Genomic DNA, 44,343 nt, shown 5'->3' on the forward strand with positions numbered 1-44,343 from the left:
CTTTGACACACTGGCCGCATTGGCCGAAGAGGGCGCGCAGTTCGATTTGGTCGTCTGCGATCCGCCTGCTTTTGCGCCGAACAAATCCTCGCTCGAGGCCGGTTTGCGCGCTTACGAGCGGATTGCCCGTCTGGCGGCCACGCTGGTCGCTGATGGCGGCTATCTGATGGTGTGTTCGTGCAGCCATGCCGCTGATCTGACGCGGTTCCGCAATGCCTCTGCCCGCGGTATCGGCCGCGCTGGTCGGCGCAGCCAAGTGATCCAGACTGGCTTTGCCGGGCCGGACCACCCGCTGCTGCCGCATCTGGCTGAAAGCGGCTATCTGAAAGCGGTGACGTTCCGGCTATAGGGGCCCTGCCTGTGAAGGTCCTTCTTGACGCCTGCGTTCTATATCCAACCGTGATGCGCGAAGTGCTGATCGGTTGCGCATCAGCAGGGCTGTTTCAGCCCTGCTGGTCGCCGCGCATCTTGGAAGAATGGGCGCGGGCGACGGTCAAACTGGGACCAGAGGCCGAAGTCTTTGCCCGCGGCGAAATCGCGACGCTGACCGCCCAATTCCCCCGTGCCTCTGTGACGCCGGACGACGGTATGCTGCGGCGGCTGTGGCTGCCGGACGCGGATGACATCCACGTTTTGGCTGCCGCTGTTGCGGGACATTGCGATGCAATCCTGACCATGAACGCCAAGGATTTTCCCGGCAATCTGCTGGCCGAAGAAGACCTGTTCCGCGCTGATCCCGACGGATTTCTGCTGCGCCTGCATGACGAAGCGCCTCAGGTCGTCAGCGATATCGCGCACAAAGTCTTGGCCGAGGCGAACCGGCTCTCACCCGAACCTTGGACCATCCGCGCGCTGATGAAAAAAGCCCGCCTGCCGCGTTTTGGCAAAAGGCTAATGTAGCCGAATTTTCGTCGAAAATTCGGAAGACTCCAATTTTTCGCCGAAAAATTGCCGGCGTTACGCGTTCCAGCGCGCCTCGTTCTGCTGGATGGCGGCAATGCGCAGGGCGGTTTTGGGATGGCTCAGCATCCAAGCAGGCGTGCCTTTACCTGCGGTTCCGGTCAGGTGCTCTAGCTTGTGAAATAACGACTGCTGCGGCGCTGTGCCGATCCCGCATTTCACAAGTAGGGCAGAGGCATAGGCATCCGCCTCAAACTCGTCCGCGCGCGACAGCCGCGCGGCAAGCAGCGCCATCAGCCCGTTGCCGATCCAGCCGCCAATGCCCGGCAAAAACCGGTTCAGCACCATCGCAATCGCCGTGCGCATCGCGTTTTGCGCGGCGAAATCGGTCATGCGGCGGCGCGAATGGCCAAGGGCGACGTGCCCCAGTTCGTGCGCGATCACGCTGGCCAGCTCCTCTGCCGTGACTTCGCCTGCGCGGTAGCGATCAAAGAACCCGCGCGTGATGAAGATGCGGCCATCCGGCGCGGCAAGGCCGTTCACCATCGCGACCTCGTAAATGTGCACCTTGATCCGTTTGATATCCAGCGCCTGCGCCATCCGGTCCGTCAAGGCGCGCAGGCGCGGATCAGCCAGTTCGGTGGATGCACCGTCAAGCTCTCGCCGCGTGCGCCACGCAGAAAAGTGGTACAGCGCAAGGCCGTAAGCAAGGGCGAGCAGGATGGGGGTAAACTTGAGCATGTTACCCATATGGGGGCACAGCAGCGCAATTGCCAAGGCATCATGGCACCTTGCGTCAATCCGTAGCCATCACCGCCTTATGCCGCGCGCGCAGCAGCCACAGCCCCAGCAGTGTTACTGCCGCTAGCGCAAGGATCAATCCCGACACATTGCCCATCAAAGACGTAAGTTCAGCAACCCGGTCCGCGAAACTATAGCCCAGCCCAACATAAAGGCTGACCCAGACGATTTCCCCGGCAATGCCCCACAGCGCAAAACGCAGCCACGAAAACTGCGTCAACCCGCTGACATAATTGATATACGGCCCCAGCGGTGCCACCAACCAGCACGAGAAGAACACGCTCGACCCGCCCCAGCGGTTCATAAAGGCCTGCCCCTTGCGATGCATCGCTGCGCGTTTGGGCCGCGCAGCCAACCAGTCGCTGAGCCGCGTTCCCATGCCGCGCGCCAGCCAATAGCCGCTGTTGTCCCCCAGTACCGCGCCGGAAAAGGCTGCGATCATCACCGCCATCAGCGACAAGTCCCCGGTCTGGGCAAAGCCGCCAGATGCCAGCATCAGCAAGGACGACGGCACAGGCAGCGCGAGGCAGGACAGGAAGGTCACGCAAAACAGGATCGGCACGCCGTAATCGGCGATCAGGGCAAGGGCGAGATCGCTCATCTCTCGCGCTCTACCAGGGCGTTGCGCCAATCTGTGACAGCCGCGTCGATACGCACCTGCAAGTCGTCCAGCGTCACGCCATTTTCTTTGGCAATCGCGTCCAGCGATTTGCGGCGCGGTTTTTGCGCGGGGTCCAGAAATAGCGCGGGAACAAACACCTCTGGCGGGATGTGGTAGGATTGGGCGACATAGCGCGGCGTCATCCACCCCGCGAGCGCCTGATCGCGGTGCGCAGGATCGTTCCAATACAGCGCCTGCGATAGCGTCTGAAACCCAAAGTACAGCAGCGCCACCACGGCAATGGCAAAAGCGATCAAGGCTGTTCGGTTATGCTGCCAAAGGTGGCGGATCATCATGATACTATCCATGTGCGCGGCCTGATCGTTCTGATCATGCCAGTATAGAACGCAACAACAGGTTAAGTCCGCCGCAGCTTAGGTCAACAACTTCATCGCAGCGCCAATACCGCCAAGGGTCATGGGCTGCATCCGGCCGGGACCAAAGAGCTGCTGGATCATCTGGATCGATTGGGTGTGGCCCCAATAGTGTTCGGGCAGGGGATTGATCCAGACATGGGCGGGCCATTGCTGGCGCGCACGGTCCAGCCAGACCGCACCTGCCTCGGCGTTCCAATGTTCATTCGCGCCGCCGGGGCTGGCAATTTCATAGGGCGACATGCTGGCGTCGCCGACGAAAATGCATTTGTAATCAGAGCCATACTTGCGCAGCACATCCCAGGTTGGCGTCTGCGCGTTCCAACGGCGGCGGTTGTCGGTCCACACGCCTTCATACAGGCAGTTGTGGAAATAGAAGTGCTGCATGTGCTTGAATTCAGCGCGGGCGGCGCTGAACAACTCTTCCACCACCTTGACGTGCGGGTCCATGCTGCCGCCAATGTCTAAGAATAGCAGCACCTTAACCGCATTGCGCCGCTCTGGCCGGGTTTGCACGTCCAGATAGCCATGTTCGGCCGTCTTTTGGATCGTGCCGTCCAGATCAAGCTCTTCTTCCGCGCCGTCCCGCGCCCATTTGCGCAGGCGCTTTAACGCGACTTTAATGTTGCGAGTGCCAAGATCGACGGTGTCGTCCAGATCGCGGAATTCGCGTTTGTCCCAGACTTTCACAGCGCGCTGATGCCGGCTCTCGTTCTGGCCGATCCGCACGCCTTCTGGATTGTAACCATAGGCGCCAAAGGGGGATGTGCCCGCTGTCCCAACCCATTTGCTGCCGCCCTGATGGCGCTCTTTTTGCTCGGCCAGCCGCTGCTTGAGCCGCTCCATCAACGCGTCAAAGCCGCCGGTCGCTTCGATTTCGGCCTTTTCTTCGGGGGTCAGGTGCTTTTCCGCCAGCTTTTCCAGCCAATCGGCGGGAATATCGACGGCGTCCATGACCTGTTGATCGCTGATTGCCTCTAACCCGGCAAAGCTGGCGGCAAAGGCGCGATCATAGCGGTCGATGTGGCGTTCATCCTTGACCATGATCGTGCGGCCAAGGTGATAAAACGCGTCGACATCATAGGTCGCAAGGCCCGCTTTCATCCCCTCAAGGAACGCCAGAAACTCGCGGATCGACACCGGCACACCGTGGTTGCGCAGATTGTCAAAGAACCGCAGGAACATCTAGGCGACGGCGGCGCGCTGCATGAAAACCAGCACGAACAGCCCGACAATGCCCAGCATAACCGCAAAGGCCGTGCCCCATTGCAGCATATCCATGACCGTGCCGCCGCGCTTTTTCGCGCGGATTGCGCCGATCAGGGCACCAATAATGATACCGCCAAGGGGAAAGATCATCGGGTTGCGCCTTTGTCTCTAGGGGCGCAGCCCGCGGACTTCCGCCAGGCGAGCGCGCACATTTGCATCACTGCCAAAGCCGTATCGCGCCCATCCCAGACTGTCCACCCGCACCGCTTCGGCTGCGACACTGTCACCTTGCATGTCCAGCGCCTCGGCTTTGAACATCATCAAAAACGCAAGCAGGGCAGCGTTGTGGTGGCGCTGTGCGATAGGAATAGCGCTGTCGACAAGGCTAATCGTGCCTGCCGCATCGCCCGCAGATAGGGTGAAAGCGGCCTTTTGCACCGCGATATGGGCGCGGTGAATTTGCAGCGATGGCGAGGTGCTATAGATCTGGTCGGCCCGGTTAAACGCGGCCAGCGCAGCGGATGCATTCACGCCAACCTGCAAACGGCCCATCGCGTAATAAGAGAACCCTTCGCGGGTGCCGCCCCACCTGAATTGCTGCGCCATATTCACGGCGCGCTCTGCCGACTGACGCCGCGTCCCAGCAGAGGCATTGGTTAGCGCCGCTTCAATCGCGGAAATCCATTCGCGCGATGTGTCTGGAAAGACTCCGGTGCCGCCGCGCTGGCCCGCCGGGTTCAGCCGCGCCAGCACTGGCGCAATCACGTCTGATGCTTGCTGCCGGCTCATGCCGCTGTGCATTTCGGGCGCATAGGTCGCGCGCAGGATCAACATGTCAAAACCGGTCAGAACGGCGTGAATGTTGTCGTCATTAAAGACCGAGTCGGGCAGGCGGTACAGATCGTTGAGTGGCCCCAGCGCTTGGGCCAATTCTTCGTGCAGGCAATCGCGGATTTCCTGCGGAGCTGCTTCGGCGGGGATAAAGATCGCAGCCTTTGTACGGGTCTGCAGCGCGGTCCAGTCGACGGCGCTGGTCTTGCGCATGGCAAGGTATTCGTCCCAGTTGCGCACATTTGGCACAACGAAACAGGCCGCATTCGGCACCGCGCGCTGCAAGGCTTTTTGCGGCACGGTCTGCACGATGATATTGGCATCGGCCTGATCGGTGCGACTAATCGGGATCGCCGCCTCTTTGCGCAAACGGCCCAGCAACGATTCTAGATCAGCGATCAGTGTGGCTGGCGCCCCCGGTGCGACGCGGACGCTGATCGGTCCCTCAAAACGCGACATGGCCGCGATAGCGCGGCCGCTTTCTAGGCGAAACGACAGGTCCAAAAAGTCCTGTCCCATTTCGGGATTATTGCGCGTGACTGGCACGACATAGTTGTCTGTGAACCCGCGCATCGCTGGCAGCGCACTGGCGGTCGCGCCGCGTGTCGGCGGGGCCGCAGGAGCAGGAGAGCAAGACGCCAGCAGCGCCGCCATCATAAAGGTAGACGCGCGGTTCATGATGCCGTCGCCCCCGCATCGCTGTTATTGCAATACAAACCGGCGGGCCGCGCAGAAGCAGCTACCAGTGTCACCAAACAACAGCGCATAGCGGGCAGCAAATGTGCCTGAGTCAAAATCGCTCTCCTCTTTACGTACAAATCCTGTGTGCAGCAGGACTGCGTTATCTTCGCGCCTAGATTGCGGCATTGCCGTGGAATTACGCTTAAGGGCGGCTTTCGTAAGGCCGGACCGCAGTCGCGAATCGAGTCCACGGCACCGATTCTTGCCTCATTGATAGCAGAGCTTGCGGCAAAGGCGCGGTGATTTGTGCGCCCCGCGGGCAGGGCGCACCGTATCTATCGGTCTTAGCGGGCGCTGCGGGCCATAAACGCAAGGCGTTCAAACAAATGAACATCCTGTTCATTTTTCAGCAGCGCGCCATGCAAACGGGGCAGGGCGTTTTTCGAATCGCGCCGCAGATCCTCTGGCGAAAGGTCCTCTGCCAGCAGCAGTTTGAGCCAGTCCAGCACCTCTGACGTGGACGGCTTTTTCTTCAACCCTGCCGTGTCGCGCAACTCGTAAAACTGCGTCAAAGCGGTCGTCAGCAGGGCATCTTTGATCCCCGGATGATGCACGGCGACAATTTTGCGCATCGTGTCGATGTCAGGAAAACGGATGTAGTGGAAAAAGCAGCGCCGCAAAAAGGCGTCTGGCAGTTCCTTTTCGTTGTTGGACGTGATGATCACGATGGGCCGCACGGCGGCGCGCACCGTCTCGCCTGTTTCGTAGACGTGGAATTCCATCCGGTCGAGCTCTTGCAGCAGATCGTTCGGAAATTCGATATCGGCCTTGTCGATCTCGTCGATCAGCAGCACGGACCGCTGTTTGGCCGTAAAGGCCTGCCACAGTTTGCCGCGTTTGATATAGTTGGCGACGTCATTGACGCGTTCGTCGCCAAGCTGGCTATCGCGCAGCCGGCTGACGGCGTCGTATTCATACAGGCCCTGCTGCGCGCGGGTCGTGGATTTGATGTGCCATTCGATCATCGGCATATTCAGTGCTGCGCTGACTTGTCGCGCCAGCTCTGTCTTGCCGGTGCCGGGCTCGCCCTTAACCAGCAAAGGGCGCTGCAAGGTGATCGCCGCATTCACGGCCATCGTCAGATCATCGGTCGCGACATAGGCGTCGGTGCCAGTAAAGGCTTGGGTCATTCGCATCTCCTGTCTTTGGCGCAGGGTGTGGTGTTGCCCTGCGGGGGGCAAGTGTTATTCCTAGTTTACCAAGGGTTAATTTTAGATCGAATTGGTATGTATCACTGCTGTTTAGGGGGGTGACAGACTCGCCCGATGGGGGTAAACGGACGCCAATCTAGGGGAGTTTGCCAGATGTCCGGAGTTACCGCCGTTAAAGTATCTGGCGCAAGTGGGGACACCAATATGAAAGCAGAGACCTTCCTGCCGGACAATTATACGCCGGCCGAAGACGAGCCATTCATGAACGAGCGTCAGGTCGAATATTTCCGACGCAAACTGCTCAACTGGAAATCCGACCTGATGGAAGACACCCGCGACACCGTCGCCGGTATGAAGGATCAGACCCGTAACATTCCTGACGTGGCCGACCGCGCCTCTGAAGAAACGGATCGGTCGCTTGAACTGCGCACCCGCGATCGTCAGCGCAAGCTGGTGTCCAAGATCGACGCCGCCCTGCGCCGCATCGACGAAGGCGAATTTGGCTACTGCTCTATGACCGGCGAGCCGATCAGCCTGAAGCGTCTGGACGCACGTCCCATCGCCACGATGTCGCTAGAAGCGCAGGAACGCCATGAGCGCCGCGAAAAAGTGCACCGCGACGACTGATCAGATGATTGCCCATTCCCATGTCGCCGTCATTGGCGGCGGCATAGGCGGATTGTCCACGGCGCTGGCCCTTGCGATGCAGGGGGCCAGCGTTGTTGTTTACGAACAGGCCCCCGCAATTGCAGAGGTCGGCGCAGGTCTGCAAATCACCCCCAACGGCGCGCGTGTTCTGAACTGGCTTGGCTTGACCGAGGCGCTGGAGGCTGCCGGTTTGCCCGCCCAGGCCGTGGTGCCGATGGACGGGCTAACAGGGCGCGCAGTCACGCGCTTTGATCTGTCCGCGCAGGACCCGGCGTACCACTTTGTCGCGCGGTCCGATCTTATCGATATGCTCGCGACGGCCTGCCACCGGCGCGGTGTCCAGATCGTGCTGAACCACTGCGCCGAAGACCTGCCAGAGGCTGATTTGGTCATCGGGGCTGACGGCATCCGGTCTGTGACGCGGGGCATGCTTAACGGCTCTGCTGCGCCCAAATTTACCGGCCAAGTCGCTTGGCGTGCTGTGATCAAGGCAGAGGCCGCGCCTGAGGCCCGCATCTGGATGCTGCCGCGCCGCCACGTCGTGACCTATCCGCTGCCCGGCGGGCGGCTGAATATCGTGGCCGTGCAAGAACGCAGCGACTGGGCCGACGAAGGCTGGCACCACCCGGACGAGCCCGCGCATCTGCGCGAGGCTTTTTCTGACGGCTGCGGTGCGTTGCAATACATCCTGATGCAGGTTGAAAATCCGAACCTTTGGGGCTTGTTCCAGCATCCCGTCGCGCCGGTGTGGGTGACGGACCGCGTCGCCCTCGTCGGTGACGCTGCCCATCCAACGCTGCCCTTTTTGGCGCAGGGGGCAAATCTGGCATTAGAAGACGCTGCGGTTCTGGCGCGCCAGCTTGCGCTGCATGGGTTAGCTGCTGGCCTGCCGCGGTACCAAGCGTTGCGCCAACCCCGCGTGCGCCGTGCGATTACAGCCGCCAGTGCCAATGCCGGAAACTACCACCTGCGCGGCGCGCGCCGCCGGGTCGCGCATCTGGGACTAAAGGGGTTGGGGCTCGTCGCGCCGGGGGCCTTCATTGGCCGGATGGACTGGCTTTACGGTTATGACGCAACGGCTTAGGGCCAGTTGCGGCCCGTCTCTGCTGTGGCGCGTTCCAGCACAGTCATGGTGACATAGTCCACGCGGTAGACGTCCCGTTCTATCCTGAAATACACCCAGCCATCCTGCGCAGGTGGCAGGCCGTACCAGCGGGCATCCATGACCATGGAATATTGGCCCTTTTGAATGACCTCTCCAATCGTGACCGGAGGCGGCGATTTTTTAACCGGGACTGACACGCAGGCCCCGGCTGCTGCCATACGGCATTGCGCCTGTGCAGGTGCCGCTGCGACCGTAAGATATATGAAAAACAATAACTTACGGTGCAAAGCTTATCCTATGCCGCTAGGTCGACCCAAACAGGGACATGATCACTCGGTTTTTCCCGCCCGCGCAGGTCTTTTTCGATATAGCAATCGCGCATCAGGTCGGCGCATTGCGGTGTCATCAGTATGTGATCAATGCGGATGCCGTCGTTTTTGTTCCACGCACCCGCCTGATAATCCCAAAAAGAATAATGCCCCGGCCCACTGGTGCGGGCGCGGAATCCTTCGGTGAACCCAAGGTTTACGATCCGGCGAAACGCGGCGCGGCTGTCAGGGCGAAACAGGGCATCCTCGCGCCACGCATCGGGGCGGGCGGCGTCTTCGGCCTGCGGAATAATATTATAGTCGCCCGCCATCAAAGCGGGCATTTCCTGCGTCAGCAGGTCCTTGGCGCGGGCGTGAAGCCGGTCCATCCAGGCAAGTTTGTAGTCAAACTTTGGCCCGGGTGCAGGATTGCCGTTCGGCAGATACAACCCGCACAGCCGCACCGCGACGTCGCCGACGACCGTCGCCTCGATCCAGCGGGCTTGCTCGTCTTCGTCGTCACCGGGCAGCCCGCGAGTGACGTCTTCCAGCGGAAGCTTGGACAAAATGGCGACGCCGTTGAACCCCTTTTGTCCGTGGGTCTCAACATTATAGCCAAGGTCTTCGATGATTTGTCGGGGAAAGCCGTCGTCGACGGATTTGATTTCCTGCAGCAGCGCCACATCAGGGGCGCTGTCTTGCAGCCATGTCGTCAGCTCTTCGATACGTGCTTTGACGCCATTAATGTTGAAAGTCGCAATTTTCATAAGCCGCCCCAATTTTTCGCCACGCTAACGGTGGCGACGGCGCGGCACAAGATCAGCGGTCGTCGCGCACGCGAACCGGGATGCGCACCGGCTGCTCTGCAACCTGGCCTGCTGCGGCAGCAGCTGCGATTCCGGCAAGAATGGTGATGGCGATGATGGCAGTCATGGCGGTCTCCGTCTGGTCAGTTATTACTGTAACAACATTATGGCGTGAAAGATAGTTCCACGATGTCGCATCACATCACATTGAAAATGACGTCCCGCACCCGCAGGACGACGTCGCATTCGGGTTCTGGATCACGAAACGTGCGCCAATTAATTCTTCGGTAAAGTCGATCACGGCCGAGGCAAGGAAGGGCAGCGATACAGAATCGATCACCACAGTTTCGCCGCTGGCTTCTAGCTTTAGGTCGTCGTCTGTCGCGTCATCCAGCGCGATTTCGTATTGAAATCCGGAACATCCGCCACCTTCGACGGCAACGCGCAGGGCCTTGCCCTGCGAAGACGCGCCAATTTCGGCGAGCCGTTCAAAGGCACGGGGGGTCACGGTTGGGGGCAGGGTCAGCATGTTGCACCTATCGGTCAGCGGTTCCATTCAATATAGGAAGGACAGGCACAGGTCACAAGCAGGCAACATCATGGCAGCCCCATATGCGACAGATCCCGCCACCGCACGCGGACGGCTTTACCCGGAAGAGGAAAGTCATTTTCGCTCGCCCTTTCAACGGGATCGGGACCGGATCATCCACGCAAGCGCGTTCCGCAGGCTGAAGCATAAGACCCAAGTGTTTATCGAACATGAAGGCGATTATTTCCGCACGCGCCTGACCCACTCGATCGAGGTCGCGCAGGTCGCCCGCACCGTCGCCGCCGCGTTGGACCTGAACGCAGAGCTGACAGAGGCTGTCGCGCTGGCCCACGACCTTGGCCACACCCCCTTTGGCCACACCGGAGAGGAGGCGCTTGACCGCCTCATGCAGCCTTACGGCGGTTTTGACCACAATGCGCAGGCGCTACGGATTGTGACTGATCTGGAACGGCACTACGCCGAATGGGACGGTCTGAACCTGACGTGGGAGACGCTGGAAGGCATCGCCAAGCACAATGGCCCGGTGCCAAAACCCTATCCATGGGCGCTGACCGCCTACAACCAGCGCCATGATCTAGAGCTGGACACCCATGCCAGCGCAGAGGCGCAGGTCGCGGCCCTTTCAGATGATATTGCGTATAATAACCATGACTTACACGACGGTCTTCGTGCAGAACTGTTTAGCACCGACGAGCTGGCTGAGATGCCAATCCTCAAGGACTGTTTTGCCCGCGTCGACGCGCTTTATCCCGGCTTGAACTATTACCGCCGCCGCCACGAGGCGCTGCGCCGGTTCTTTGGTGTGCTGGTCGAGGATGTGATTGACGTCAGCCGCAAAAATTTGGCGGATTTCAACCCTGCGACGGTGGCTGATATTCGCAACGCCGGGCGGATGATGATCCAGTTCTCTCCTGCGCTGTGGAAAGATTTAAAAGTGATCCGTAAGTTCTTGTTTGAACGCATGTATCGCGCCCCGGCCGTCGTCGAAATGCGCCATGCGGTCACGCATATGATTGACGAGCTATTCCCATTCTATTTGCACAATCCGGGCGAGCTGCCAAAGCAGTGGCGCAAAGAAGTGGCCGAGGCGCAGAGCGATGAAGCCTTGGCAAGAATTGTAGCGGACTACATCGCTGGCATGACAGACCGTTTCGCAATCCAAGAACACACCCGCCTGATCGGCGGTACAGACGTTCCACCAGGAGTCACCGATGGCCATTGAGACCGTTCCCGGCGCGCTAAGCCCCGTTATTGCAATCGCGCTTGTCGGCGGACTTGGTGTGGGATCGCAATGGCTTGCGTGGCGTTTGCGCATGCCCGCTATCGTTTTGATGCTTGTCGCCGGGATTGTGATTGGGCCCGTCCTGGGCATCTTTGATCCGGCACGCGACATTGGCCCGCTGATGGGGCCCATCATCGCGATTGCTGTGGCAATTATCCTGTTCGAGGGTGGCTTGACGCTGAACTTTCACCAGCTGCTGGATGCGGCGGTCGGCGTGCGGCGGCTCGTCTTTATCGGCGCACCGCTCGGGTGGGTTTTGTCAATGTTAACATTGCACTATGGCGCGGGGCTCACGTGGTCTTCGTCGTGGGTCTTTGGCGGCATTCTCATCGTCACAGGCCCCACCGTGATCGCGCCCTTGCTGCGCACGGCGCGTCTGTCGCGCCGCCCATCCCAGTTGTTGCAATGGGAGGCGATCGTTAACGATCCCATCGGCGCCATGGCTGCCGTTTTGGCCTTCGAAGTTGTCTTGGTCATTAACACAGCTGAAACCATTGGCGGCGCAATCTGGGAATTAGGGGTCGGAATCGGCTTTGCCCTCGCGCTTGGTCTGGCGGCGGGCTACGGCCTTGCGGCTGCGTTCCGGCGCGGCTGGGTGCCGGAATATATGAAGGTGTCGATCCTGTTTGCTTTGCTGCTGGGGATCTTTGGAATTTCGGACGCGGTGCTGCACGAAAGCGGGCTGCTGGCTGTAACGGTGATGGGTATCGTGATCGCGAATGCAAACTTGCCATCCTACGAAGAGTTGCGCCGTTTCAAGGAACACGCGACGATCCTGCTGGTGTCGGGCGTGTTTATCCTGCTGGCGGCGAACCTTGATTTTGGGGCGCTGGGACTGCTGACATGGCGCTCTGTTATCTTTGTCGGTTTGATTATTTTCGTCGCGCGCCCCGTGACTGTCTTCGCCTCGCTTTGGGGTTCGGGCATTCCGTGGCGCGAACAGGTGTTGATCGCCTTTACCGGCCCGCGCGGCGTTGTTCTGGTTGCGGTGGCGGGGCTGTTCGCCGAACGTCTGCTGGCGCTGGGGTTCGAGGATGCAGCCCTGATTAGCCCGCTGGCCTTTGTGCTGGTCGCGGCGACGGTGGTGCTGCATGGCTTTACGCTGAAACCTTTCGCGCAATTCCTCGGCCTCACAGGCGCAGGCAATCCGGGCGTTGTGATCATCGGCGGATCGACGTGGACGACTGCACTGGCAGAGGCCTTGATCAAGGCAGAGGTGCCAGTGCTGATGACCGATCCCAACTTTGGCCACCTGCGCGCGGCGCGGGCGGCGGGGATTGCGACATTCTCTGGCGATATTTTGTCCGAGGGGGCAGAGCAGCGGTTAGAACTGGTCAGCTACGCCACGTTGCTCGCGGCGACGGACAACGACGCCTATAATACGCTGGTTGCCACCGACCTTGCGCCGGAATTTGGCCGCGAAAGCGTGTTTCAGGTCGCCCGCACCAAGACCGACTCGGCGCGGCATGCGCTGCCTGCGACGCTGGGCGGGCGCACCTTTGCCCATGGCGCGACCTTTGACGAAATGAACCGCCTTGTGAACCAAGGCTGGACGTTCCGCATTACCCGCCTGACCGAAGAGTTCACGCTGCAACACTGGATCGACAAGCGGCCTGCGTCCCATCTGGTCGCGCGTATTTTGCCGAACGGAGAGTTCAAGATGCTGTCCGATCCGGCCGATATGCGCGGCGTGCCGGACACCCGGATCATCGCCTTGCGCCCGCCAGAGGGGGCCGAGGACGGCACCCCCGCAGTCCAGCCGCCAGCAAGTGCGTAACGCCAGCCTGCGTTGACCTTTGCCGTGGCGGTGGTATGACCGCCACGATCACTGAACGAAAGCTAATGCCATGAACATCTTTGCCGACCTGCGCACCCTTGTCATCGACACGCTGGCCGGGATGGAGCGAGACGGACTTCTGCCTGCCGGCCTGGCCACCGACGCTGTGTCGGTCGAGCCGCCGCGCGATGCAGGTCATGGCGATATGGCGACGAACGCCGCGATGGTGCTGGCGAAACCCGCTGGCATGAAACCGCGTGACATTGCAGACGCGCTTGCCGCGCGGCTGACAGACGATCCGCGCGTCGCGAGCGTCGATATTGCAGGCCCCGGTTTCCTGAACCTGCGGCTGGCCGATACGGTCTGGCAGGGGCTGGTGGTTAACGCTTTGACCGATCCGGGTTTTGGCCGCAGCACGATGGGCGGGCAGGAAAAGGTGTTGGTGGAATACGTGTCTGCCAATCCCACGGGCCCGCTGCATGTGGGTCACACGCGCGGCGCGGTCTTTGGTGACGCGCTGGCCAGCCTGCTGGACTACGCGGGTTATGACGTGACCCGTGAATATTACATTAACGATGGCGGCGCGCAGGTCGATGTCCTCGCGCGGTCGGTCTATCTGCGGTATCAAGAGGCGCATGATCTGTCCGTCGATTGGCCAGAGGGCACCTATCCGGGCGATTATCTGATCGACGTCGGCGAGGCGCTGAAGGCCAAGGTCGGCGATATCTGGCTGGACGCGCCAGAGGATGTCTGGCTGCAAGAGGTGCGCCTGTTCGCGACCGAAGCCATGATGGACCTGATCCGGTCGGACTTGGCCAAGTTGAACATCACGATGGACAACTTCTATTCGGAAAAGTCGCTCTACGGCACCGGCAAGATTGAAAAAGCCATTGCCCAGCTGGACGCTGCTGGCCTGATCTATCGCGGCACGCTAGAGCCGCCCAAGGGCAAGATGCCCGAAGATTGGGAGCCGCGCGAGCAGACGTTGTTCAAGTCCACGGAACACGGCGATGACGTTGACCGGCCTGTGCAGAAATCTGACGGGGCTTGGACCTATTTCGCGCCCGATATTGCGTATCACTATGACAAGATCGAACGCGGCTTTGACTCGCTGATCGACGTCTTTGGCGCGGACCACGGTGGCTATGTCAAACGGATGAAGGCGGCGGTTTCCGCGCTGTCGGGTGGCCGCGTACCGCTGGATGTGAAGCTGACGCAATTGGTCAAGCTGTCGAAAAATGGCGAGCCGTTCAAGATGTCCAAGCGGGCAGGGACGTTTATTACCCTGTCTGACGTGGTGGACGAGGTCGGTGCCGACGTGACCCGGTTCCACATGCTGACGCGCAAGAACGACGCGCCGCTGGATTTCGACTTTGCAAAAGTGACCGAACAGTCCAAGGACAACCCGGTTTTCTATGTGCAATACGCCCATGCCCGCGTGAACTCTGTCCTGCGCAAGGCGCGCGAGGCGGGGATCGCGGTGGATGATGCCACGCTGGCCGGCGCTGATCTGACCAAGCTGAACCACGCGGCAGAGCTTGCCGTTGCGCGTAAAGTCGCCGAATGGCCGCGCATGGTGGAAATCGCGGCCAAAGGCCACGAGCCGCATAAGATCGCGTTTTACCTGTATGATCTGGCCTCTGACCTGCATGGTTTGTGGAATTTGGGCAACGCAGAGACTGATCTGCGCTTCATTCAGGATGGCGACAATGCAACATCGCAGGCCAAGATTGCGCTGATCCGGGCTGTTCAGGTTGTGATCGCAGGTGGTTTGGGTATCCTTGGCGTCACACCGGCCGAAGAGATGCGCTAAGCGTCCGATAAGGTCAGAGGCAAGCGGGTCGCAAGAACCCGCCAGAAACGAGGCAGTAATGGCAGTATATGACGAGGCGCAAGCCCGCGGCAGTCTGACGGACTTGGCCGGTCGCTACACCCAATATGCTGGCGCGGCTGTCAGCCTGACGCTGATGATCGGCGTGGCCGTCTGGGGCACCAAGACGATCCTGCGCGATGTCAGTGGCGTACCCGTCGTGCGCGCCATGCAGGGCGATATGCGCATCGCCCCCGAAAACCCCGGCGGCGATGTCGCCGATCACCGCGGTCTGGCCGTGAATACTGTCGCCGGATCAGGCGAAGCCGCAGCCCCAGAGGACAGCGTGACGCTGGCCCCGCGGATGGTCGAACTTGCAGCCGAAGATTTGGACACCGCGCCGCTAACGGGTGCTACGCCGGACGCCGCCCCGGATACGGACGCGGTTGCCGCCGCGACCATCGCTGTGCCGACAGGCCCGATGAACGCGGATGACATCCTTGCGATGGCGGACCAAATCTCGGCCGGGATCGCGCCCATGGCACCCTTGGCCAATATGGACGACGCAAACGACAGCCCCGTCATGACGCTGGACGGCGAAGCTGTCCCGGGCGAAGAAGACGGCACCACCGAGATCATGAACATCGACGCCCAAGACCCCATCGCGATGGCCTTGGCAGAGGCGATGTCGTCTGATGTCGCAGCCCCAGAGGCAACCCCTGTGGCCGCAGGCGCGGTACGCTCTGTGCTGCGCCCGACCGTGCGCCCGATGCGCGCGGCCCCTGCCGTGGCCACTGCCGCTGATCTGGCTGCTGCGCCTGTCACCGTGGCCGCAGTTGCATCGCCAGAAACGCTGCCATCCGTCGCGGTGCTGACCGACGATCTGCCCGTGGGCACCAAACTGGTGCAGCTTGGCGCTTTCCCGACGGCAGAGGATGCGTCGAAGGAATGGATCAGCCTGCAGGGCAAGTTCGGCGAAATGCTCGTCGGTAAGACCCAGATCATTCAAGAGGCATCATCGGGCGGCGCGACCTTCTATCGTTTGCGCGCCAGCGGCTTTGACGACCTGCCGTCTGCACGCCAGTTCTGCGAAACCTTGGACGCAAGCCGCGCGGCTTGCACACCTGTCGTTGTCCGCTAACGGAGCGATCTTTGGCCTGTCCGGCCTAAAGCTGACAGAGGCAGAGGCCGCGTTTTTCAAGGACGCGAACCCTTGGGGCTTTATCCTATTTGCTCGCAACGTGGACAACCCTGATCAGTTGCGGGCCCTGACGGTCGATCTGCGCGATTGCCTTGGCCGCGCCGCCCCGATCCTGATCGACCAAGAGGGCGGCCGCGTGCAGCGCATGCGCAGCCCGCATTGGCGCGAATACCTGCCAGCGCTCGACCAGATGGCACGCGCGAGCGATCCCATGCGCGCCCATTGGCTGCGCAATCGCCTGATTGCCGCCGAACTGCACGATGTTGGTATCGACGTGAACTGCGCCCCCTTGGCCGATCTGGTCGAGGCGCAGACGCATCCCGTGCTGCGCAACCGCTTGTATGGCGAGACGTCGGATATTGTGGTCGAGGCTGCGCGTGTGTGCGCCAATGCCTTTGTCGCGGGCGGTGTGCTGCCTGTGCTGAAACACATCCCCGGCTATGGCCGCGCCAGCGTGGATAGCCACAAAAGCCTGCCGCGTGTGGATGCGCCCCGCGCTGACCTGATGGCGCGCGACTTTGCGCCGTTCAAGGCGCTGTCTGACATCCGCATGGGCATGACCGCGCATATCGTTTTCGACGATATCGACCCTGATGCGCCCGCGACGACCTCTGCCACCATGATGCAGGTGATCCGGGACGATATCGGCTTTGGCGGGTTAATCATGACCGACGATATCGGGATGGAGGCGCTGTCGGGCACCCCGGCGGAACGCGCCGCCGCGTCGATCGCGGCGGGCTGTGATATCGTGCTGCACTGCAATGGCGATCTGGCCGAAATGCCTGCCGTCGCCGCCGCTGCTGGCCCCATGTCCGCCCCTGCGCAGGCGCGCGCGCTGCATGCGCTGAACCAGCGGGCCGCGCCGCAGCCGATTGACATTGCCGCCGCCGTTCGCGAACTTGAGACCCTTCTGACGTAAGGGACGCAGGCCATGGCACAGGAACCCTTTGACCTTGGCGAGGCCAGCGTCGCCGAACGCGTTGCCGCAGAGGCGCTGATTGTCGATGTCGGCGCATTCGAAGGCCCGCTTGATCTGCTGCTGACGCTGTCGCGCACGCAAAAGGTTGACCTGCGGCAGGTGTCGATCCTTGCGTTGGCGCGGCAATATCTGGCATTTGTTGAGCAGGCCAGGTCGCTGCGGCTGGAACTGGCGGCGGATTATCTGGTGATGGCCGCTTGGCTCGCCTTTCTGAAATCCCGCCTGCTGCTGCCCCCCGATCCCACCGACGACGGCCCCTCTGGCGAAGAGCTGGCCGCGCATCTGGCGTTCCAGCTGGAACGGCTAGAGGCGATGCGCACCGTCGCCGCCCGTCTGATGGGGCGTGACCAGCTGCGGCGCGATTTCTTTCCGCGCGGCATCACCGAGGACGTCGCCCGCGTGCGCCGCGTCACCTATACCGCCAGCCTGCTGGACCTGATGCAGGGCTACGCCCGCATCCGCACCCGCGACGATTTCCGGCCCTTCGTGATGGACCGCGAAAACCTGATGACCATGGAAGAGGCGCTTGATCGCCTGCGCGAGATGATCGGCTTTGCGGGTGACTGGACCGATATCGCCAGCTATCTGCCGATGGATTGGCAAGAGGACCCCGTCCGCCGCCGCACCGCCACCGCCGCCACCTTTGCCGCCAGCCTAGAGCTGGCGAAAGAGGGGCGCATCGACATCCGGCAAGGCGATACCTTTGCCCCGATCCACATTCGTAAAAGGACGCCGCGCGATGGCTGACCCCCGTGACAGCCTGTTCGAGGCCCCGCCGATGGCCGATCAGGAACGCATGATCGAAGCGATCCTGTTTGCCACCGCCGACCCGATGACCTTGGCGCAACTGGCGGGACGCATGCCACATGGCTGCGATCCGGCGACCGCGCTGGCCTATGTGCGCAAACGCTACGAAGGGCGCGGCGTGACCTTGATGCGGATCGGTGAAGCATGGGCCTTTCGCACGGCGCCTGACCTTGGCTATCTGATGCAGCACGAGGTCGTCGAGACGCGCAAACTGTCCCGCGCCGCCATCGAAACGCTGGCGATTATCGCCTACCACCAGCCCGCCACCCGGGCCGAGATCGAGGAAATTCGCGGCGTATCCGTCAGTCGCGGCACGCTGGATCAGTTGATCGAACTGGACTGGATCCGTCTGGGCCGGCGGCGCATGTCGCCGGGGCGGCCAGTGACGTTCATCGTAACCTCGCATTTTCTGGACCATTTCGGGCTGGAAACTGCTCGCGATCTGCCGGGTCTTAAGGAATTGCGCGCTGCGGGTCTGCTGGAAAACCGGCCGCCGCCGGGCACAGAAGAGCCGGACGCTGATGATAGTCAGGACGATTTGTTCGAAGAGTAATTCAAAGTTTATCTGTTAAATATCCATACATCTTATGGTTGCTAGTCTCCCTCCATGCCAAATTGGCGAGGGTGATGCGGTGTTGAATTATACTGAAACGATGGATTTCTCTGACGACCGGCTCAAGATTGTGGCCCGGCTGTCGCAAAATAGCTTTTGCCTTTCCGTGTTCATGTGTGCCTGTGCCCTGATCGGGCTGGCGTTCAATCTGGCTGGGTCTGCGGGGCTCCTGCAGGGGCCCTCTAGCGACGCAGCAACCCATCCGGTCACCGCGATATGCCTATGCTGTCTGGCTGTCGCCCTTCACCTTGGCGGGCGGTGCGCGCGGCCGACGGGATCTGTCCGGTTCCTTTGTGCCTTCGCCTGCGGGACCGTGTTGCTGCATCATACACTGACTTGGCTAGAGGTATATCCAGCGACCCCATCACAGCTTTTTCACGGCCGTGTTTCTGTTGAAGCGACCATGGCGATTGTATTTCTATCGCTTTGCACCGGCTTGCGGGGGCGCATGAAAACGCAGGGTATCGTGTGTTTGGTGGCGTTCCTTTTGATCGTCATGAACTGTATCATCGGCGCGACCTTTGGCGTGACATTTGTCGGCGGTGATCTTGCCGCGCTGACGTTAGCGTCAATGTGCTTTGCAGCGTTGCTGGCGTTGTCCAACAACGCCAACGACCCGTTTGTGCGGGTACTGCTGCTGTCGTCAGAGGTAGGGGTGCGTGCGCGGGTGATGGCGATGGTGGGCACATTGGTGCCATGGGCCACGGGCATGTTTTTGTACCGCCTGTGGGGCATGCCAAAGCTTGAATTTCCGATTGTAGCGCTGATGATCACCGTCATCATTGGCACGACGATCATTTTGGCTATTTTTTCGGGGTATCAGCATCAGGTCGGCGACGAACTGCGGCAGGCCGCTGAACGCAGACTTGTCGAACAGGCCGTCACGGATGGGCTGACGGGGCTGCGCAACCGCGCCGGGATTACGCAGGTTCTGCGCCGCCGCATGCTTGATCTGAAACAATCGGGCCGGCCCGTCGGCATCGTGATGTTCGATCTGGATCATTTCAAACGGATCAATGACACCCATGGTCACGATGAAGGCGACCGCGTGTTGGTGGGCGTCGCCCGCTGCCTAGAACCGCTGCTGCGCCAAGGCGATGTGCTGGGCCGGTGGGGCGGTGAAGAGTTTATGCTGATCGCTGATCTGCGCCAACCAGAAGAGCTGACACAGCTTGTCGAACGTCTGCGCGTCGCGATCCATGATTTGTCGCGCCAATTGGGTAACAAGAGCAAGACGACTCCGATCCGTGTCAGCGCGTCATTCGGTGTCGCTGACATGCAGGCGACGGACGCGAGCTATAATGATGCGGTGAAACGGGCGGATATGGCGCTGTATCAGGCCAAGGCGGCGGGGCGAAATTGCGTCGCCATCGCGCCCCTTTTTGCAAGCCGCGTCGCTTAAGCCGGCTTTGCCGCAGCGAAATGCTTTGACAGCTTTAGCCCCTGACCTTGGTAATTCGATTTGATCCCGGCCCCATAAAGCGCCTGCGGATGCGACGACATATGCTCGTACACCAAGCGGCCAACGGTCTGGCCGTGTTCCAGCACAAAGGGCGCTTCGTGGCAGCGGACCTCTAGCACGCCGCGCGATCCGGTCCCGCCAGCGGCAGCCCAGCCAAATCCGGGGTCAAAGAAACCAGCATAATGCACGCGGAATTCCCCAACCATCGCCAGATACGGGGCCATTTCAGCCGCTTGCATCGGCGGGATCGCAATCGATTCGCGGCTGACAAGGATATAGAACGCGCCGGGGTCTAGGATGATCCAGCCGGTATCGGTGTGGACCTCTTCCCAGTAATCGGCGGGGGCGTAGTGGTTCAGCTTTGACAGATCGACCACCCCGGTATGCGGCTTGGCGCGGTAGCCGATCAGCGTGCCCTGCGCCGGGCGCAGATCGACGGAAAAGCCAAGGCCGTCCGAAATCTCGGGCGGGGTGTTCACGATGGGGGTTTGCTCGTGCAGGGCCAGCAGCTCTGCGTCGCTCATCAAGGTTTGGCCTTGGCGAAAGATGATCTGGTTCAGCATCTGCCCCGGCTGCGCCACAACAGAAAAGCTGCGCGGGCAGATTTCGACAAACAGCGGACCCGTATAGCCGTCAGGGACGCGGTCAAAGGCTTCGCCGCGGTCGGTGATGATCCGCGTCAGCAGATCCAGCCGGCCAATCGACGATTTCGCACTGGCGGCGGCGGTCATGCCTGCGGGCAGGTCCAGCCGTTCCAGCAGCGGCACGACATAGACGCACCCTTTTTCCAGCACAGCACCGCCGGTCAGCGGGACGGCATGCATGGTGAAATCCTGCAGGCGTTCGGTGACCGTGCGGTTGCGCCCGGTCAAAAAGGATGCGCGCACGCGGTAGGCAACATCGCCAAGGCGTAGATCAAGGGATGCGGGTTGGATTTGGCCATCGTCAAAGGGGATATCGGCGGCAATCGCGCCGCTTTTGATCAGATCAGCAATCTGATGATCGGCCAATACGCCTTTTGCAAATGTGGTCATGCACGATCCCCCCAAGCATCAGATAGCAAAACGCCCGCGGCACAGGTGCCAGCGGGCGGTTTGTTTGGTCGGGCTAGCAGGACTCGAACCTGCGACCTTCCGTCCCCCAGACGGACGCGCTACCAGGCTGCGCTATAGCCCGACTGAGGGCTGTTTACCCGATACGGGGCAGAGGGCAAGAGGGGATTTGCGCCTAAGCCTCGGTTATTTTCAACCCGTCGTCATGCGGCTGTGCAGTTGCGCCAATCGCGCCACCACGGGTTCAAGTTTGGCAGCCCTATGCGCCAAGGCGGTGCGATCAAGGCACGCCAAATCATGCAACACGCGCGATGCGCAGGCGGCGCGCGGGGCAGGCATGGCGGGCAGATCAAGTGTTGGTGTGACCTGTACGGGGGCCGCAGGTAAGACGTGCGGGGGAATCGCGCTTTGCAGCGACACGATATTATCGGGCGGGGTGACGTCAGAACGGCCAAGCAGTTCCATGGCAGGGCTGTCTGCAATGGGCGGGGTTTGGACCGGCATCGGCTCTGGCATGATATTCGCCACGATGTCGATGATATCGCCATCGTCAGTGACGTCAGCATCGCGCGCTGGCTCTGCTTCGGCCATGTCCATCACGGCTTTTAACCCGCTATCACGCAGCACCTTTTGCGCACCTTTGATGGTCAGACCTTGATCGTGCAGCAGCACTTTGATGCCGCCTAGCAAGGCGACATCGTCAGGGCGATAATACCGCCGCCCGCCAGCGCGTTTGACGGGTTTCACTTGGGTGAATTTGCTTTCCCAGAACCGCAGCACATGGGCCGGGGTGTCCAGACTTTCTGCGACTTCGGAGATCGTGCGAAAGGCGTCAGGAGCCTTGGCCAATGGGTCGTCCCTTATGGTTTGTTGCCCGCTGCAACCTTGTCTTTCATCAGGTGGCTGGGCCGAAAAGTCAGCACCCGGCGCGGATGAATTGGTACTTCTTCGCCCGTCTTAGGGTTCCGGCCAACGCGGGCCGCCTTGTCGCGGATCGAAAATGTGCCGAAGGAAGAGATTTTAACCGATTCGCCAGCAACCAGCGCATCGGACACTTCTTGCAGAACACTCTCGACCAGCTCGGCGCTTTCATTGCGCGACAGGCCTACTTGCGTGTGGACTGCGTCAGCCAAGTCCATGCGCGTCAACGTTTTATCGGTCATGTTGTCCCCCAAGATTTCAAGAACCTTACGGTCGCGGCAAATTAAATGTCAATAACAAGCCGTTGCGTGCCGCTCTGCTTTTGGTTGAATCCCCTACCAGCGCAGGACAACAGCGCCCCAGGCAAGCCCGCCGCCGATGGCTTCGGTGACCAGCAAATCGCCGCGTTTGATCTGCCCGCGCGCGACGCCAACCGACAGCGCAAGCGGGATCGACGCGGCCGAGGTGTTGCCGTGATCTTGGACCGTCACGACGACGCGGTCCATTTCGACGCCCAGCTTTTTCGCAGTAGATTGGATGATGCGGATGTTGGCCTGATGCGGCACGACCCAATCGACGTCATCCGCGTTCAGGCCCGCTTTATGCAGGGCTGCGTCGGCCGTCAGGGCCAGCTTTTCAACGGCGTGGCGAAAGACTTCTTTGCCTTCCATGCGCAGCTTGCCGGTGTTTTGGGTGGCCACACCGCCATCGACGTACAGCAGGTCGCGGTAGCGGCCGTCGCTGTTCAGGTCGGTGGACAGGATGCCGCGATCCGTCGCCGCGCCAGTGCCGTCTTCGGCCCCCAGCACCAGCGCGCCTGCGCCGTCACCGAACAAAACGCAGGTGCTGCGGTCGGTCCAGTCCATGATGCGGCTGAATGTTTCGGCCCCGATGACCAGTACGCGGTTCGCCTGACCGGACACGATCAGCGCGTTGGCCTGTGCCAGCGCATAAACGAATCCTGCGCAAACGGCTTGCACATCAAAGGCATAGCCGCGGGTGTTGCCGATGGCGGCCTGCACCATCGTCGCGGCGGATGGAAAGGTCATGTCGGCGGTTGATGTCGCGAGGATGATCGCGTCGATCTGGTCGCCTTCTAGTCCGGCGTCGGCCAGCGCGGCGTTTGCAGCGCGGGTCGCAAGGTCGGACGTGGTCTGCCCTTCGGCGGCAAAGTGGCGCCGTTCAATGCCGGACCGGCTGCGGATCCATTCGTCAGATGTCTCTAACGTTTCCGCGAACCATGCGTTTGGCACGACCCGGTCAGGCAGATAGTGCCCGACGCCTTGAACGACTGCGCGGCGCATTATGGCTGCTCCTGTGTGGGGGGGGCAGCACGGTCAGATTCGTGCGGCAAGGATGCGGCCAGCCGGGATGCAAGGCGGTCAGAAAAGTGCTGATCCGCCAGCCGGTGCGCCAAGGAAATGGCAGCTGCAACGCCCGTGGCATCGGCTGATCCGTGGCTTTTGATCACGGTTTTGGTCAGGCCCAAAAACACGCCGCCATTCACGCGGCGCGGATCGATTCGCTTTTTCAACGACCGCAGCGCGCCGCGGGCCAGTAGGGCACCCAGCATCGACAGCGGCGTGCGCTTGAGCGATTCGCGCATGAAATCAGAAATCAGGTTCGCAATGCCTTCGCCTGTTTTTAAGGCGACATTGCCGGTAAAGCCGTCGGTGACGATCACATCGCAAGCATCACCGGGCAGATCGCCGCCTTCGACAAAGCCGACATATTCGAAATCGCCCTTGGTGGCAGAGGCACCAATCAGCTCGTGCGCGACTTTCAGTTCGGCGCGACCTTTATGTTCTTCGGTGCCGACATTCAGCAGGCCGACGCGCGGACGTTTCAGATCAAAGGCGTTGCGGGCGTAAGACGTGCCCATCAGCGCATAGATCAACAGATCGTCCTGATCGGCGCGGATATCAGCGCCTGCATCCAGCATGACGTTAAATCCCTGCTTGTTCCGCGAGGGCCATAAGCAGGCAATCGCGGGGCGGTTCACGCCGTCGATCTTGCGCAGGCGCAGCATCGACATGGCCATCAGCCCGCCGGTATTGCCGCAGGACACTACAACGCCAGCCTCTCCGGTGCGCACAGCCTCGATCGCGGACCACATAGAGGTGGCCTTGCCGTGGCGGACAACGTGGCTGGGTTTGTCGTGCATCGTCACAACATCGCTGGCGTCGCGCAGGATGACGATATCTGTCAGCCCGTGTTTGGCCAGCAGCGGGGTCAATTCCTTAGCGCGGCCATGCAGCATGACCTGTGTGCCCGGATTCTTTTTCAGAAACAGGGAAAGGCCCGCAACTACTGTTGCAGGCCCATTATCGCCGCCCATGGCGTCGATCGACAAAACGCGAGAGCCATCCACACCTTGCAGGGCCGTCCCTGAATCAAGCATGGTGATGCCCCTCTGTTCGTTTTGATCGCCGGTTTTTGGCTTACGCCGCGTCTTCGTCGATTTCGACGGCGTCAGCGGTGATCACTTCGCGAGTCGCGTAGTGGCCGCAGGACGGGCAGATGTGGTGAGGGCGCTTTTCTTCACCGCAGTTCGTGCAGTTGTTTGGATTCGCGCTGGAAAGCGAATCGTGTGCACGACGCATGTTGCGGCGGGATTTGGAAACTTTATTCTGCTGGACGGCCATGTCGCAACCTATCTGTTAAGTGAGGGGCGCGAATGGCCCGTGTTTTGGTTATCTCGCGGCGGTCCTATGTCATCAGGGCCGCCCTGTCGAGGGGGGTATACAAGAGGTCGCGAACATACTGCGAAAGCATGTTTGTGCAACCCTTTTGTAACAGTGGTTTTACGCGTTGTTTTCACCGCTGTCATCTTCGTCTTTTGCAAGCTGATCGCGCAGCGCGCCCAGACCGGCAAAGGGCTTTGCATCATCGTCTGTCATCGGGGCCACGCCCTTGGCCGCGACCAGCACTTGTCCCAGTTCTGCACCTTCGGCGCGGGGAAAAGCGGGCAGGGCAAGGCTCAGCGCCTCGATCATCACCGCGCCCAGATCTAGGGTCTGGGGTAGCGGCTCGACTGCGTCGTCGTCGGGCATCTCTGCCTCTGCGCCGTCGGGATAGGCGAAATCGCGGGCATAAACGCGGCGGATCACTTCATCCATACGGGTGGTCACAGATGCGAGAGTGGCAACGCAGGGCTGCACAACGGTCGCGCCCAGCTTGGCGGTCAGCTGCCAGTCGCCGCGGCCCAGCGGGGTGATTTCCCCGGCAAAGACCAGCTTTTTAACGGCGGGGATACCAAGGTGGTTTGCAATCGCTGTGCGCTGCTCTGGTGTGGGGGCCAGATCAAAGGTGCTGGCGTGGCGGTTGGTCAGATCGGCCAGCCGCAGGATTTTCGTCGGCAATTCAGGCGCGTCTGTCATCGGGCGGTTCCATTCTTGAACAAGGGGCGTCGCATGTTGTAGGTGAGTTAAAAGGCGTATCGCGCCAAGGCAAGGGCGCTATGCCCATCGGTTACGAGGAAGAGCGCGCCATGACGAACGGATCTAAAGTAGGGTTTCGCAGTCTCATCATCGGATGCGGGCTCGCCTTTGCTGTCGCTTGTACGCCGATTGTGCGCAACTATGGTTATATCCCAACGGACGCGGAATTGTCTGCAGTCGCCGTCGGTGTGGACACCCGCGACACCATCACCGAAACCTTTGGCACGCCCACGACAACGGGCACGGTCGGCGAAAGCGCATTTTATTATGTGCAAAGCCGGTTTGAAACGCTTGGCCCCGGCGCCCCGGTCGAGGTTGACCGCCAAGTGCTGGCGATCAGTTTTAACAGTGCGGGCACCGTGTCGAATATCGAACGCTTTACCCTGCAGGACGGCAATGTCGTCGCCCTGTCGCGCCGCGTGACGGAAGACAGCGTTGCGAGCAACACATTCCTGCGCCAGTTGCTGGGCAGTGTGGGCCGGTTTAACGCCGAAGACCTGATCAGCGAATAACGCAGCATTGAGCGCGCACATTTGAAAAAGGGGCGGCCACAATGGCCGCCCCTTTTTTCGTTTTGGGCGGAGTTTAGTTGTCCGGCTGAAACGTCATCGCGACGCCGTTCATGCAATAGCGCAGGCCCGTTGGGGCTGGGCCGTCTGGGAAAACGTGGCCCAGATGGCCTTCGCAGCGGGCGCAGTGCACTTCGGTGCGGCGCATAAAGAGCGCGCGGTCTTCTTTTTCGCCCACCGCATCAGTGTCGATTGGCGCATAAAACGACGGCCAGCCGGTGCCAGATTCGAACTTGGTGTCCTGATCGAACAGCGGATTGCCGCAGGCCTTGCAGGCAAAGACGCCTGCGTCCTTGGGGAAATCGTCATGGCTGCCAGCCCTTTCGGTGCCATGCTTGCGCAGGACCTTGAACGCCTCTGGCGATAATTCCGCTTTCCATTCCGCGTCGGTTTTGGTGATCTTGTCCATCTGTGTCATCTTTCCTGCAAACTTATAGGGTGACATGTAGGGCGTAGGCGACGGCTCGCCAAGGAGATGGGTTGCGTGACGGCATCGTTTCACAAAGGACGCCTTGGCGTGCGGCTTGCGCGCACGCCAGATGATCTGGCGGCCTGTCAGGCGTTGCGCCACGCGTGCTTTTTCGGCGCGCCGGGGGCGGATGCCGACGCCTATGACCCGCTGTGCCAGCATGTGATGATTGGCGGGGACGCCGGATTGGTCGGCACCTGCCGCGTCATGGTGCTGCGGGACGGGGCCGCTTTGGGGGCCAGTTATACCGCCAGCGCCTATGATCTGTCGCCCTTGGCAAACTACGCCCGCCCGGTGATGGAAGTCGGCCGCTTTTGCGCCGCCCCCGGTGCCAGCGCGGATGTCTTGCGGCTGGCATGGGGTGCGCTGACGGGCATTGTTGATGCCGAAGAGGCCGGGCTTTTGATCGGCTGTTCCAGCTTTCCCGGCGCAAATCCGGCGCAGCATGCCGCGGCGCTTGCGCTGCTGGGGCAGTATCATCGCGGCCCCGTGTCGCAGTTGCCCGGCGTGCGGGCGCCGCAGGTGGTGCCGCTGACAGGGCCCGTACCGGACCGCCGCGCCGCACTGGCGGGCCTGCCGCCGCTTTTGCGCAGTTATCTGGGGCTGGGCGGCTGGGTTGGCGATCATGCGGTTATCGATAAGGTCATGAATACCGTGCATGTGTTCACTGCGCTGAGCGTGGATGCGGTCCCGGCCCCGCGGGCGCGGGCGCTGCGGGCACTGGCGGGGTAGCGCTGCCTCCGGCGGGAGTATTTGTTGCAAGATGATACCGGAGGCGCGAGGCATTTCGATCTGCTGCCTCCGACGGGCGTTTATTTAGCCAGATGAAGGGGCAGGCCGCGTCCCTGTGTCGCTTGCCCCTGCCTTTGGGCGGGCTTAGGTTGCGCCGCGATAACAGGAGTTTCTTGCATGGCCACCAAACCCCGCAGTATTTTTGAAGAGGTCGGCACCTCGCAAAAGCAAAGCGCCACCCCCGGCGGTATCGATCAGCGCGGGCATGGCGCGCGCGGTGCGATCCGGGGCTGGTTGATGGTGCTGTTTGCGCTGCTAGCCGTCATGATCGCCGTCGGCGGGCTGACGCGGTTGACGGATTCGGGTCTGTCGATCACTGAATGGGCCCCCGTGACGGGGGCTGTGCCGCCGCTGGATGATGCGACGTGGCAGTCAGAGTTTGCGAAATATCAAGCCAGCCCGGAATATCAGTTGCAGAACACCGGCATGAGCATGGCGGAATTCAAGACGATTTATTGGTGGGAATGGGGCCACCGGCAGCTGGGCCGGGTAATCGGTCTGGTCTGGGCTGTTGGATTCTTTGGCTTTCTTGCTGCACGCAAGATTCCCGCTGGGTGGACAGGACGGCTGTTTTTCATTGGCGCGCTTGGCGGTCTGCAAGGCGCGATTGGCTGGTGGATGGTGTCATCGGGGCTCGAAGGCGCGCGCACGGATGTGGCGTCATACCGGCTTGCGACACATCTGGGGCTGGCCTTTGTCATCTTTGGTTTCATCACGTGGTATATTCTAAAGATCGGCCGCCGATCGCCTGATTTGCTGGTGGCGCGGCGCGCTGGGGATGCGCGGCTGTGGACTCTTGGCACTGCACTGATGGTGCTGGCGTTTGTGCAAATCGTGCTGGGCGCACTGGTGGCGGGCATTGATGCGGGCCGCGCCTATCCCGACTGGCCGCTGATGGCGGGCGGGTTTTTGCCCCCTGATATGTGGCAGCTGACGCCCGCTTGGCGGAACCTGTTCGAAAATGAGGGGACGGTGCAGTTCATCCACCGCATGATGGGTTACATCCTGTTTGCCTATGGTCTGTTCGTGTGGTGGCGTAGCCGCCGCAGCGCGAACCGGCGCACTCGCAGCGCCTATGCCATGATGATGGCGATGATGGTGGCGCAGATGGTGCTGGGCATTGCGACCGTGATGACCATGGCGACACCGCATGTGGCCATCGTTCACCAAGTCGGCGCTGTCGTGCTGTGGGTTCTGATCCTGCGCGCGCGGTTCTTGTCCCGCTACCCCTTGCCGCAATCCGTCAGAGAGGCGTGAGTATGAGCGATTATAATGAGTTGATGGGTTTCGTGCGCGAGACGGAGGCGCTGTCGCAGGTCGCGGGCCGTCTGGGTTGGGACCAAGAGACCGTGATGCCCGGCGGCGCGGTTGAACAACGGGCCGAAGAGCACGGGGCCATGGCCTCTGTCCTGCATGCGCGGCGGATTGATCCGCGCATTGGCGGCTGGCTGGAAACGGCCGTGGCCGAAGACGATGTCGCCGCAGCGCAAATCCGGCACATCCGCCGCAGCTTTGAGCGGGCGGCCAAGGTGCCGGCGCAGCTTGCCTCTGCCATTGCGCGGGAAACCAGCCGGGCGCACCGGATTTGGGCGCAGGCCCGCGCGGACGAGGATGTCGCGGCCTTTCTGCCTGCGCTGGACAAGGTGCTGCAGCTAAAGCGCGAAGAGGCGCAGGCGATTGCGGGCCGCGCTGATCCCTATGACGCGATGCTGGATGATTACGAGCCCGGTGCCACGGCAGCGCAGCTGTCGGCGATGTTCGGCGCGATGCGCCCGCGCCTTGTGGCGCTGCGCGGGGCGATCCGGGATAAGGACCCGGCACCGATGCTGCGCGGCACTTTCCCCGAAGGTGAGCAGATGGCGCTGACCCGCGATCTGGCGCTGGCCTTTGGCTATGATTTGAACAACGGCCGCATTGATAAGGCGCTGCATCCGTTCTCCTCTGGCTCGGGTCTGGACGTGCGGATCACGACGCGGACCAATGTGGATGATCCGTTTAACTGCTTTTATTCCACGATCCACGAGGTCGGGCATGCCTGTTACGAGCAGAACATCGACCGCGATTACCTGCTGACGCCGCTAGGTGCAGGGGTGTCCATGGGCGTGCATGAAAGCCAGAGCCGGATTTACGAGAATCAGATCGGCCGCAGCCGTGCCTTTACCGGCTGGCTGTTTGGGCAGATGAAGGACCGCTTTGGCGATTTTGGGATCGCTTCGGCGGATGATTTCTTTGCCTGCGTGAACCGGGTGGCGGATGGGTTTATCCGGACCGAGGCCGACGAGGTGCAATATAACCTGCATGTGCTGCTGCGCTTTGATCTAGAGCAGGCGCTGGTATCCGGCGATCTGCTGGTGCGCGACCTCGAGGCCGCTTGGAACGACCGCTTTGCCAGCGATTTCGGCTTTGCTGTCGATAAGCCGTCGCACGGTGTGTTGCAGGACGTGCATTGGTCCGAGGGGCTGTTCGGCTATTTCCCGACCTATTCGCTGGGCAATGTCTATGCGGGCTGTCTACATACCGCATTGCGGGCAGATGTGCCCGATCTGGACGATGATCTGGCGCGGGGCGATACGTCGCGCGCGACGGGGTGGCTGAGCGACAAGGTGCAGCGCCATGGCGGATTGTACGCGCCGCGCGATGTGATTGCGCGGGCGTCGGGCGGGGCACCGTCCGAGGGGCCGCTGCTTGATTATCTAGAGGCGAAGTTCGGGGCGATTTACGGGCTTTGAGCTTTTCGGGGGCGTTGCTGGGGGCGCTGCCCCCCGGCTTTGCAGTCCCCCGAGGTATTTCTGACCAGAAGAAGGTGGGGGTACGATATACGCTGGCGTTGCCGGGGGCGCTGCCCCCAGCGCTGCGCGCTTCCCCCGGGATATTTGGGACGCGAAGAAGGGGCTGGGCCGCCTTAGGTGGGCCAGTCGGGCAGGCGTTTTGTCAAGAAGGCGTCGATGCCTTCGGCTGTTGCGTCCAGGCCCATGTTTTCCACCATGACATCGCCGGTGAAGGCATAGGCCTGCGCGGTGGTCATGTGGGATTGGGCGTAGAAGGCCGCTTTGCCGATGCGCACGGCGGCGGGCAGTTTTTGCGCGATGCTTTGCGCAAGGGCGCGGGTGTCTTCGCCGAGCTCCTCTGCCGGGGCGGTGCGGTTGATCAGGCCTTGGTGCTGCGCCTCTGATGCGAGCAGGAAGCGGCCTGTCGTCAGCATCTCGAACGCCAATTTAGTGGGAATGTTGCGGGTCAGGGCCACCATGGGGGTGGAGCAGAACAATCCGATGTTCACGCCGTTGACGCCAAAGCGGGCGCCGTCTTCGGCCACGGCCAGATCGCAAGTGGCGACGAGTTGGCAGCCCGCGGCGGCGGCAAGGCCGTGAACCTGCGCGATCACGGGCTGGGGCAGGGACTGGATGCGCGTCATCAGGGCGGTGCAGCGGTCGAACAAGGCTTTGAGGCCAGCTGCCCCTTTATCCGGCTGGGCCCGCAGGCTGCGCAGTTCATTCAGATCGTGGCCCGCGCAAAAGGCCCGGCCTGCGCCGCGCAGGATCACCACGCGAATTGTATCGTCGGCGGCGATTGTATCAAAGGCGTCGTGCAGCGCCTGCAGCATGGCCATTGATAGCGCGTTCAGCCGGTCCGGTGCATTCATCGTTAAAGTTGCGATATGTGCGTCGTCGTCTCTGGTCAGGATTGTCATGGGCACCCCTTTGCGGTTGTCTGGGGCGAGGTTAGGGCAGGGAGGCCGCTTTTGGAACTCAAGATGGATATCGCCGCGCTTGAGGCGTTTTTAGGGGAGGCGTTTCCGCAAGTGTCCGCGGATTTCGGCATCGAGCGGCTGGACGCAGGCGGGCTGTGCGTGCGGCTGAAGGTGGCAGAGCGCCATTTGCGGCCCGGCGGCACGATATCGGGGCCCAGCATGTTCGCGCTGGCGGATGTCGCGGTTTATTTGGCGATTCTGTCGCGGCTTGGGCCGGTGGCGCTGGCGGTGACGACGAATTGTAGCATCGATTTCATGCGTAAACCGGCCAGCGGCGTTGATCTGCTCTGCGAATGCCGCTTGCTCAAGCTGGGACGGCTGCTGGCGGTGGGTGATGTATTGATACATTCCGAAGGTCTGGATCAGCCGGTGGCGCGCGCCAGCCTGACCTATGCGATCCCGCCAAGCTGATGAATAGACGAAAAAAGGCCAGCCCGTAGGCTGGCCAAGTCGCTCGGGGTCGTCTGATTAGCGCTGAAAGAAGGCCTTGTCGGCCTCGCGGCGCGCTTGTCCTGGGGTCATGCCGATATCACGCAGGGTATGCGCCTCGACCTTTGAGAGCGCTTTGCGTGTCTTTCGGCGCATGTCCCAGACGGTCACGGCGACGGCAGCAATCACGCAAAACTGGGCCAGCTTTGGCAGGGATGCCTGGCTATTCAGAAGCGAGAGTTGTGCGGCGTGCAGTGCGACGGCCATGGGATCATTCCTTAAATTGTATTGACACAAAATAGCGATTTGCTATGGTGTGGGGATACAAAGCGAAGTCAGGGGCGTCCAGAAAATGATTGTATCCGATACAAAATGGACACCTGAGCTTTCGCTCGGCGGCGCGCGGTCAAAATACGAGGCTTTGGCCCATGCGATCCGTGAAGGTGTGTTGACGGGGCAGCTTCAACCCGGCGCGCAACTGCCGCCGGTGCGTGATTTGGCGTTTCGTGTTGGGGTGACACCGGGCACCGTGGCGCGGGCGTACCGCGTCTTGGTCGATGACCGGGTTTTGGTGGCGGGCGTGGGGCGCGGCACCTTTGTGGCGGACCGGCCGGCCCATATCCCGCCGGGCCTGACCGAGGATATCGCGCAGAATATGGCGCCGTCGCTGCTGGCGGATTTCCATGTAGAACAGATCTCTCCGGGGTATCTGGTCAGCCCGCGGATGCCGGATATGGGGCAGGCGGCGCTGATGGCACGGGTGCTGGCCGAGGTGGCAGCGCAGCCGTCGCAGCTGCTGATGCGCTATCCCAGCCGGACCACGGATGCGGGGGCGCGGGCGGCCTTTCACGCCGTGCTCGACCTTGATGCCGTGGGCCCTGCAAGCGTAGAGGATATTGTGCTGTCCCATGGCGGGCAGAACGCGGTGGTCATGATTATGCAGACTGTGCTGCACGGCCCGGCCCCTGCGATTATCGTCGACGAGTTAAGCTATAATGGTTTTCGCAGCGCGGCAGAGCTGTGCCGGGCCGAAGTGTTTTCCGTGCCATGGGATGACGAGGGGCCGGTGGTCGAGGTCTTTGCCCAGCTGGTACGCCAGCACCGGGTACAATTGTATTGCACGGCGGCAGAGGTGTGTAATCCGACCACGCGGGCGACGTCGCCTGCGCGGCGTGCGCAGATTGCCGCGATTGCGCAGCGCCACGGGGTGCATGTGATTGATGACGATTGCTATAGCCGCACGCAGCGCGTTGGGCCAAGCTATCGGGCGTTACTGCCGGATCTGGGGTGGTATGTGACCTCGCCCTCGAAATCGCTGACGCCGTCGCTGCGCATTGGCTTTGCCGTGGCCCCGCAGACCTGCGCGCGGGCGCTGGTCCGTACGGCGACGGGGCACAGCTTTGGCGTGTCGCAGCTGGTCTGTCATACCTATGCGCATGTGATGGCCGCGCCGGAATTGCCGGGGATTATCGCGGCCGTGACCAAGCGTATCTCGCAGGATGTGGCAAGCGCGGTGCAGGTGCTTGACGGGTATGATCTGGCTTGGGCCGAGGGTGCGCCCTTTGTCTGGCTGACGCTGCCGTCGCCTTGGCGGGCTGGCGCATTTGTCGACGCGGCCAAGACGTATGGCATCGTGCTGAAATCGGCAGAGGCCTTTGTGCAGCGCGATAGCCGCATGGTGCATGCGGTGCGGATTGCGGTGAATGGAGAGGTCGGTCACGCCGAATTTCACAACGCGATGATTCAGTTGCGCGGGCTTTTAGATGCTCCGCCGGCCAGAATCGCTGTGTAAACGGGTTGTTGGGCTGGGGTATTATTATACCTTAATTGTAAGGCGCTGTTTTTGCTTGGTAAAATACGGTTTAGCGCGCTTGACCGTGCGTTCCTTGCAGTTATAACCCGCTCATCCGAATGACGGGTCAGTGATGGCCCCCAAATTACTCTGGTGAGATATGAAAACCTTTACCGCTACCCCAGCGGATATCGACAAGAAATGGATCATCGTCGACGCTGAAGGCGTCGTCCTTGGTCGTCTTGCATCGATCATCGCTATGCGTTTGCGCGGCAAGCACAAGCCAACCTTCACGCCGCACATGGACATGGGCGACAATGTTATCGTGATCAATGCTGAAAAAGTGCAGATCACTGGCAACAAGCGCGAAGAAAAGAACTACTGGCACACCGGCCACCCCGGCGGCATCAAGTTCCGCACAACAGGCGAGATCCTGGATGGCAAGCACCCCGAGCGGGTCGTCACGCAGGCCGTCAAGCGGATGCTGCCCGGTGGTCCACTGAGCCGCCAGCAAATGACTCACCTGCGCGTTTTCGCGGGCACTGAGCATGGCATGGAAGCCCAGAAGCCCGAAGTTCTGGACGTCGCGTCCATGAACAAGAAGAACACGAGGACCGCATAATGGCCGATCAGATCAACTCTCTTGAAGAGCTGGGCAATGCCGTGACTGCCGATATCGGTGGTGTGCAGGGCTCTGAAACTCCGATGGCTGCCCCGCGCGAGCCTGTCCGTGACGCACAAGGCCGCGCCTATGCGACTGGTAAGCGTAAGGACGCTGTTGCACGCGTTTGGATCAAGCCGGGTTCCGGCAAGGTCACCGTGAACGGCAAGCCGATCGACGATTACTTCAGCCGTCCTGTTCTGCAGATGATCCTGAAGCAGCCGTTCCAGATCGCTGGCGTTGTTGGCCAGTTCGACGTGATGGCAACTGTTGCTGGCGGCGGTCTGTCCGGCCAAGCTGGTGCGGTCAAGCACGGCGTGTCCAAGGCACTGCAGTTGTACGATCCAACCCTGCGCGCAGCCCTGAAAGCTGCTGGCTTCCTGACCCGCGACAGCCGCGTCGTCGAGCGTAAGAAGTACGGCAAGGCGAAAGCCCGTAAGAGCTTCCAGTTCTCCAAGCGTTAAGCTTTGGATTTATGGTTTGGGAAAGGGCGGTCCGAATGGGCCGCCCTTTTTCGTTGCGTGATGGATGAAAGGGCGCAGGGGGCGCTGCCCCCCGGCCTTTGGCCGTCCCCCGAGGTATTTTTGACCAGAAGAAGGGCGGGCGTGCGATCCGGGATTGATCTTTCGCGCGGTTGGCGAAACGATTGGTGTCATGGCAAAATTCGCGACTCTTACCCAAGACCAGACCCGGAGTATCAAGCTGCTTGGCTTGCCCTTGGTCTATGCACTGCTGCTGCTGGCCGTTCCGCTGGGGGCGATCGTGTTGTTCAGCTTTTGGACGCAGGATTTCATGACCGTCGACACGACGTTCACGACCGCCAATTACCGCGAGATTTATGACAGCCCGATTTATGGCCTGCTGCTGCAGCGGTCCTTGATGGTGTCAGGTATCGTTACGGCGGTGACGGTGCTGCTGGCCTATCCAGTCGCCTATTTCATCAGCTTTCATGTGCATCCGAGCAAGAAAAGCATCTGGCTGTTCCTGATCACCATTCCGTTCTGGACCAGCTATTTGATACGGGTGTTTTTGTGGAAGGTCATTCTGGGGTATAACGGGGTGATCAACTCCGGCCTGCTACAGCTTGGGATTATTGACGAGCCGCTGACCTTTATCCTGTATAACGTGAACGCCGTCATCATCACGCTGGCGCATGCCTTTGCGCCCTTTGCGATCCTGCCGATTTTCGTCGTGCTGGAAAAGATCGACCGGTCGCTGCTGGAAGCCTCGCAAGACCTTGGCGAATCGAAGTTTTCCACGTTCCTGCGCGTTACACTGCCGCTGTCGATGCCGGGCGTTGTCGGCGCGGTTCTGATCGTGTTCATCCCGACGATTGGCGATTACGTCACGCCAGAGCTGATGGGCGGTGCGGGCGGCAAGCTGATTGCCAATATGATTCAGACGCAGTTTTTGCAGCTTAATAACGCGCCGCTTGGTGCCGCGCTGGCGATTGTCGCGATGCTCTGTGTGACGGCGATTTCGCTGATCTTTGTGTTCCTGAACCGGAAATACTTGCGGGGGCGAACATGAAGTTGCGTGTCTATGCCATTGCTTACCTTATCTTTTTGTATGCTCCGATTATCCTGCTGCCGATCTTTGCATTCAATGATGCCACGATTATCGCTTTTCCACTGTCGGGCTTTACGACCGAATGGTTTGCCGAACTGACGCAGAACCGGGCTTTGCATGCGGCGGTGCAGAATTCGCTGATCATTGCAGTGTGCACGGCGGTCTTTGCCACGATCCTTGGGCTTTGCGCCGCGCGCGCCGGCGCGATGTCGGACTTTCCCGGCAAAAAGGGCATCACCGGTTTCATCATGCTGCCGCTGGTGCTGCCAGAGATTATCGTCGCGGTCGCCTTGCTGGTGATCCTGCGGCAGGTGCTGGGGCTAAGTCTTGGCAATTGGACGATTATCATGGCGCATGTGTTGATCTGTACGCCGTTTTCCATCGCGATCCTGAATGGTGCATTTGGCGCGCTGGACCCGTCGATGGAAGAAGCCGCGCTTGATCTGGGAGAGAGCCGTTGGAGCGCGTTTCGTCTGGTGACGCTGCCGCTGGTGATGCCGGGGATCATCTCGTCCATGCTGATTTCCTTCACCATCAGCCTTGATGAATTCATCATCGCGTTCTTTTTAACCGGCTCCAATCCGACGATGCCGGTCTATATCTGGGGCTTGCTACGTTTTCCAAAGTCGCTGCCCGTCATCATGGCGCTGGGGACAATCCTTGTGGCGCTGTCGGTCATCTTGTTGACCATTGCCGAAATATTCCGCCGCCGGGGCGTGCGCCGCGCCGGTGGCACCGATACCGGGGGCTTTCTGTGACCGACCTGATCAAACTGCGCGGCGTAGATAAATACTACGGCGATTATCATGCGTTGCGCGATATCAACTTGACGATTCGTGCGGGGGAATTTTTCTCTCTGCTGGGGCCATCGGGCTGCGGCAAGACGACGTTGCTGCGCGTGATTGCCGGGTTCGAGGGGGTGTCGGGCGGCACGGTCATGATCTCTGATAAGGACATGGCTGACGTGCCGCCGAACCAGCGGCCGACCAATATGGTGTTCCAGTCCTATGCGATTTTCCCGCATCTGAGCGTCGGCGAAAACGTGGCTTTTGGCCTGCGTAAATCGGGGCTGAACAAGGCGGATAAGGCATCGGCCGTTGAAGAGGCGCTGAGCATGGTTGGCCTTGCGGGCTATGGCAAGCGCGCTGCCCATGCGCTGTCGGGCGGGCAACGGCAGCGGGTTGCATTGGCGCGGGCGTTGATCCTGAAGCCGAAAGTGCTGCTGCTGGACGAGCCGCTGAGCGCGCTGGACAAGAAGATGCGCGAGCATATGCAGGTCGAGCTGATCCGCCTGCAACGTGCTGTGGGCATTACGTTTATTCTGGTCACGCACGATCAAGAAGAAGCGCTTGTCATGTCCGACCGCATCGCCGTGATGTTCGCCGGAGAGATCGGGCAGCTGGACGATCCAGAGACATTGTATCGCAGGCCCAACTCTCGCCGTGTGGCGGAATTTATCGGCAAGATGAACTTTTTACCCGGCCGCGTGACAGCTACCGGTGACACGATCACGCTGGATATCGCGGGTTTTGGCGTCACAGATGTGCCTGCCGTGCAAGCACCAGAGGGCGCGACATTGGGCGAGGCCGCGATTGGCATCCGGCCTGAAACGCTGGCGATCTTGTTCGATGGCGAAAAGGCCAGCCGTCATGAAGCGGCGGCCGTGGTGGACGAGGTCGTCTATTATGGCGACATGACCTACTACGATGTTCGCGTGAACAACGTGCCAGAACCCCTTACGATCGCTATGAAAAACATGATTGGCCGCCCCGTGCTAGACGTCGGGGCGCAGACCCGCATCGCCTGGGACGAGCGGGCCATCGTCGTTTTTTAAAGCGGCATGGCGTAGCGGATCGACAGCACTTCTAACCCGGGATTGGTGACGTCTGTATCGGCGTTGGACCGGTGGTCATAGGCCACGGTCACCGTCGCGCCGCCCTCAAAGGCAAAGCCGACGCCGATGCTGGACCGGAATTGCAGGCTGCCGCCCAAATCCGGACCGTCGCTTTGGAAATAGATGCCGGGCATCAATGTCGATTCTAGGAAGAACGGGCCGGACCAGATGTCCGTGCTGGTCCATTTGCCCCCGGCACCGATCCAGCCTGCGCCGTCTTCGGTCACGGACGCGCCGATGGTGGTCTGGAATGGCCCGTGTTTTTGACCCGCGTCATAGCCAACGTAAAACTCTTTGCCGATGCGGTCTTCGTCAAATCGCACATCGCCCAGTTGGAATGACAAGCGCGCCGGTGCGTCGGTGGTGGCTAAGCATCCGGTCGGGCAGTCATTCAGTGCCATATCGGTCAGGCTGGTGATGATGAAAAACGCGGCGAGTGCACCGTCCATGCAATTGCTCCTGCTAGGTCACTATAAGGTTAACATTGTTTTGAGGCATCCCGCCGGGGCTGGCAAGGTTCAACCCTGCGCGCCTTAAACCAAAGCAATGGGATCAAGCGTCTGGCGGTAGAATGCCAAGGCCGCGCAGATAGATGCCGATGCCGGTTTCCAGCAGATCTTGCGGTGGATAGGGGCTTTTGGTGCCGGGGCTACCGCGGGCGAAAAGTTCGACAACGCCGTGGGATAACGCCCAGATATGGGCTGCAAACATCTGCGGCGGCGGGCGGCGGCTTGCCGGAATATGCTGGGACAGCTGCTCTGACGCTTTTTCCATCACGCCCAGCGCGCGGGTGGCGATTTTGTGCAGCGCAGGCGATCGGTTGATCGACACGCCGCTTTCGAACATCGCGACATAGTGGCCGGGATTTTCCCGGGCGAAGTCCAGATAGGCGGCCCCGGTGGCTAGGAAAGCCTGCAAATCCGAGGGGATGCCGCTGGCATAGGCGGCCTCCATCCGTTCGGCAAACAGATGATAGCCTTGCAGTGCTGCCTCTGCGATCAGGTCATCACGGCCTTGGAAATGGCGGTAAACGGCGGCAGGTGTGACGCCAGCCTCGCGGGCGGCTTCGGATAGGGTGAATCCCGTGGGGCCGCGATCCTCGATCAGGCGCAGGCAGGCCTCGACCAGGGCCTGCGCCAGATTGCCGTGATGGTAGCCGCGTTTAACCATGGCGGGGGGTAGGCGCTCCGGCAATTTTTGGGTCCAGATCGCCGATGGAGGCGGCGGATTTGCCAGCATAGGACAGCGGCAACAGGACCGAACGGATCGCATTGACCCGCGCGCGGCGTTTATCATCGGCGCGAATCACGGTCCAAGGCGCGGCTTGGGTGTGGGTGCGGTCCAAAGTTTCATTGATCGCGGCGGTGTAGGCGTCCCATTTGCGCAAGCCGTCGACGTCAATTTGGCTCAGCTTCCATTGCTTGAGCGGATCGCTTTCGCGGTCCAAAAACCGCTGAAGCTGGGTCGCCCGGCCAACGTTCAGCCACAACTTGAATAGCTTGATGCCATCATCCACCAGCAGCTTTTCAAATGCGGTGACTTGATTGAACCAGGCCTCACGCTCTGCCGGGGTGCAAAAGCCGAAAACATGTTCGACAACGCCGCGATTGTACCAGCTGCGGTCAAAGAAAACGACTTCGCCCGCTGCTGGCAGGTGTTTGATATAACGTTGAAAATACCACTCTGTCGCTTCTGTCTCGGTCGGTTTGGACAGGGCGACGACGCGGGCGTGGCGCGGGTTCATGTTTTCGCGAAAGCGCTTGATCGTGCCGCCCTTGCCTGCGGCGTCGCGGCCTTCAAACAAGACGACGATCCGCTGGCCGTCAGATTGGGCCGCTGCCTGCAACTTTGCCAGTTCGATCTGCAGGTTTTCCAGCGCATCCTCATAAGGCTCTTTGCCCCACTTTTCCGTATAGGGAAAACTCGGCTGCAAAATCTCGCCCTTTTTAGAGTCGCGGATGGCGTCGCGCACGGATGGCGTCGCGTGCTGTTCGAAATAGCGGCTGATGCCACCGTCAAAGGGTTTGGGCATGAAGTCCTCCGGCTTTGGGGGCACTATGGCCCCGGCATAAGATCAGCGCAATCCGGCCCGCGCGGCAGCGCGGTCAATCGCGTCAATCGCAGCGGCGGGGTCGACGTGGTGCGGCATATGGCCGACCCCGTCCAACCGGGTCAAATGCGCTGATTTCACCAGCGCCGCGACCTTTTCGGAATGGATATCAATTGGAACCGTCGTATCCGCCGTGCCGTGCAGTATTTCGATGGGGAGTGTTAAATCCGGGTAAAGTTTCGCCATTTCGACCGCATAGGGGCGCAAACTATTCACTTGGCGCACATTTGCGCGAAATGTTTCAGGCCGCAGGGCCAGCGCCGCACCGATATAGTCCGCGTAGCCTGCGGGGGCGGGTTGCGGGGCGAAGGCACCCTCGATCGCGCCCTCGACCTTGGACGTCGGCACAAGAGCCGAGATGAGGGGAATCGTCACCGCCCCGCCAAGGGCGCTGGCATTGACGGTGTAATACGGCCCCAGCCCGCCGGGCCACGGCATGGCCACGCCTGCAAAGCTGACCATCGCAGCCGCGTTGACGTCGTTGTCACCCTGTAGCCCCATCAGCGCCCATTCATAGGCAACGATACCGCCCATGGAATGACCGACAACGACGGGCTGGGTGATGCCAAGCTGGCTTGCAGCCTCGCGCAGCATGGTGGCTTGCTGCAGCGGGCTTTCGCCGGCGGTGGCCAGCGCACCGGTGTCGATGCCGGGGAAGCGGTCTGTATAGCCAAGGCCGGGACGGTCGAAGGCGGTGACGCGGTAGTGGTCGGTCAGTTTGTCAAACAGGTCGAATTTAAAGTCGCGCAGGTTGCCGCCCGCGCCGTGGATCAGCACCACGTCGGGGCCGGACCCGGCCTGAATATAGTGCACTTTCGCGCCGCCTTGCACCGTGACGAACTGGCCGATGGGCGGAAAAGCCTGCTCTGCTGCTTGGTCGCGGTAGGTGTCGGTACAGCCGGTTATGATGGCGCCCAGACCAAGGGTCAGGGCGGTCACGGTGAGCGCTTTAAGTGCCAATTTCATTCAGGTCATACTTCGTCGTCTGGTAGATCTCATTGATCCAATTGCCATATAGAAGGTGCGCGTGACTTCTCCACCTATTTTGGGGGGCGTTCGCGGGATCGTCATGAGGGTAGTAGTTGCAGGGCACGTTGATCGGCGTGCCTTCGGCCACGTCGCGGTCGTATTCTTGTTTCAGCGTGCCGCTGTCATATTCGAAGTGGTTAAAGACATAGAGCGCGCGGTGGGCCGGGTCCTCGACCAGACACGGGCCTGATTCTGCGCTGGTGATCAGCGTGTGCAGCGCGGGGCGGGCGTCGATCTCTGACTGCTTCATCTCGGTCCAGCGGCTGACGGGGACGACGATATCGTCGGAAAACCCGCGCAAATAAGGCGAGGCCGGGGCGGTCACCGTGTGGCGGAAGCAGCCAAAGGCCTTGTGGTCCAGCAGATGCTTTTGCACCCCGTGGAAGTGGTTAATCATCGCCATGCCGCCCCAGCACACGCCAAAGGTGGAATGCACGTGGGTTTGGGTCCAGGCAAAGACCTGTTCCAGTTCCTGCCAATAGGTCACGTCCTGGAACGGCAAATGCTCGATCGGGGCGCCGGTGATGATCAGACCGTCGAACTTCTCTCCGCTTGCCACCACGTCGGCAAAGGGGCGGTAAAACTCCTCCATATGCTCGGCGGCGGTGTTGCGGGTCTGGTGTTCGGTCATGCGAATAAGGCTCAGCTCAATCTGCAGCGGCGTCGCGCCGATCAGACGGGCAAACTGGTTTTCCGTCTGGATCTTCTTGGGCATCAGGTTCAGCAGCGCGATCCGCAGCGGGCGGATATCCTGACGGTCGGCGGCATCCTCGGCCAGCACCATGACACCTTCGCGCGACAAAACGGCATAGGCGGGCAGGGTGGAGGGCAGTTTGATCGGCATGGCTTTGATCCTTGATCGCGGGGGATGACAGATAGGCGCGTTAGGCCTGCATCTCAACCCGTTGCAAGGCGCGTGCGACTAATGCGTCAAAATCAGCGGCGGTGCGTACAGCGCCGATGTCGCTGGCGGGAATCGTCAGGCCCCAGCGGTCTGCCATGGCGCGGTAGCGCGGCTGACGGTGGGCAAGCGCGCGCGCATAGGTCCAGCGGATAAAGGCGTCGGGATCGACGTCGTTTTCCGTGCAGTCGTGGGCCCGCAAGTAAGCGGCCCAAGCATCGAGCAGAAAGCCCGGCTGATAGGACATCGGCTTTGGCGCGGCATCAAAGCGGCGCACCAGTTCGGCGGTGTGGGCGTCAGAGCCTTCGATCCAGATCAGCAGGGTGCGCTGCGCCAGATGTTGCATGACGGGATCGTTCGCGTCATCCGGATCAACCCATTCGCAGATCGACCCGCCTGTGTCGCAGACAAAATGCGGGTAGTTATAAAGGGACGTCGCCCGGTCAATGAAATGTCCTGTGTCCAATAGGGCAGCCACTTCGGCCCGGCGGAACTGGTCCTGACGGCGGGTGTATTCGGCAAAGGGCAGACCGCCAAGCGCCGCGCTGCCCGGTTTGCCAAGGTAGGTCGAGACAGGGTTCAGGTTATCGAAGGTGATGTTCGACCCGATGTAAATGCTGTCCGATAGCAGCAAATCGCGCAGAAAGGGCACCTTCATCGCCTCTGCCTTGGCATTGTCGGCGATCAGCTCGCCCATATACCGCGTGCCGATGCGGTAATCGACAGAGTAATGGAACCAGTCGCCAGTGCGGCGCAGCAGGCTGGCGATATGGGTTTTGCCAAGGCCAGACATGCCAAAGAACAAAACACGTTTTTGCGGGGCGGCCAGCCATTCGGCGGAGGATGTATAAATCATACCGCTTGCCTAAGGCGCGGCGTAAAAATCTTCTAGAAGATTTTTGATGCGGGAAAAATTTTAGCTAAAATTTTTCGGATCTGCCGCGATTAATGGCCGCGCCAGATCCAGCCGCCACCCAAGACCCGGCTGCTGTCCGGGTCATAGAACACGCAGGCCTGACCGGGGCTGACGCCTTCTTCGGCGACCAGCAATTCGACCTCTGCCTCGGTGTCGGAAATGGGGTGTATCACCGCCTCGACCGGGGGTTTGGTGGACCGGACTTTGACCGCGATATTGCGGGTGCCGCCAGCAAGAAAGCCGCCCTGACCCAGCCAGTTGATTTCGCGGATCGGAACGCGGCGGGTCGCCAGCATTTCCTTTGGGCCGACGATCACATGGCGCGCATCAACGTCCAGCTTTACCACATACAAAGGATCAGCCAATCCGCCGATCCCCAGCCCGCGCCGCTGCCCGATGGTATAGTGCAGCACCCCGTTGTGCTGCCCCAAAACCGTGCCGTTCACATCGACGATATCGCCGGGCTCTGCCGCGCCGGGGCGCAGCTTTTGGATCACGGCGGCGTAGTTGCCGTTGGGGACAAAGCAGATGTCCTGACTGTCAGGTTTATCCGCCACGGTCAGGCCGAACTTCAGCGCCAGCGCGCGGGTTTCAGCCTTGCTATGCAGGTGTCCGAGGGGAAAGCGCAGGTAATCCAACTGCTCTGACGTGGTCGAGAACAAGAAGTAGCTTTGATCCCGGTTCGCGTCGGCGGCTTGGTGTAATTCGGCCCCATCGGTGCCCATTTTGCGCTGAATATAGTGCCCCGTCGCCATGCAATCGGCATCTAGCTCGCGCGCGGTTTGCAGCAGGTCCTTGAACTTCACACGCTCGTTGCAGCGGATGCAAGGGACGGGCGTCGCGCCAGCCAGATAGCTGTCGGCGAACTCGTCAATCACCGCCTCTTTGAACTTGTTTTCGTAGTCGAGGACATAGTGCGGAAAGCCCATCGCCTCGGCCACGCGGGCGGCGTCTTGGATGTCGCGCCCGGCGCAGCACGCGCCTTTTTTCGCCAGCGCCGCGCCGTGATCATACAGCTGCAACGTGACGCCAACGACGTCGTAGCCTTCGCTTGCCAATTGCGCCGCCACGACAGAACTGTCGACGCCGCCGGACATGGCAACCACGACGCGGGTCTGCGCGGGGGGCTTGGCAAAACCAAGGGAATTCAGGGGCTGATCAAGTGACATCGCACACCTTTAGGTCGGCTTAAGCTAATATATAGGAAAATGCCCGATATACCCAAGTGCCGGGGCTTACCAGTCCTTAAAGAATTTGCGCCACCAAGCAGCACGGGGACGCCGAAGGAGGGTGAAGTATGTTTTTGAAGAAAATTGACGGGCCGCGATCCGTGATGCTGCCGGATGGGTCTATTATGACGCGCGCCGATTTACCGCCAGCGCGCACGCGGCGCTGGGTGGCGTCGCGCAAGGCTGCGGTCGTTGCTGCTGTGGCGCATGGGTTAATTGAACGTGAATTGGCGCTGAGCACCTATGCACTATCGGACGATGAATTTGATGAATGGGAAAGCGCGGTGCGGCTGCATGGTCAGGACGCGCTGAAGACGACAGCGCTACAACGTTATAGACAACTTAAGGGTGAATGATCATAATTTAGTAATCCGGTAACGGAGAGTTAATCATTGGCCGCCAAAGTGACCAGGTCATAACGAAGCGGAGAACCCCGATGCGTGTACTGTTGGTCGAAGACGATCCTACCACCTCGAAAAGCATCGAATTGATGGTAAGCGACAAGGCAGCCCCGTGGGTTAAAGGGCGGCCTATTCCTTGGTAGGTTTGCGACGTTCACGCAAGCGCCGGGGTTTTATGTCTACGACCAGTCCTACGCCTATGCCTACGCATGGTAGCTTTCAGTTGATCGAAGCCGTCGTCGAACGTCTTGACGGTGCGCCCGTCGGAGAGCGTCGTCGCTGGTCTGATGAGTTCAAGGCGCAGGCTGTCGCCGCGGCCATGGCACCGGATGTCAATGTTTCGGCGCTGGCGCGTCGATTGGGGATTTCGCCGCCGCAACTGTTTGGCTGGCGCAGGGCATATCT

Annotated in this window: 52 protein-coding genes and 1 tRNA gene (1 of these 53 cut by a window edge); 25 read left to right on the plus strand and 28 right to left on the minus strand. The window is 60.8% G+C overall.

Annotation, left to right across the window (positions count from 1 at the left end; genetic code table 11):
• Both BM131_RS07180 and BM131_RS07185 read left to right on the plus strand, forming a co-directional pair.
• Positions 1-349, plus strand: the final stretch of a protein-coding gene (locus tag BM131_RS07180) for an RSP_2647 family RNA methyltransferase (protein ID WP_245754160.1). The gene continues 848 nt to the left of window position 1, outside the view; the window shows 349 of its 1,197 coding nt (coding positions 849-1,197); its start codon lies off the left edge, out of view; its stop codon occupies positions 347-349.
• A gap of 11 nt (positions 350-360) precedes the next feature.
• Positions 361-900 carry an RSP_2648 family PIN domain-containing protein gene (locus BM131_RS07185; RefSeq protein ID WP_090187635.1) on the plus strand — a complete coding sequence of 180 codons (540 nt, stop codon included), beginning with the start codon at positions 361-363 and terminating at the stop codon, positions 898-900.
• A gap of 57 nt (positions 901-957) precedes the next feature.
• On the opposite strand, the gene BM131_RS07190 is transcribed toward BM131_RS07185, so the two are convergent.
• The 7 genes from BM131_RS07190 to BM131_RS07220 form a co-directional block, all read right to left on the minus strand.
• Entirely contained in the window at positions 958-1,641 is a 684-nt protein-coding gene (locus tag BM131_RS07190; RefSeq protein WP_090187774.1) for a M48 family metallopeptidase, read from the minus strand.
• 55 nt (positions 1,642-1,696) lie between these two features.
• Positions 1,697-2,302 (minus strand): DedA family protein, encoded by a 606-nt coding sequence (locus BM131_RS07195; protein WP_090187638.1) that lies wholly within the window; start codon positions 2,300-2,302, stop codon positions 1,697-1,699.
• Positions 2,299-2,670 (minus strand): hypothetical protein, encoded by a 372-nt coding sequence (locus BM131_RS07200; RefSeq protein WP_245754161.1) that lies wholly within the window; start codon positions 2,668-2,670, stop codon positions 2,299-2,301. The genes BM131_RS07195 and BM131_RS07200 overlap by 4 nt, the downstream gene beginning before the upstream one ends.
• Positions 2,671-2,736: 66 nt before the next feature.
• Positions 2,737-3,921: a vWA domain-containing protein gene (locus BM131_RS07205; protein WP_090187640.1), complete on the minus strand. Its 1,185-nt coding sequence runs from the start codon at positions 3,919-3,921 to the stop codon at positions 2,737-2,739.
• Positions 3,922-4,095 (minus strand): hypothetical protein, encoded by a 174-nt coding sequence (locus tag BM131_RS20235; RefSeq protein WP_175499214.1) that lies wholly within the window; start codon positions 4,093-4,095, stop codon positions 3,922-3,924.
• 18 nt (positions 4,096-4,113) lie between these two features.
• Positions 4,114-5,454 (minus strand): DUF2927 domain-containing protein, encoded by a 1,341-nt coding sequence (locus tag BM131_RS07215; RefSeq protein ID WP_090187643.1) that lies wholly within the window; start codon positions 5,452-5,454, stop codon positions 4,114-4,116.
• 347 nt (positions 5,455-5,801) lie between these two features.
• Positions 5,802-6,647: an AAA family ATPase gene (locus BM131_RS07220; RefSeq protein WP_090187646.1), complete on the minus strand. Its 846-nt coding sequence runs from the start codon at positions 6,645-6,647 to the stop codon at positions 5,802-5,804.
• Between the two features lie 225 nt (positions 6,648-6,872).
• Here BM131_RS07220 and dksA point away from each other — a divergent pair, with 225 nt between their 5' ends.
• Together dksA and BM131_RS07230 are read left to right on the plus strand one after the other, a co-directional pair.
• Positions 6,873-7,295, plus strand: a complete 423-nt coding sequence (gene dksA, locus BM131_RS07225) for an RNA polymerase-binding protein DksA (protein ID WP_090187648.1) — start codon at positions 6,873-6,875, stop codon at positions 7,293-7,295.
• Positions 7,261-8,400, plus strand: coding sequence for an FAD-dependent oxidoreductase (locus tag BM131_RS07230; protein ID WP_245754162.1), 1,140 nt, complete (start codon positions 7,261-7,263; stop codon positions 8,398-8,400). Before dksA ends, BM131_RS07230 begins: the two co-directional genes overlap by 35 nt.
• On the opposite strand, the gene BM131_RS19935 is transcribed toward BM131_RS07230, so the two are convergent.
• The 3 genes from BM131_RS19935 to BM131_RS07240 all read right to left on the minus strand — a co-directional run bounded on the left by BM131_RS19935 (position 8,397) and on the right by BM131_RS07240 (position 10,061).
• Entirely contained in the window at positions 8,397-8,639 is a 243-nt protein-coding gene (locus BM131_RS19935) for a hypothetical protein (protein WP_139222595.1), read from the minus strand. The genes BM131_RS07230 and BM131_RS19935 overlap by 4 nt on opposite strands.
• 77 nt (positions 8,640-8,716) lie before the next feature.
• Entirely contained in the window at positions 8,717-9,496 is a 780-nt protein-coding gene (xth, locus tag BM131_RS07235) for an exodeoxyribonuclease III (RefSeq protein ID WP_090187651.1), read from the minus strand.
• A gap of 241 nt (positions 9,497-9,737) precedes the next feature.
• Entirely contained in the window at positions 9,738-10,061 is a 324-nt protein-coding gene (locus BM131_RS07240) for a HesB/IscA family protein (RefSeq protein WP_090187785.1), read from the minus strand.
• Positions 10,062-10,134: 73 nt separating this feature from the next.
• On the opposite strand from BM131_RS07240, the gene BM131_RS07245 reads away from it, so the two are divergent.
• From BM131_RS07245 to BM131_RS07275, 8 genes are all read left to right on the plus strand, one after another.
• A complete protein-coding gene (locus BM131_RS07245) occupies positions 10,135-11,307 on the plus strand; it encodes a deoxyguanosinetriphosphate triphosphohydrolase (protein ID WP_090187653.1) in 1,173 nt (390 codons plus the stop codon).
• Positions 11,297-13,144 (plus strand): cation:proton antiporter, encoded by a 1,848-nt coding sequence (locus BM131_RS07250; protein WP_090187656.1) that lies wholly within the window; start codon positions 11,297-11,299, stop codon positions 13,142-13,144. The genes BM131_RS07245 and BM131_RS07250 overlap by 11 nt, the downstream gene beginning before the upstream one ends.
• A 70-nt stretch (positions 13,145-13,214) precedes the next feature.
• Positions 13,215-14,957: an arginine--tRNA ligase gene (gene argS / locus BM131_RS07255; protein WP_090187659.1), complete on the plus strand. Its 1,743-nt coding sequence runs from the start codon at positions 13,215-13,217 to the stop codon at positions 14,955-14,957.
• 58 nt (positions 14,958-15,015) lie between these two features.
• Positions 15,016-16,095 carry an SPOR domain-containing protein gene (locus tag BM131_RS20505; RefSeq protein WP_245754163.1) on the plus strand — a complete coding sequence of 360 codons (1,080 nt, stop codon included), beginning with the start codon at positions 15,016-15,018 and terminating at the stop codon, positions 16,093-16,095.
• Positions 16,085-17,074, plus strand: a complete 990-nt coding sequence (locus BM131_RS07260) for a glycoside hydrolase family 3 N-terminal domain-containing protein (RefSeq protein ID WP_245754164.1) — start codon at positions 16,085-16,087, stop codon at positions 17,072-17,074. The genes BM131_RS20505 and BM131_RS07260 overlap by 11 nt, the downstream gene beginning before the upstream one ends.
• 12 nt (positions 17,075-17,086) lie before the next feature.
• A complete protein-coding gene (locus tag BM131_RS07265) occupies positions 17,087-17,881 on the plus strand; it encodes a segregation and condensation protein A (RefSeq protein ID WP_090187664.1) in 795 nt (264 codons plus the stop codon).
• Positions 17,874-18,494: an SMC-Scp complex subunit ScpB gene (gene scpB / locus BM131_RS07270; RefSeq protein WP_090187667.1), complete on the plus strand. Its 621-nt coding sequence runs from the start codon at positions 17,874-17,876 to the stop codon at positions 18,492-18,494. Before BM131_RS07265 ends, scpB begins: the two co-directional genes overlap by 8 nt.
• 79 nt (positions 18,495-18,573) lie before the next feature.
• Positions 18,574-19,956 (plus strand): GGDEF domain-containing protein, encoded by a 1,383-nt coding sequence (locus BM131_RS07275; protein WP_175499216.1) that lies wholly within the window; start codon positions 18,574-18,576, stop codon positions 19,954-19,956.
• Here BM131_RS07275 and BM131_RS07280 read toward each other — a convergent pair.
• The 8 genes from BM131_RS07280 to BM131_RS07315 form a co-directional block, all read right to left on the minus strand.
• On the minus strand, positions 19,953-21,050 hold the full coding sequence (locus BM131_RS07280) for a 2'-deoxycytidine 5'-triphosphate deaminase (RefSeq protein WP_090187672.1): 1,098 nt from the start codon (positions 21,048-21,050) through the stop codon (positions 19,953-19,955). The two genes, BM131_RS07275 and BM131_RS07280, sit on opposite strands and share 4 nt — an antisense overlap.
• 65 nt (positions 21,051-21,115) lie before the next feature.
• Positions 21,116-21,192: transfer RNA gene (locus tag BM131_RS07285), tRNA-Pro, on the minus strand.
• A 68-nt stretch (positions 21,193-21,260) separates the two neighbouring features.
• Positions 21,261-21,917 (minus strand): MerR family transcriptional regulator, encoded by a 657-nt coding sequence (locus BM131_RS07290; protein WP_090187675.1) that lies wholly within the window; start codon positions 21,915-21,917, stop codon positions 21,261-21,263.
• 11 nt (positions 21,918-21,928) lie between these two features.
• Positions 21,929-22,231 (minus strand): integration host factor subunit alpha, encoded by a 303-nt coding sequence (ihfA, locus tag BM131_RS07295; RefSeq protein WP_090187678.1) that lies wholly within the window; start codon positions 22,229-22,231, stop codon positions 21,929-21,931.
• A gap of 93 nt (positions 22,232-22,324) precedes the next feature.
• Positions 22,325-23,296: a beta-ketoacyl-ACP synthase III gene (locus BM131_RS07300; protein ID WP_090187681.1), complete on the minus strand. Its 972-nt coding sequence runs from the start codon at positions 23,294-23,296 to the stop codon at positions 22,325-22,327.
• Positions 23,293-24,390 (minus strand): phosphate acyltransferase PlsX, encoded by a 1,098-nt coding sequence (plsX, locus tag BM131_RS07305; RefSeq protein ID WP_090187684.1) that lies wholly within the window; start codon positions 24,388-24,390, stop codon positions 23,293-23,295. The genes BM131_RS07300 and plsX overlap by 4 nt, the downstream gene beginning before the upstream one ends.
• 40 nt (positions 24,391-24,430) lie before the next feature.
• Positions 24,431-24,634 carry a 50S ribosomal protein L32 gene (gene rpmF, locus BM131_RS07310; RefSeq protein WP_090187686.1) on the minus strand — a complete coding sequence of 68 codons (204 nt, stop codon included), beginning with the start codon at positions 24,632-24,634 and terminating at the stop codon, positions 24,431-24,433.
• Between the two features lie 159 nt (positions 24,635-24,793).
• Positions 24,794-25,369, minus strand: a complete 576-nt coding sequence (locus tag BM131_RS07315) for a YceD family protein (RefSeq protein ID WP_090187688.1) — start codon at positions 25,367-25,369, stop codon at positions 24,794-24,796.
• A gap of 80 nt (positions 25,370-25,449) precedes the next feature.
• Here BM131_RS07315 and bamE point away from each other — a divergent pair, with 80 nt between their 5' ends.
• Positions 25,450-25,941: an outer membrane protein assembly factor BamE domain-containing protein gene (gene bamE / locus BM131_RS07320; protein WP_245754165.1), complete on the plus strand. Its 492-nt coding sequence runs from the start codon at positions 25,450-25,452 to the stop codon at positions 25,939-25,941.
• Positions 25,942-26,014: 73 nt separating this feature from the next.
• On the opposite strand, the gene msrB is transcribed toward bamE, so the two are convergent.
• Positions 26,015-26,407: a peptide-methionine (R)-S-oxide reductase MsrB gene (gene msrB, locus BM131_RS07325; RefSeq protein ID WP_392338421.1), complete on the minus strand. Its 393-nt coding sequence runs from the start codon at positions 26,405-26,407 to the stop codon at positions 26,015-26,017.
• A gap of 66 nt (positions 26,408-26,473) precedes the next feature.
• Between msrB and BM131_RS07330 the strand changes: the two genes are divergently transcribed.
• From BM131_RS07330 to BM131_RS07340, 3 genes are all read left to right on the plus strand, one after another.
• Entirely contained in the window at positions 26,474-27,199 is a 726-nt protein-coding gene (locus tag BM131_RS07330) for a GNAT family N-acetyltransferase (RefSeq protein WP_090187692.1), read from the plus strand.
• Between the two features lie 177 nt (positions 27,200-27,376).
• Positions 27,377-28,516: a heme A synthase gene (gene ctaA, locus BM131_RS07335; RefSeq protein ID WP_090187695.1), complete on the plus strand. Its 1,140-nt coding sequence runs from the start codon at positions 27,377-27,379 to the stop codon at positions 28,514-28,516.
• Positions 28,517-28,518: 2 nt separating this feature from the next.
• Positions 28,519-29,988 carry a carboxypeptidase M32 gene (locus tag BM131_RS07340; RefSeq protein ID WP_090187697.1) on the plus strand — a complete coding sequence of 490 codons (1,470 nt, stop codon included), beginning with the start codon at positions 28,519-28,521 and terminating at the stop codon, positions 29,986-29,988.
• A gap of 173 nt (positions 29,989-30,161) precedes the next feature.
• Here BM131_RS07340 and BM131_RS07345 read toward each other — a convergent pair whose 3' ends face one another.
• Positions 30,162-30,947: an enoyl-CoA hydratase gene (locus BM131_RS07345; RefSeq protein ID WP_090187700.1), complete on the minus strand. Its 786-nt coding sequence runs from the start codon at positions 30,945-30,947 to the stop codon at positions 30,162-30,164.
• A 51-nt stretch (positions 30,948-30,998) separates the two neighbouring features.
• On the opposite strand from BM131_RS07345, the gene BM131_RS07350 reads away from it, so the two are divergent.
• A complete protein-coding gene (locus tag BM131_RS07350; RefSeq protein ID WP_090187702.1) occupies positions 30,999-31,418 on the plus strand; it encodes a PaaI family thioesterase in 420 nt (139 codons plus the stop codon).
• 57 nt (positions 31,419-31,475) lie between these two features.
• Here BM131_RS07350 and BM131_RS07355 read toward each other — a convergent pair whose 3' ends face one another.
• Complete coding sequence (locus BM131_RS07355) at positions 31,476-31,703, minus strand: DUF1127 domain-containing protein (protein ID WP_090187705.1); 228 nt, start codon at positions 31,701-31,703, stop codon at positions 31,476-31,478.
• Positions 31,704-31,788: 85 nt separating this feature from the next.
• Here BM131_RS07355 and BM131_RS07360 point away from each other — a divergent pair, with 85 nt between their 5' ends.
• The 6 genes from BM131_RS07360 (at position 31,789) to BM131_RS07385 (ending at position 37,292) form a co-directional block, all read left to right on the plus strand.
• Positions 31,789-33,228, plus strand: coding sequence for an aminotransferase-like domain-containing protein (locus tag BM131_RS07360; RefSeq protein WP_090187707.1), 1,440 nt, complete (start codon positions 31,789-31,791; stop codon positions 33,226-33,228).
• A gap of 160 nt (positions 33,229-33,388) precedes the next feature.
• Positions 33,389-33,850 carry a 50S ribosomal protein L13 gene (rplM, locus tag BM131_RS07365; protein WP_090187709.1) on the plus strand — a complete coding sequence of 154 codons (462 nt, stop codon included), beginning with the start codon at positions 33,389-33,391 and terminating at the stop codon, positions 33,848-33,850.
• Entirely contained in the window at positions 33,850-34,353 is a 504-nt protein-coding gene (gene rpsI / locus BM131_RS07370) for a 30S ribosomal protein S9 (RefSeq protein ID WP_090187712.1), read from the plus strand. The genes rplM and rpsI overlap by 1 nt, the downstream gene beginning before the upstream one ends.
• 190 nt (positions 34,354-34,543) lie before the next feature.
• Complete coding sequence (locus BM131_RS07375; protein WP_090187789.1) at positions 34,544-35,419, plus strand: ABC transporter permease; 876 nt, start codon at positions 34,544-34,546, stop codon at positions 35,417-35,419.
• Positions 35,416-36,216 (plus strand): ABC transporter permease, encoded by an 801-nt coding sequence (locus tag BM131_RS07380; protein WP_090187714.1) that lies wholly within the window; start codon positions 35,416-35,418, stop codon positions 36,214-36,216. The genes BM131_RS07375 and BM131_RS07380 overlap by 4 nt, the downstream gene beginning before the upstream one ends.
• The gene (locus BM131_RS07385) at positions 36,213-37,292 is read left to right on the plus strand and encodes an ABC transporter ATP-binding protein (RefSeq protein WP_090187717.1); all 1,080 of its coding nucleotides are present in this window, start codon (positions 36,213-36,215) and stop codon (positions 37,290-37,292) included. Before BM131_RS07380 ends, BM131_RS07385 begins: the two co-directional genes overlap by 4 nt.
• On the opposite strand, the gene BM131_RS07390 is transcribed toward BM131_RS07385, so the two are convergent.
• From BM131_RS07390 to mnmA, 7 genes are all read right to left on the minus strand, one after another.
• Entirely contained in the window at positions 37,289-37,801 is a 513-nt protein-coding gene (locus tag BM131_RS07390; protein WP_090187718.1) for an acyloxyacyl hydrolase, read from the minus strand. The genes BM131_RS07385 and BM131_RS07390 overlap by 4 nt on opposite strands.
• Positions 37,802-37,904: 103 nt before the next feature.
• A complete protein-coding gene (locus BM131_RS07395) occupies positions 37,905-38,522 on the minus strand; it encodes a TetR/AcrR family transcriptional regulator (RefSeq protein WP_090187721.1) in 618 nt (205 codons plus the stop codon).
• Positions 38,515-39,384, minus strand: a complete 870-nt coding sequence (gene ppk2, locus BM131_RS07400) for a polyphosphate kinase 2 (RefSeq protein ID WP_090187722.1) — start codon at positions 39,382-39,384, stop codon at positions 38,515-38,517. The genes BM131_RS07395 and ppk2 overlap by 8 nt, the downstream gene beginning before the upstream one ends.
• A gap of 42 nt (positions 39,385-39,426) precedes the next feature.
• The gene (locus BM131_RS07405) at positions 39,427-40,428 is read right to left on the minus strand and encodes an alpha/beta fold hydrolase (protein WP_245754166.1); all 1,002 of its coding nucleotides are present in this window, start codon (positions 40,426-40,428) and stop codon (positions 39,427-39,429) included.
• Positions 40,412-41,335 (minus strand): homoserine O-succinyltransferase, encoded by a 924-nt coding sequence (locus BM131_RS07410; protein WP_090187724.1) that lies wholly within the window; start codon positions 41,333-41,335, stop codon positions 40,412-40,414. Before BM131_RS07410 ends, BM131_RS07405 begins: the two co-directional genes overlap by 17 nt.
• A 40-nt stretch (positions 41,336-41,375) precedes the next feature.
• Positions 41,376-42,248, minus strand: coding sequence for an ATPase (locus BM131_RS07415; protein ID WP_090187727.1), 873 nt, complete (start codon positions 42,246-42,248; stop codon positions 41,376-41,378).
• 89 nt (positions 42,249-42,337) lie between these two features.
• Complete coding sequence (gene mnmA / locus BM131_RS07420; protein WP_090187729.1) at positions 42,338-43,477, minus strand: tRNA 2-thiouridine(34) synthase MnmA; 1,140 nt, start codon at positions 43,475-43,477, stop codon at positions 42,338-42,340.
• Positions 43,478-43,605: 128 nt separating this feature from the next.
• Here mnmA and sciP point away from each other — a divergent pair, with 128 nt between their 5' ends.
• Both sciP and BM131_RS07430 read left to right on the plus strand, forming a co-directional pair.
• On the plus strand, positions 43,606-43,893 hold the full coding sequence (sciP, locus tag BM131_RS07425) for a CtrA inhibitor SciP (RefSeq protein WP_090187732.1): 288 nt from the start codon (positions 43,606-43,608) through the stop codon (positions 43,891-43,893).
• Positions 43,894-44,137: 244 nt separating this feature from the next.
• Positions 44,138-44,343, plus strand: a 206-nt coding sequence (locus BM131_RS07430) for a transposase (RefSeq protein ID WP_139222596.1), incomplete at its 3' end; no start/stop codon positions are given.

Origin of the sequence: Loktanella salsilacus (genome assembly GCF_900114485.1) — a bacterium.
Classification (GTDB): domain Bacteria; phylum Pseudomonadota; class Alphaproteobacteria; order Rhodobacterales; family Rhodobacteraceae; genus Loktanella; species Loktanella salsilacus.

Bases quoted from the DNA above. Each gene is read 5' to 3' on its own strand.
- BM131_RS07190 (WP_090187774.1), bottom strand. From the start codon at position 1,641: ATGCTCAAGTTTACCCCCATCCTGCTCGCCCTTGCTTACGGCCTTGCG.
- BM131_RS07195 (WP_090187638.1), bottom strand. From the start codon at position 2,302: ATGAGCGATCTCGCCCTTGCCCTGATCGCCGATTACGGCGTGCCGATC.
- BM131_RS07200 (WP_245754161.1), bottom strand. From the start codon at position 2,670: ATGGATAGTATCATGATGATCCGCCACCTTTGGCAGCATAACCGAACA.
- BM131_RS07205 (WP_090187640.1), bottom strand. From the start codon at position 3,921: ATGTTCCTGCGGTTCTTTGACAATCTGCGCAACCACGGTGTGCCGGTG.
- BM131_RS20235 (WP_175499214.1), bottom strand. From the start codon at position 4,095: ATGATCTTTCCCCTTGGCGGTATCATTATTGGTGCCCTGATCGGCGCA.
- BM131_RS07215 (WP_090187643.1), bottom strand. From the start codon at position 5,454: ATGAACCGCGCGTCTACCTTTATGATGGCGGCGCTGCTGGCGTCTTGC.
- BM131_RS07220 (WP_090187646.1), bottom strand. From the start codon at position 6,647: ATGACCCAAGCCTTTACTGGCACCGACGCCTATGTCGCGACCGATGAT.
- dksA (WP_090187648.1), top strand. From the start codon at position 6,873: ATGAAAGCAGAGACCTTCCTGCCGGACAATTATACGCCGGCCGAAGAC.
- BM131_RS07230 (WP_245754162.1), top strand. From the start codon at position 7,261: ATGAGCGCCGCGAAAAAGTGCACCGCGACGACTGATCAGATGATTGCC.
- BM131_RS19935 (WP_139222595.1), bottom strand. From the start codon at position 8,639: ATGGCAGCAGCCGGGGCCTGCGTGTCAGTCCCGGTTAAAAAATCGCCG.
- xth (WP_090187651.1), bottom strand. From the start codon at position 9,496: ATGAAAATTGCGACTTTCAACATTAATGGCGTCAAAGCACGTATCGAA.
- BM131_RS07245 (WP_090187653.1), top strand. From the start codon at position 10,135: ATGGCAGCCCCATATGCGACAGATCCCGCCACCGCACGCGGACGGCTT.
- BM131_RS07250 (WP_090187656.1), top strand. From the start codon at position 11,297: ATGGCCATTGAGACCGTTCCCGGCGCGCTAAGCCCCGTTATTGCAATC.
- argS (WP_090187659.1), top strand. From the start codon at position 13,215: ATGAACATCTTTGCCGACCTGCGCACCCTTGTCATCGACACGCTGGCC.
- BM131_RS20505 (WP_245754163.1), top strand. From the start codon at position 15,016: ATGGCAGTATATGACGAGGCGCAAGCCCGCGGCAGTCTGACGGACTTG.
- BM131_RS07265 (WP_090187664.1), top strand. From the start codon at position 17,087: ATGGCACAGGAACCCTTTGACCTTGGCGAGGCCAGCGTCGCCGAACGC.
- scpB (WP_090187667.1), top strand. From the start codon at position 17,874: ATGGCTGACCCCCGTGACAGCCTGTTCGAGGCCCCGCCGATGGCCGAT.
- BM131_RS07280 (WP_090187672.1), bottom strand. From the start codon at position 21,050: ATGACCACATTTGCAAAAGGCGTATTGGCCGATCATCAGATTGCTGAT.
- ihfA (WP_090187678.1), bottom strand. From the start codon at position 22,231: ATGACCGATAAAACGTTGACGCGCATGGACTTGGCTGACGCAGTCCAC.
- plsX (WP_090187684.1), bottom strand. From the start codon at position 24,390: ATGCTTGATTCAGGGACGGCCCTGCAAGGTGTGGATGGCTCTCGCGTT.
- rpmF (WP_090187686.1), bottom strand. From the start codon at position 24,634: ATGGCCGTCCAGCAGAATAAAGTTTCCAAATCCCGCCGCAACATGCGT.
- BM131_RS07315 (WP_090187688.1), bottom strand. From the start codon at position 25,369: ATGACAGACGCGCCTGAATTGCCGACGAAAATCCTGCGGCTGGCCGAT.
- bamE (WP_245754165.1), top strand. From the start codon at position 25,450: ATGCCCATCGGTTACGAGGAAGAGCGCGCCATGACGAACGGATCTAAA.
- msrB (WP_392338421.1), bottom strand. From the start codon at position 26,407: ATGGACAAGATCACCAAAACCGACGCGGAATGGAAAGCGGAATTATCG.
- BM131_RS07330 (WP_090187692.1), top strand. From the start codon at position 26,474: ATGGGTTGCGTGACGGCATCGTTTCACAAAGGACGCCTTGGCGTGCGG.
- ctaA (WP_090187695.1), top strand. From the start codon at position 27,377: ATGGCCACCAAACCCCGCAGTATTTTTGAAGAGGTCGGCACCTCGCAA.
- BM131_RS07340 (WP_090187697.1), top strand. From the start codon at position 28,519: ATGAGCGATTATAATGAGTTGATGGGTTTCGTGCGCGAGACGGAGGCG.
- BM131_RS07345 (WP_090187700.1), bottom strand. From the start codon at position 30,947: ATGACAATCCTGACCAGAGACGACGACGCACATATCGCAACTTTAACG.
- BM131_RS07355 (WP_090187705.1), bottom strand. From the start codon at position 31,703: ATGGCCGTCGCACTGCACGCCGCACAACTCTCGCTTCTGAATAGCCAG.
- BM131_RS07360 (WP_090187707.1), top strand. From the start codon at position 31,789: ATGATTGTATCCGATACAAAATGGACACCTGAGCTTTCGCTCGGCGGC.
- rplM (WP_090187709.1), top strand. From the start codon at position 33,389: ATGAAAACCTTTACCGCTACCCCAGCGGATATCGACAAGAAATGGATC.
- rpsI (WP_090187712.1), top strand. From the start codon at position 33,850: ATGGCCGATCAGATCAACTCTCTTGAAGAGCTGGGCAATGCCGTGACT.
- BM131_RS07375 (WP_090187789.1), top strand. From the start codon at position 34,544: ATGGCAAAATTCGCGACTCTTACCCAAGACCAGACCCGGAGTATCAAG.
- BM131_RS07380 (WP_090187714.1), top strand. From the start codon at position 35,416: ATGAAGTTGCGTGTCTATGCCATTGCTTACCTTATCTTTTTGTATGCT.
- BM131_RS07390 (WP_090187718.1), bottom strand. From the start codon at position 37,801: ATGGACGGTGCACTCGCCGCGTTTTTCATCATCACCAGCCTGACCGAT.
- BM131_RS07395 (WP_090187721.1), bottom strand. From the start codon at position 38,522: ATGGTTAAACGCGGCTACCATCACGGCAATCTGGCGCAGGCCCTGGTC.
- ppk2 (WP_090187722.1), bottom strand. From the start codon at position 39,384: ATGCCCAAACCCTTTGACGGTGGCATCAGCCGCTATTTCGAACAGCAC.
- BM131_RS07405 (WP_245754166.1), bottom strand. From the start codon at position 40,428: ATGAAATTGGCACTTAAAGCGCTCACCGTGACCGCCCTGACCCTTGGT.
- BM131_RS07410 (WP_090187724.1), bottom strand. From the start codon at position 41,335: ATGCCGATCAAACTGCCCTCCACCCTGCCCGCCTATGCCGTTTTGTCG.
- BM131_RS07415 (WP_090187727.1), bottom strand. From the start codon at position 42,248: ATGATTTATACATCCTCCGCCGAATGGCTGGCCGCCCCGCAAAAACGT.
- mnmA (WP_090187729.1), bottom strand. From the start codon at position 43,477: ATGTCACTTGATCAGCCCCTGAATTCCCTTGGTTTTGCCAAGCCCCCC.
- sciP (WP_090187732.1), top strand. From the start codon at position 43,606: ATGTTTTTGAAGAAAATTGACGGGCCGCGATCCGTGATGCTGCCGGAT.